This is a genomic window from Micromonospora sp. NPDC048839, assembly GCF_040649915.1.
Classification (GTDB): Bacteria; Actinomycetota; Actinomycetes; order Mycobacteriales; family Micromonosporaceae; genus Micromonospora.
On sequence record NZ_JBEZGL010000005.1, the window covers coordinates 56926 to 113292 of the forward strand.

Sequence of the window (56367 nt, forward strand, 5' to 3'; positions counted from 1 at the left end):
GTCGCCGAGGCGCCACCTCGACCGTCCACCTCACCGGTTGCCGCCGTTGACGACGGCGGGATCGGGTGGCCGCTGATCGTCGGCGGCGTACTCCTGCTGCTCCTGCTCGCCGCGGTGGGCGTACTCCTGCTGCGACGCCGGCGCCCGACGGCGCCGGCCGCCCCCGGACCGACCTCGCCCGGACCGACACCGCCGGGCCCGCCCGCCGGCGCGCCGGGGCCCGGTTGATCCACCCGGTGGCCGGCTCCGCCGGCCACGCCCGGCCCCGGCCGCCGCGAGACGACGGCGACCGGCCCCGGTGCTCCCACTCGGCAGCACCGGACCTCACCACCACCACATCCCGGTCGCACCATCGCAGAAAAGGGGGATCGTCATGAACGATCTCTTCACCTGGGCAGCCCTGGGGAGCATCGCCGGCGCGAGCGCCGCCACCCTGCTGGCCACCAACGTCATCGGCGGGCTGATCGGCCCCAGTGGCGACAAGCTCCGCAAGTGGATCGCCATCGCCATCGCGCTGCTGCTGTCCTACGGGACAGCGGCGTTCGCCGACGAGGCAGGCGGCGAGAAGTGGGTCATCGCGTTCTTCAACGCGCTTGTCATCTTCTCCGCCGCGCTCGGCGTCAACCAGTTCCCGCCCGGCAACCGGCAGGCGACGCCAACCCAGGTCGCGAGCGGTCGCGAGCCCCGAGTCTTCCGCTCCTGGGTCTGAGGGGGGTGACGTCATGGTCTTCGGAATTCTCAGCGCGGCGATCCAGGTCATCCTCGGCGCCCTGTTCGGCTTCCTCGCCGGCGGCTCGATCGGGCTCCTGGTCGGCGCCGTCGTGGGCCTGCTGTTCGGCGCGGTGTTCGGCTGGGCGGTGAGCTCCGCCGGGGTGTACGCGGCGGACGCCCGCGGCATCTTCCTCTTCGTCGTCGACCACACCTGGAGTCTGCTCAACACGGTCGTCGGCGCCATCTACCTGACCGTGCACCTGGTCTTCGGCCACTCACTGGACCGACCCACCTCGTCGGGCAGCGGCCGGGTCAGCGTGGTGGAGGGGGTCTCGCCCCGCTACGCCACCACGATCGGCACCGTCTGCGCCGGCTCCAGCTCGGGCATCCAACGGCACGAGGACGTGCACATCTTCCAGGGTCGCCTGCTCGGCCCGCTCTACATCCCGCTGGTGCTGGCGAACTACGTGCTGTTCACCATCGCCCCGGTGTGGCTGCTCTACCACGACCACGCCAACGCCCCGATCAACCGGTTCACCAGGTACTTCGAGATCGGCGTCTACCCGCACGTGTGGAACGAGGCCATCGCGTACCGGATCCAGGGGACGCCGCCGCGATGACCACCGACGGGCGCGGACCGATCGAGACGGCCACCGCCGAGTTGGCCGCCTGGCTGACCAGCGCCGCGGGGGAACCCGTCCCGGTCGGCCCGCCCCGCACCGGCGGCGACGCCGCCGGGCTCACTCTCTGGCCGATGGAGCTGCGCCCGGCCCAGCAGACCCGCTCCAGCGGCGTGGTCCGCGAACCATACCGGTTCACGGTCCGCTACCTGCTCTGCGTGACCGGGCCGGCCGGGTTGCCCCGGCTGGACCGGGTGCTCACCGCGGCGACCCGCGAGGGCAGCTACCCGGTCGTCCTGGAGGCCGGCGATCCGCCACTGTGGGCGGCGTTCGGCGCCGCGCCGCGCCCGGCGCTGCTGATCGACGTAGCCGCCCAGGTCGACCACCCGACCCCGGCCGCACCCCCGGTGCTGCAACCGCTGCGGCTGCGGCACCTGGAGGTACGCACTCTCACCGGCCGGGTGGTCGGCCCCGAGGACCAACCTCTCGCCGCGATGCGGGTCGAGCTGTCGGCCACCGGGTCCGCCACCCGCACCGACACCGACGGTCGGTTCCACCTCGTCGGCGTCCCGCACGACCCCGAGCACCCGAGCCCGGCCCGGCTGCGGCTGACCGGGCGTGGGCTCGTCCTCACCGCCGACGTCGACCCCGGCGAACCCGACCTCGTCATCGTCTGCGCGCCACCGACCCACTGACGCCCGCCCACCCGCACAGGAGGATCGATGCCCAGCTACTTCTCCCCCGGCATCTATGTCGAGGAGGTCCCCAGCGGCGCCCGACCGATCGGCCCGGCGAGCACCAGCATCGCCGCCTTCGTCGGACTCGCCCCGAACCACGACGCCCACCTGGGCCGGGCGGTGCCGGTCAACAACTGGACGGAGTTCCTGCGGCTCTTCGCCGACGGAGACCAGGTGGAGAGCACCCCACTGGCCCGAGCGGTCTTCGGCTTCCTGGACAACGGGGGCGCCCGCTGCTGGGTGGTGAACGTCGGCGAGGGCGGCGCGATCACCGGCACCGGGCAGCGGCGCGGTGGCCTGCAACTGCTGGAGGCCATCGACGAGATCTCCATCATCGCCGCACCCGGCTTCCACGACGTGGTGTCGCACGAGGCGCTGCTCAGCATGGCCGAGCGGACCCGCACCATGGTCGCCATCTGCGATCCGGCACCGGACATCGACGACATCGCCGCGCTGACCCGGGTGGCGACGCCGTCCACCGGCAAACCCCCCAAACCCGCCGAGGGTACGGGCGGCGGCTCGGCCGGTCCCGGCAGCGGCGGCTCGGCTGGTGCCGGCGGCGGCTCGGCTGGTTCCGGCGGCTCGGCCCAGCCGGGTGGCTCGGGCGGGCACGAGGGGGCGGCGTACCGGCCGCGGCAGTCCGAGTTCGGTGCCTTCTACTACCCCTGGCTGCGTGTCCGCGACCCGATCAGCGGGGAGCTGGAACTGACCCCGCCGAGCGGGCACCTGGCCGGCATCTGGGCCCGCACCGACGCCCTGCGCGGAGTGCACAAGGCGCCGGCCAACGAACCCGTCCGCGGGGCCGTCGACTTGGCCTACCTGGTCACCCGACCGGAGCACGACGTGCTCAACCCCAAGGGCGTCAACGTGATCCGCTACTTCGCCGGCGAGGGCATCCGGGTCTGGGGCGCCCGTACGCTCGCCGCCGAGGCCAGCGAGTGGCGTTACCTCAACGTCCGGCGACTCAGCATCGCCATCGAACAGGCCATCGCCAACGGCACCCGGTGGATGGTCTTCGAGCCCAACGACTTCACCCTCTGGCGCTCCATCCGGCGTGACATCGGGGCGTTCCTCACCCGCGTGTGGCGCGACGGCGCACTGCTCGGGCGCAGCCCCGAGGAGGCGTTCTTCGTCAAGTGCGACGAGGAGACCAACCCGGTCGACGTCCGCGACGCGGGCATGGTGATCGCCCACATCGGCATCGCCGTCGTCAAACCCGCCGAGTTCGTGGTGTTCAAGCTGAGCCAGTGGGCCGGCGGCACCGAGACCGAGACGATCGGAGGCTGACATGCCCACCACAGCCACCCCGCAGCCCGGCGCCCCGGCCGACCCGTACCGGCGGTACAACTTCCGGCTGCTCATCAACGGGGTCACCAACGGCCACTTCACCGAGATGACCGGGCTGGAGGTGAACATCCCCGGGCAGCCGTACCGGGAGCACGGCCTGGGCCGGATGCGGATGGTGCCCGGCCAGGCCGAGTACGAGCCGGTGACGCTGCACTTCGGCCTCACCGCCTCCCGCGAGCTGTGGGACTGGGTGAACGCCACCGCGCAGGGCACCCTCAACCGCCGCAACGTCTCCGTGGTGCTGCTCGACTCGGTCGGGACCGCCGAGATGCTGCGGTGGAACCTGATCGACGCCTGGCCCACCCGCTGGCGTGGCGCGCACCTCAACACCCTCAGCCACGAGATCGCCATCGCCTCGTTGACCCTGCGCTACGAGGGTCTGGAGCTGGAGACCGGCGGTGCCACCGCGCCGACACCCGCGTAGCTGGCTGGCCGGCCGGCTGCGCTCGGCTGCCGGGGCGGTGCAGCGCCTCGCCGGGCGGGTCGAGCCCGCCGAGGATCGTGCGCCCACCGGGGATCGTGCGCCCGCCGGGGATCGTGCGCCCGCCGGGGATCGTGCGCACGCCGGGGATCGTGCGCACGCCGGCCATCGTGCGCACGCCGAGGACCCGGGGCACGCCGAGCACCGGGCGCCACAGCCGTCGCCGGAGATGCCGGGGGCTCCACCGCGCCGCTTCGGGGAACCACCGCAGCACTGGCTGGACCTGGTCGCCGCCCACGCGCCCGGCCTGCTGCACGACCTGGACCTCGACCGGCCCGGTGCCGCACCGACGGAGGGGCGGGATGATCCCGCCGGCGGCTCCGACTTTGGCTCCGGCTTCGGCTCCGGCTCTGGCACCGGCTCTGGCACCGGCTCCGGCTCTGGCTCTGGCACCGACTTTGGCTTCGACTTCGACTTCGGCTTCGGCTCCGGCTCTGGCACCGACTTTGGCTCCGGCTCCGACTTTGGCCCCCGGGATCGGATCGATCAGGTCGGACCGGACCGGTGGACCACCGTGACCCGACCAGCTCGGGCCGCCGGCGAGGGGCCCGGGCTCCCTGCCGACCCGGCGGGTCGTCGTACCCCCGGCACGGGTGGTGGACTCGGCCGCGCGACCAGCATGAGCGGCCCGGACGCGGCCGCGCATTCCTACGGGCGTGACCGCCCGCCGTCCGCCGCACCGGACACAGTGGGTGACGACGGTATGGCCCGTCACGCCGGCACGGTGAACGCGACGTACGGCGTCGACGGGCCGGAGGCGGTGCGCGGGGTCGGATGGCCGGACGGGTCAGGCTCGACGGGCGCGGCCGGACGGTCGACGCGTGCGTCGAGGGCAGCCGACCGCTCCGGCGGTCCAGGGATGGGCGGCGCCAGCCCACGGGGTGACAGCGACGCCTCAGACGTCACCGCGACGGCCGAGGTGCCCCTCGCCTCGAACGCGGACCGACGTTCGCCGGGCCGGCTGCTGGACAGTTGGCGTCGACGCGCATCCCCACCGGGCGCGGCGGCAGGTCCGGCTCAAGACGACACCCCCGACACCGACACGAGGAGGCAGCCAAGAGTCGGAGAGCCAACCGCCTCGGCCAACTCTCCCCTCCACACCCTCCCTGCGCGGATCTTGGAAGATTTCGGCCCCTCCAGGGGCACTTTCCCTCCAAGATCTGAGACTGACTCGACGTACGTCGGTGGGACGGCGGCTGACGGCGGTCTCTGGCCGGCCCTGCCGGACGAGCGGGCACGGTCGGGGCAGCAGGTTGGCGAGCGGGTTGGACAGCACACCGCACCCCGCACCGGTCCGGGCCCCGGTGTGCCCTGGATCGGCTCGACGCACCGCGATCCGGGTGTACGAGGACTGGAGAGCGCGGCCGACGCGACGGCGTTCGACAGGTGGCCGGCGCTGCCCGACGACACCGCGCTGTGGTCGGTCGCCGGTACGGCGCTGGACAACGCTCAGTTGACCCGGCTGGACCGGGAACAGGCGGGTGGCTGATGGAACGTGTCGCCTTCCTCATCGACTCCACAGGCGTTCGGGTGGACTGCCTGCTCAACCCGGAGACCGTGCAGGTGACCCGGCTCGCCGGCGTACGTCATCGGGGTGCCGGCGGCGGACAGCTCACCGGGTCCGGGCTGGCCGACGACCCGCTGGTCTTCACCGGCGGCGGCCGGACCGAACTGGTGCTCGACCTGCTCTTTGACGTCGACTTCGTCCAGGCGCCGACCCGTCCGGCCGACGTACGGGTGCTCACCCGTCCCCTGTGGATGCTCGCGGAGAACTCGGCCGCCGAGCATGGCTGGCTGCGTCCGCCCCTGGTCCGGCTGGTGTGGGGGAAGACCTGGAACGTGCCCGGTGTGATCATCGCGGTGGCGGAGCGGTTCGACGCGTTCACCGGCACCGGCTCGCCCCGGCGTTCCTGGCTACGGCTGAAGCTGGTCCGCGCCGCCGAGACGGCCGACCAGGCCGAGGCGGGGTTCGCCGAGGAGTTGGCCGCGGCCAGCACCCCGACCGCCGCACCGGGCAGCGCGGTGATCGCCGCCGGTGACGGCGCGGCCGAGCCGGGCCGCTCCGGTGTGCGCTTCGACCTGCTGGCCAACGACGCGCTCGGCTCGCCGCTGCGGTGGCGCCTGCTGGCCGAACACAACCGGATCACCGACCCCCTCGCCGTGCCCGCCGGTACCACGCTCGCCGTCCCCCCGGCGGCCGGCGCCCGCGCCGGCGGTGTCCCGGCAAGCGGATCGACAGTCGCCGGTGCACTGGCCGGGATGGCGCAGGCGGTGGCCGGCGCGCTGAGCACCGGCCCCTCGACCGCCGGCAGCGGCACCACCGCAGCGGTCGTCTCCGGCGGGCGCGGCAACCCCGGGGGTACGCCGTGACTAGCGTCGCGCCCCGGGCCTTGCTCGTCCTGCTCGACGGCGCCGAGCTGACCGGCGCGGTTCGTCAGCGGATCCGCTCGCTACGGGTGGCGGCACGGCTGGACCAGCCCACGCAGGCGGAGCTCGTGCTCGCCACCTCCGTCGGCGTCGGCGCGTTCGACCCGGCGGTACGACCCGGCACGACGCTCGACGTCCGACTCGCCGACCACGCCGACGCCCTGTTCAGCGGGGAGGTCACCGCCGTGGAGGTCGAGTACGCCGCCGACGGAGCGGCGGTGCTGCGGTTGCGGGCGTACGACCCGCTGCACCGGCTGCGCAAGCGGCAGGGATTGCGGGTGTTCACCTCGGTGACCGCCGTCGAACTGGCCCGGGAACTGTGCGGCGCGGTGGGGCTCGAGGTGTCCGCCGAGGTCGACGGGCCACGGTTGGACCGGCTGTCGCAGCACCGGCACAGCGATCTGGAGTTGCTGTGCGAGGTGGTCGGCCGAGCCGGACTGCACCTGGCCGCCGACGGTGACGGGGTCCGGTTGGTCACCCTCGCGGGCTACGGGGAACCGGTCGCGCTGACCCTCGGCGCGGGCGTGCACACCCTGCGCCTGTCCACGAACGCCGACCAGGCCAGCGGTGCCAGTGCCGCGTTGGGCTGGCACCCGCAGCGGGCCGAGGTGATCAGCCAGCAGGCCGACGAGGCACGGTGTGGTCGGCCGGCGTTCGACCGACCGGACCCGGCCGACGTCGGCGCCGACGGGGTCCGCACCGCCGTCGACCAGCCGGGCCGCAGCGACGACGAGTTGGCGGCGCTGGCCCAGGCGCGACTGGACACCCGCGCGGCCACGCTGGTCACCGCCGAGGGGGTGGCCGAGGGCGATCCGGCGCTGCGACCGGGCCGGCGGATCGACCTGAGCGGTGTGCCCGAGCCCGTCGCCGGGGCGTACGTGCTGACCGAGGTGGTGCACACCGTGGACGGCAACGGACACCTGACCCGGTTCTCCACCGTGCCGCCGGTCGCCCCACCGACCCCGGCCGGCGGTGCGGTGGTCACCCTGGGCACGGTCACCGACGTCGCCGACCCCGACGGGTTGGGACGGGTCCGCCTGAGCCTGCCGGCGTACGGGGACCTGGACGCGGGGTGGCTCGCCGTGCTCTGCCCCGGCGCGGGGCGGGGCAAGGGCCTGGTGGCGCTGCCGGATCCGGACGACACCGTGCTGGTGGTGCTGCCCGGTGGCGAGCCGGCCTCGGGCATCGTGCTCGGTTCGCTGTTTGGCGCCGTCGAGCCGTACGACGCGGGCATCGACGACGGGAAGTCGCGGCGCTGGTCGCTGCGCACCGCCGGCGGGCAGTCGATCGTCGTCGACGACGTGCGGCGCAGCCTGCGGCTGGGCACCGAGGACGGCAGCTATCTGGAACTGACCCCCGACCTGGCCACGCTGCACGCGGCATCCGACCTGGTGATCTCCGCGCCCGGCCGGGCCATGGTGGTCCGCGCCCGCAGCGTGGACTTCCTGCGCGCCGAGTCGACCGAGGACCCGACCACCGCGGCGCGGCAGGCCCGAACGCTTGCCCGCGCCCACCACGAAGGAGGCGGCTGATGCGCTGGATCCACCGTGACTCCGTGATCACCTGCGATCACGACGGCCGGGTCGAGAACCGACCCTCGCAGCAGTGGGTGACCGTCACCGGCGTACCCGTGCTGGTGGACGACGACCCGCAGGCGCGCAGCATCACGGCCTGTCCCAACTACGGCCCGACGATCAAGCCGTGCGGCAAGACCCTCAGCGTCCGGGTCGGCTACAGCGACTGGCTGCGGGTCGGCGGGCACCGGGTGGTGCTGTCGCACCTGGAGGGGTTCACCGACGGCACCCCACCGGGGCTGGTCCACCACACGGTGCGCGACCCTGCTCAGAGGTTCCTCGGGGCGGACCGGTGAGGGCCTTCCGCTTCGTCGGGGCCGGCTTCGACGCCGGGCGCGGCGGTGGCCTGGCACTCACCGCGGCCGGCGGCCTGGCGATGACCGAGGGCGACGAGAGCGTACGGCAGGCGCTGTTCCTGCTCCTGTCGACCACGCCGGGCGAGCGGCTGATGCGACCCGGGTACGGGTCCCGGCTGCACCGGCTCGTCTTCGCCCCCAACGACGACACCACGGCGGGCCTGGCCATCCACTACGTCCGGCAGGCCATCGCCCGGTGGGAGCCACGGGTCGAGGTGATCGACGTGGACGCCGGGCCGGATCCGGACGACGCGTGGCGGCTGGTGATCCGGCTGGACTACCGGGTGCGCGCCAGCCTGACCCCCGGGCAGCTGGTCCTGTCCGTGGACCTGCTTCCCGCCGACGAACCCGCGCAGGGAGGACCGTCATGACGTTGCCCGTGCCGCATCTGGACGATCGCGGTTTCCTCGACCTCGTCACCGAGGCCCGGGAACGGATCCGGCAGTCCTGCCCGGCGTGGACCGACCTGTCGGCGCACGACCCCGGGATGGCCCTGGTGGAGGCGTTCGCCCACCTGACCGAGGTGATGATCTACCGGTTGAACCAGTTGCCGGACAAGGCGTACGTCTCGTTTCTGAACCTGCTCGGGGTCAGCCGGCACCCACCCACCGCGGCCTGGGCGGACGTCCGGTTCACCCGCAGCGGCAGCGACCGGGCGGCCATCCGGATCCCGGTCGGTCTGCGGGTCGCGGCGGCGCGCGGCGCGGATCCCCGGCCGGTCGTCTTCGTCACCACCGAGCCGACGCTGCTGCCCGCCGACGAGACGTCGGTGACGGTACGGATGCACCACTGCGAACTCATCGAGGCCGAGTTGCTCGGCGTGGGCACCGGCCAGCCGGGGCAGGTGCTGCGGGCCGCCCACGCGCCGTTGGCGCACACCGCCGAGCCGCTGGACCTGCTGCTCGGCGTGGAGGTGCCGGCCGGCACCGTGGAGTTGGGCGCGGCGGCCCGGGAGCACGACGGCCGCACGTTCGAGATCTGGCAGCCGGTGGACAGTTTCGCCGGGCTCGGCCCGCAGGCCAAGGCGTACCTGGTGGACCGTTGCTCGGGCACCGTCACCTTCGCCCCGGCCCTGGACCTGCGACCGCCGGCCGCGCCCGGCGACCTTGCGCCATCCGGCCCGGCGCCGGTGACGGTGGCGGCGGTGCCGCCGGCCGGGCGGCAGGTCCGGCTCTGGTACCGCGCCGGCGGCGGACCCACCGGCAACGTGGCGGCGGGCACGCTGACCAGCCTGCGCGACCCGCTACCCGGGGTACGCGTGGACAATCCCGCCCCGGCGGCCGGCGGCCGGGAGGTGGAGGCGTTGGAGTCGGTGCTGCTGCGCGGCCCGTACGAGTTCTTCGCCCAGCAACGGGCGGTCACCGCCCGCGATTTCGAGGTCCTCGCCACCAGCTCCGGGGCGGTGGCGCGGGCGCGGGCGTTCACCCGCGCGGCGGTGTACAGCTTCGCCCGGCCCGGTGAGGTCGAGGTGGTGCTGGTGCCGTACGTGCCGCCGACGGCCCGTCCCGGTGGCCGGTTGCCGGTGACCGTGCTGCGCGAGCACGAGGTGCCCGAGGCGCGTCGCCGGGTGGAGGCGGACCTGGAGGAACGGCGGATGGTCGGCATCCGGTCCCGGGCCACCTGGGCCCGGTTCAAGGCGGTGTCGGTCCGGGCCCGGGTGGTGGTCCGCCGGGAGGAGGACGTGGACGCGGTACGCCGCCGGATCCACGACCGGCTGCACCAGACGTTGAGTCCGCTGCCGACCGCGCTCAACCCGACCGGCTGGCCGTTCGGTGAGCCGCTGCGGGCGTCGAACGTGTACCGACTGCTGGAGCACGCCGAGCCGGGTGTGCGCTACGTCGAGTCGGTCCGGTTCGTGGTCGACGAGGCCCCGGACGCGGGAGTACGCGCCCTCGCCGTCGACCAGTACCAGCCGCGCACCTGGTACGCCGGGCGCGGTCCGGTGCTGTTCCGCTCCAGCAACGGCGGCGCGGGGTGGGAGCCGGCCGGCCGGTTCGACGAGGAGACGGTGCTGCGGGTGGCGCCCGCTCCCGCGCCGGTGCGGCCGGGCATCGTCGCGCGCCCCGGCTCCGTGGCCGTGGTGACGCTGCGATCGTCCGGCGGTTCCCGGGTGCACCTGAGCACCGACCTGGGCGAGACCTGGTCGCTGCTCACCGACCTGGACGCGCGGATCTCCGACGTGGCCTGGTTGGACCGCGACGGCGCGGGAGCGCTCCTGGTGGCCACCGACACCGGCCTGTACGAGGTGTCGTTGCTGCCCGGGGCGGTGCCGTTGCAGATCCTGGTCGACCCGTCCGACGCCGACCGGGGGTTCTACGCGGTGCGGGCGTTCGTCTCGGAGCGGGGCGCGCCGGGGGTGGCGGTGGCCGCGCAGGCCAGCTTCGGGGTGTACCTGTCGACCGCCGGCGGCCGACCGGGCAGCTTCACGCACGTGGGCCTGGCCAACGTGGACAACCGGGTGCTCGCCGTGCAGTACGACGGCCCGGCGACCCTGCTGTGGAGCGGCGCGGGCGAGCCGGACCCGAAGAAGCCCGGACAGGGTTGCCACCGCACCCGGTTGTTCGAGTCCGACGTGAAGTGGCAGCCGGTGCAGTCCGGCTGGGTCGGCGGCACGTGCCGTGACCTGGCGTTCGCCGGCCAGCTCGCGGTGGCGGCGACGCAGAGCGGCGGGGTGCTGCGGCTGGACACCCTGGGCGCGCAGCCGCAGTGGCAGTCGGTGTCGGTCAACTGCGGGTTGCCGCTGCGCGACCGGACCCGGTTCGTGCCGGTGGACGCCATCGCGGTGGGCGGTCCGACAGTCGGCGGCGCGGGCGGTGCGACCGGCGGCACGGGCACGGCGGAGCGGCTGCTCCTGGCCGGCGGCGAACGCGGCGTGCACCGCAGCGCCAACGCGGTCGACTGGACGCCCAGCGCCAACCAGGCCACCGCCGACGTGGTGACCGTCCCGGATACCTGGCTGCTCTGCTCCGGCGAGCACGACATCGAGGTGGTGCGCCAGGATGCGACGTTCGGCGATTGAACGGCTGCTGCCCGCCGCCTACCAGCGGGCCTGTGTGCCCGGCAGCGTGCTCTGGGCGCTGCTGGACGTGATGGAGGGGCTGCACGCCCCGGACGAGGCGATCCTCGCCGAGGTGGACGCCCTGTTCGACCCGTACCGGGCGCCGGACGGGCTGGTCGTGCGGTTGACCCGCTGGGTGGCGATGGACCACGTGGTGGCCTCACCCCGGCCGGACGCGCCCCTGCCGCTGCCGGTGGGACGACTGCGCGACCTGGTGGCCAACGCCGCCCTGCTGGCCCGGTGGCGTGGCACCCCGTACGGCATGCGGCGGGCCCTGGAACTGGCCACCGGTCTGCCGGGCTTCGCGATCGACGAGCCGACCGAACGGCCCTTCCACGTCGTGGTGCGGGTCCCGGCCGCCGCCGCCGGCCAACTCGCCGTGATCACCCGCATCGTCGAGGCGGAGAAACCCGCCTCGACCACCGTCGAGATCGTCCTGGAAGAGGAGTCGTCATGACCACCGAATGGGCGGTCGTCGCCGCCGCCGAGCAGTTCACCCTCGACCCGCGCAACAGCGGCGAGCTGACCTTCACCGTCTCCAACCCGGGCGCCGCACCGGACACGGTGGTGTTCGACGTGGCGCCCGGTGACGGCTCCCAGCGGGCGTGGTTCACCGTCGCCGAGCCGCAGCGGGTGGTACAGGGGCAGGGCTCGGTGTCGTTCCTGGTCACCCTCGCCGTACCCGCGGGCACCCCACCCCGGCGCTACGACATGACCGGGTTCGCGTACTCGGCGAACACCGCGCCGGAGGAGAGCTCCCGGTCCAGCGGTCGGGTCACCTACGAGGTACGGGCGGTCGCGCCGCCTCGGCGTACCCCATGGTTGTGGATCGCCGCCGCGGCGGCGTTGGTGCTGGTGGTGGTGGCCGTGGGGGTGGTCCTGCTGACCCGCGACGGCGCGCCGGATCCCGGCGAGCCGCGGGTGGTCACCATCGAGGCGGAGAGCCTGGTGGACGCCGCGGTCATCACGTCGCCGCAGAAGAGCAAGGCCGCCGTGGGCGCGCAGCCCAACTGCTGCGCGGTGACCTGGTCCGGGGACAAGCAGCTCTTCTTCACCGGCTTGGCGATCGGCGATCAGGTCACCGTGACGGTGCAGATCCCGGCCGACGGCATCTGGCGCTTCGCGACGGTGCGCACCACCTCGTTCGACTACGCCAACACCGTCTTCACCATCGACGGCAACCAGGTCGGCGGCACGTTCCTCGGCTTCACTCCGACGACGCAGAAGACGGAGTTCCTGGACGTCGGCACCGTCCAGCTCAGCAAGGGGGCACACCAGGTCACGCTGCTGGTGGTGGGCAAGACGCAGGGCACCAGCCGCTACTTCGCGGGTGTCGACCTGATCCGGTTCAGCGAGGTCGTCGTCGCACCGGTCGCCGCGCGATGAGTGGTCGGCAGAAGGCACTGCTGGGGCTGCTCGCCGTGCTGCTGGTGGCGCTGTTCGTGGTCGCGGTCGGCGTGGGCGGCGACGACCGGGGTGATCCGGGTGCCCGGCACGGGTTGGTCGACCGGTTGGGCGTGCTGGGCGGTGAGCGCGCGGCGGTGGATCCGGCCACGGTCGACGCCGACTGCGCCGACCAGACGGGCCGGTTGACGTTCTCCGGCAGGTGCGTGGTGCGGGTCGCCGATCCGGGTGGGCTGCGCACCCTGGTGCTGCGCAGCGCGGCACGGTTCACGGTCGTCGCGCCGGCGCCGGGCGACGCCGCCCTCACCATCCGCGACGAGGTCGAGCCGGCGTCCGACGGCACCGGCGCGGTGGCGAAGGTCGCGGTCGACCAGGCCACCGAGGTGGGCCTGATCTGCCCCGGCCTCGGTGGCTGCACGGTCGTCGTGGCCCCGTCCTGACCCTGATCGTCGCGGCCACGTCCTGACCGGATCGTCGCGGCGATCTGTTGAGCTGAGAGGAAGGTGCCGCCGTGGGTGACCTGCGTAAGCCGTTCCTGCTGCTGGCGATGCTCGCCATCGTCCTGGCGATCGGTGTGGAGTTGGGTGCCGGGCTGCTGCTGGGCGGCGCCGACGCCGGCGCGGCCCTCGCCGACACCGCCGGCGCGCTGGAGGTGGATCTCGACGACGTGTCCGGCGTCAGCGAGCCGTCCGGCCGGGCCACCGGCTACCTGGCGTTGGTCGACGCGGTGGCGGTCTGGAGCACCGGGTTGTTCTGCCTGGGCATGCTGCTGCCCGAACGCGTCCAGGGCCGGGTGCAGGGCGTCGCGAGCCTGATTTTCTCGATCATCCTGATCATCGTCGGGCTGGTCGCGCTGGTCATCGCGTTCGTGGAGCTGTCCATCATGGTGTCGCTGTTTCTGGCGGTCCCGTTCGGCACGATCGCGTACCTGGCGCTGTGGGGGTTCTTCCCGGTCGGCGAGGCGGCGCTGCTGCTGGGGCTGGTGCTGCTGCTCAAGCTGGTGTGGGCCGGGCTGTTGGTGCTCGCCCAGCCGCGCTTCCTGCAGAACAAGGGCCTCGTCCTGCTGATCCTCACCACCCTGCTGTGCACTGTCGTCCTGGAGTTCCTGCACCACCTGGTGCCGGTGATCCTGGTCAGCATCGTCGACGACGTGGCGGCACTGGTGTTCGCGGTGATCGCGATCATCTGGGGGCTGGTGCTGCTGATCGGGTCGATCCCGGCGATCGTGAAGGCCATCCGGGTGACGGCCGCCCTGCCGGCCCGACGCCCACCGCGGTGATCCCAACGCCCACCCCGGTGATCCCAACGCCCACCCCGGTGATCATGAGGTTATCGCCATCCACCGCGGCGTGTCGTGTCGCCAACCTCATGATCGACGGGTTGGCGCGGCGGCCGGTCACTCCACCTTGGTCAGCAGGGGCTTGCCCTTCTCGACCACGTAGGTGGCCAGCTCCACCGCTATGCCGTCGCCTACGTTGCGGGCCTGGTGGTGGACGCCGTAGGGCACGGTCAGCGCGTCGCCGACATTGCACACGATCGGCGGCTGGCCTTCGAGCGTGTACTCCAGAGACCCCTGAAGAACGCAGATGATCTCCTCGCCGGGGTGGAAGTGCTTGAACGGCGGCGAGTCCGGCGTGAACTCCACCCGACTCTGGACGACCTCCCGTCCGGGGATGCTGAGATCGTGTTTCTGCAGATCGACGCGCCACAGTCCGGGCGCCCCCTGCACCGCCGTCGGACTGATGCCCTCCGGTCGATCCTCTCCGCTCATCACGGCCCCCTGTACGCCGTCGCGCAGACGGCACCCGCTCCGGTTGGCATGTCGGCTCGAGGATAAGGGGCCGCCGACCTGCCGGGGGCAGGGATGCCGAACGAGGGAGCTTCAGTGCGGTGAGCTGGGGTGATCGGTCAGGTCGGACAGGGCGAGCACGGCGATCGCCTCCAGGGCGAAGGGCTCCAGATCGTCGAACCAGCGGGGATAGGCTCCCCGCCGGCTGAAGAACCGGATTGTCGCCCCCTGCAGGGCGAAGTCCTCGTCGTCCACGTCGACGAAGATGGCGACGGTCGCGAGGAGCGTGTCCGAGCCCGGCAGACCACGCGCCCCCGCCAGCATCCGTCGAGCGAAATACAGGCCACGGGACGCCGCCCGGGGCAGGAAGTCGGGTGACTCTCTGCCCAGATCGGTCACCGACACGTGCACGTCGTTGACCTCGTACTCGCCCTCCCCCAGCGACTCCGCCGGAACGTCGTGCCCGTCGTGCGGCCGATGCGCGACCAGCACGAGCGCACCGCTCGGCTCCACCGCCCAGCCCGCATCGAGCGTGTCCTGCTCGATCGACGGAAGGGTCGGCTGATCGGCGGCGAAGGCCGCACTGCCCAGCAGGCTCCGCATGGCGGCGTTGGTCCTCAAGACCAGGGCCGACCCTCCGTCCGGTCGAGCGCTATCGATGGTCCGCAGCAGACTACCCCCTGGCCGCGACCACGGCTGCGTCCGCGCGGTGGCTCGTCGAGTCGCCGAACAGGGTCAGCCGGTCGGGATGCGCGGACCTGCGGGGCAGTGCGGGTCCGGGCCGTGGGGTGCGGCCGGGGAAGGCGCCGGCCGGGCGTACGGCCCCGGGCCGGTCGAGTCGCGGATGACCAGGTCGGTCTGGAGCATGACCCGCGCGGTGGTACGACGGACGCCGAGCGCCGGGCCGGAACCGGGTCCCCGCGCGCCGCGTGGTGACTCGACGTCCTGTTGCAGCAGCATGTCGACGGCCGTCCGGCCGGCGGCCCCGGTGGGTGTGGCCACCGTCGTCAGTTTGGGGCGGGTGAGCCGGCTCAGGGTGATGTCGTCGACCCCGACGACGCTCACCTCCTGCGGCACCCGCACCCCGAGCGCGTCCAGCCGTTCGACGAGGCCGATCGCCATCAGGTCGTTGTAGGCGAGCACGGCCGACACTCCACTGCGTCGCACCTGCTCGGCGACGGCGGCGCCGCCGACCTCGGTGGGCGCGTTCGGGCCGAGCACGGTCAGCTCCGCGCCGCCGGCTCGGGCGGCCGTGCCGGCGGCACGGCGCATCTCCCGGTTGGTCCACGAGTTGCGCGGGCCACCGAGCAGCGCGATGTCGCGGTGCCCCAGGCCGACCAGGTGCTCGATCGCCGAGCGGGCGCCCTGCCCGACGTCCATCAGTACGCAGGGCAGGCCGGTCACCTGACGGTTCACCACCACCAGCGGCACCTCGCGGCTGAGCTGCTCGATCAGGCTGTTGCTCATCCGCGGGCTGCACAGCAGCACCCCGTCCACCTGCTTGGCCAGCGCGTGGACCAACTCCTCCTCGGCGGTCGGGTCCTCGTTGGTGTCGGCCACGAAGACGTGGTAGTCGCGGCGTCGGGCCTGGCTCTCCGCCGCCTTGATCAGCGGCGGGAAGTACGGGTTCGCGATGTCCGCGATGATCAGCCCGAGGTTGTGCGTCCGCCCGGTGATCAGGGCTCGGGCGGCGCGGTTCGGCCGGTAGCCCAGGTCCTCCGCGCAGGTCAGCACGCGGACCCGGGTGTCCGGGTTGACCAGGTGCGGGGCGGAGAAGGTGCGGGACACGGTGGAGATGTGCACACCGGACGCGCGGGCGACGTCCCGGATGGTGACGGGCACGGCTGACCCTTCGTCCGAGGTGGCGGCGGTGCCGTGGGTGTGGCCATTAATGCAAACGGTTGCAGCATTGTCAATAGCCGCGCGGTTTGAAGCGCGGACACGCCGATCTGCGGCCGTACGAAATCGGTGATCGCCGCCGGTTGACTCGGTCGCATTGATCGTGATTACTTCATTGCAAACCTTTGCAGGATCACCGGGAGGCGGCCGCATGTCACCGAGACCGGCGGCCGGGTGACTGTCGCGTTCGACCACCGCCAGCCGGTCCGGGTCACCGACCTGCTCACCTCCCGCTGACCAGGAGACGAGGAGCCCCTCCCCCGTGCCGACGTTCGACCACACCGACCTGCTCCTGCCGCCCGAACCGGGCCAGCGCGCGCTGGCCCGGGAGCTGTACGTCCTCGCGGCGGAGCAGCCGATCATCTCGCCGCACGGGCACGTCGACCCGGCCCTGCTCGCCGAGGATCGGCCCTTCCCGGACCCGGCGCGGTTGCTCATCGTGCCCGACCACTACCTGACGAGGATGCTGCTCAGCCAGGGCGTCCCCCCGTCCGACCTGGGTGTTCCCACCCGCGACGGCAGCCCGGTGGAGACCGACGGCCGGGTGATCTGGCGGCGCCTCGCCACGCACTGGCACCTGTTCCGGGGCACCCCGTCGCGGCTCTGGCTGGAGCAGACCTTCCGCACCGTGTTCGGGGTGCACACCGCGTTCGGTGCGGCCACCGCCGACGAGATCTACGACGAGATCGCCGCCCGGCTCGCCGAGCCGGACTTCCGGCCCCGGGCGCTGTTCGAGCGGTTCGGCATCGAGGTCCTCGCCACCACCGAGTCGCCACTTGACGACCTGAGCCAGCACGCCACACTGGCCGCCGACGGCTGGGGCGGGCCGGGCGGCCGGGTGGTCACCACCTTCCGCCCGGACGACGTGGTGGACATGGAGTACGACGGCTGGTCGACGAACGTGGACCGGCTCGGCGAGCGGGCCGGCGAGGACACCGGCACGTACGCCGGCTATCTGGCTGCCCTGCGGACCCGACGGGCCGCGTTCATCGCCGCCGGGGCGACCTCCACCGACCACGGCCACCCCACCGCGCGCACCCTGGACCTGACGCCGGCCGAGGCCGAGCGGCTCTACGACCGGGGCCGGCGCGGCGAGGCGGACGCCGCCGACGCGGAGGCGTTCCGGGCGCACATGCTGATGGAGTTCGCCCGGATGTCGCTCGACGACGGCCTGGTCATGCAGCTGCACCCCGGCGCGGTGCGCAACCACAACAGGTGGCTGCACGCCCGGCACGGCCGGGACGTGGGCGGCGACATCCCGCAGGCCACCGAGTACGTGCACGCCCTCGCCCCACTGCTGGAGCGCCACGGCAACGATCCCCGCCTGCGGCTGGTGCTCTACACCCTCGACGAGGACACCTTCACCCGCGAGCTGGCGCCCCTCGCGGGCGGGTACGCCGCGGTGCTGCTCGGCGCGCCCTGGTGGTTCCTGGACTCCCCCGAGGTGTTGCGCCGGTTCCGGGAGACGGTCACCGAGACCGCCGGCTTCTACAACACCACCGGGTTCGTCGACGACACCCGGGCGTTCTGCTCCATCCCGGTCCGTCACGACGTGGCCCGTCGGGTCGACGCCGGCTTCCTGGCCCGGCTGGTCGCCGAGCACCGGCTGCCGATGGACGAGGCCGCCGAGACCATCGTGGACCTGGCGTACCGGCTGCCCAAGCGGGTCTTCAACTTCGAGCGGAACGGCCGGTGAGCGCGAGGAGTGCAGCGCAGCGGAGCCCCGCAGTCGCGAACGAGAGGCAGGCTCAGTGACGGTCACCATCACCTCCGTCGAAGTGCACGACGTGCGGTTTCCGACCGCCGCGCGGGGCGACGGCTCCGACGCGGTCAACCGGGGCGACTACTCGGCAACGTACGTGGAGTTGGGCACCGACGCCGGCCCGACCGGCGCGGGGTTCACCTTCACCAACGGCCGGGGCAACGAGATCACCTGCGCGGCGGTCCGGGCCCTCGCCCACCACGTCCAGGGCCGCACCATCGAGGAGATCACGGCCGAGCCTGTCGCGTTCTGGCGCTCACTCAGCGCCGACGTGCAGCTGCGGTGGCTCGGTCCCGAGAAGGGCGTCATCCACATGGCGACCGGCGCGCTCGTCAACGCGGTGTGGGACCTGCGGGCCACCCTCGCCGGCAAGCCGATGTGGCGGTTCCTGGCCGAGTTGCCGACCGACGACCTGGTGGCCAGCGTCGATTTCAAGCACATCACCGACGCGCTCACCCCGGACGAGGCGGCCACCATCCTCGACAAGGGATTTATCGGAGGGGAGGGCCGGCTCGCGGAACTCAAGCAGAGTGGTTTCGCTTCGTACACCACCTCGGTCGGCTGGCTCGGCTACCCGGACGACAAGGTGCGGGCGCTCACCCGGCAGGCGTACACCGACGGCTGGCGGGCGGTGAAGATGAAGGTCGGCGGCCCGCTCGCCGACGACCTGCGGCGGGCCCGGATCATCCGGGAGGAGATCGGCCCGGACGCGCTGCTGATGATGGACGCCAACCAGGTCTGGGACGTGGACGAGGCGATCACCGCGATGGCCACCCTCGCGGAGGTGGATCCGTACTGGATCGAGGAGCCGACCCACGCCGACGACATCCTCGGGCACGCCCGGATCGCCCGGGCGGTCGACGAGTTGACCGGTGGCCGGTGCCGGGTGGCCACCGGTGAGGTGGCGGCCAACCGGGTGATCTTCAAGCAGTTGTTGCAGGCCGAGGCGATCGGGGTGATGCAGATCGACGCGTGCCGGGTCGGCGGCGTCAACGAGGTCCTCGCCGAGTTGCTGCTGGCGGCGAAGTTCGGAGTGCCGGTCTGCCCGCACGCCGGTGGGGTCGGCCTCTGCGAGTACGTCCAACACCTGGCGATCTTCGACTACCTGCGGGTGGGCACCGGGCTGGACGGTCGAATGATCGAGTACGTCGACCACCTGCACGAGCACTTCGTCGACCCGGTCCGCACCCGCGGTGGCCGCTACCTGCTGCCCGAGCGGCCCGGTTACAGCGCCACCATGAAGCCGGCGTCGATCGCCGAGTTCCGCTTCCCGGACGGCCCGGCATGGCGGTGACCGTCGGCGCCCGACTCGGCCTGGGCGTGCTGCGCCGACTGCCCGCCGAGGCCCGTCCCCTCATCCGGCCGGGCACGGTGCCGGCCGGCATCGTCCACCTGGGGCTGGGCGCGTTCCACCGGGCGCACCAGGCCGTCTTCACCGAGGCGGCGGTCGGCGCGGCCGGCGGCGACTGGGGAATCGTGGCCGTCGCTCCGCGCAGCACCGCGGTGGTCGAGGCGCTCGCCGCGCAGGACAACCTGTTCAGTGTCAGCACCCTCTCCGCCGCCGGCAACGGCACCCGGGTGGTGGGCGCCCTCAGCGGCGTACTCCACGCCCCCCGCGACCCGCAGGCGGTGGTCGCGCTGCTCGCCGACCCGGCGGTGCGGGTGGTGACGCTGACCGTCACCGAGAAGGCCTATCTGCTCGACCCGGTGACCGGCCAGCTGTCCCCGGACGCGGCGCTCGCCGCCGACCTGGCCGGCGGCCGTCCGCCGACCACCGTGCCGGGGTTGCTGCTGCGCGGGCTGGCCGCGCGGGCCACCGCGGACGCCGGACCGGTGGCCCTGGTCAGCTGCGACAACCTGCCGGCCAACGGCCGACGACTGCGCGGCATGCTCGACCAGACGGTCGGCCGTGCCGCCGGGGTGCCCGCCGGGCTGGTCGAGTGGGTGGCCGGCAACGTCACCTGCCCGGGCACCATGGTGGACCGGATCGTGCCGGCCAGCACGCCGGAGACGATCGAGGCGGCCCGCCGGGCGCTCGGCGTGACCGACCTGGCCGCGGTCGCCGCCGAGCCGTACGCGCAGTGGGTGATCGAGGACGACTTCCCCGGCGGCCGGCCGGGCTGGGAGCACGCCGGGGCGGTGCTCACCGACGACGCCGGCTCGTGGGAACGGTTGAAGCTGCGCACCCTCAACGGTGTGCACTCGGCCATCGCGTACCTGGGTGCGCTGGCCGGGCGGGAGACCATCGCCGAGGCGCTGGAGATCCCGTACCTGGCCGACGTGCTGCGCCGGCTGATCGCCGAGGACGTCGCGGCCAGCCTCACCCCGCCGGACGGCGTCCGGGTGCTCGACTACGGCGAGCAGGTCCTCGCCCGGTTCGGCAACCCGGCGATCCACCACCGCACCCTCCAGGTCGCGGTGGACGGCTCGCAGAAGCTGCCGCAACGCGTCCTGCACACCATCGCCGACCTGCGCGCGGCCGGCCGGTCCGCGCGCTGGGGCGCGCTGGTCGTGGCGTCCTGGTTGCGCTTCGCGCTGGGGTACGCCGACGACGGCCGACCATTGCCGTTGCAGGACCCGCTCGCCGGGCCGATCCGGGCCGCCCTGGACGCCGGCGCGCACACCCCGGCCGGCGCGGTGGACGCCGTCTTCGCGCTCCGCGAGATCTTCCCGGCTGAGGTGGCCGACGACGACGAGGTCCGCGCCGAGGTGATCGCCTGGCTGACCGCGCTGGGACGCCACGGCGTCGAGGCGACCCTGGCCGGCGCCCGGTGAGGTGGCCGGTCGGTGAGCGCGCGCCCCCGACCGGCCGTTGGCGCTGTCGCGGAATGTCGGGTCGGGTCGGCGACGTACGGGCTCATCGACGTGGGGAAGATCGGCTATAAGTGACGCATGGACTTCCCGCCGCACCTGGGCAGCATGCCGATGCACGCGATCACCGAGATCCACGGCGAACCGGGCCTGCTGGAGCGCTTCCGGTTGGAGGTCCAGCAGTTCGACGACGCCGCCCGCGAGCGGTTGACCGCCGCGCTCGACCTCGCCGCCGAGTTGCACCGCGACGACCGGCGCGTCCGGGAGCCGTACCTCAACCACCTGCTGCGGGTGGCGATCCGGTTGATGCACCACTACCAGGTGCGCGACGTGGACGTGATCGTCGCCGGTCTGCTGCACGACGCGGTCGAGGACCATCCGGTCGAGCTGGCCGACGGCGACGCGGGGGCCGACCCGACCGCGGCCGCGCTCACCGCGCTCGCCGCGCGGTTCGGGACGCGCGTCGCGACGCTCGTCGCCGCCGTCACCAACCCGGTGTACGACCCCGAGCGGGACCGCAACACGCAGTACCGGGAGCACCTGGCGGTCAGCCTGGACCGCGAGCCCTGGGCCCGGGTGATCAAGGTGTCGGACTTCACCGACAACGGCGTCGGGGTGATCCACACGGTCGGGCCGAAGGTGGTGTCGTCGGCCCGGAAGTACCGGCCGCTGGTGCCGCTCTTCCGGGACCTGATCGGCCGGCCGGACACACCGTTGTCGGCGGTGGTGAAGAGGCACATCTTCGCCCAGCTCGACCTCGCCGAGGAGCGGTTCAGCGCCATCCTGGACCAGCCCGCGCACCCCAACTGAGCTGCCGCTTCATCACCCGACCGGGTTCTGTGACAACTTCTCGGATCTTTCCCGCAGTCTGCGGCGTTACGGTGGTTTTGCGTCAGTTGAGAGGCAAAAGTCCTCTCGATCGAAGCTCTGACGCGACCCCGATCGAGAGGACTCGGACCATGCGCGACCTTTCTCGTCGCGACCTGCTCAAGGCGACGGCCGTCGGCGCCGGAGCGGTCGCCCTCCCGGGCATGATCGCCGGCAGTTCGGCGCTGGCGGCGGACGGCCCGACCCTGGGTGGTGAGAAGTTCCCGCCCGCCACCTTGACCGGCCTGATCGTCCGTCCCCAGAGCCCCACCTACGCGGAGGCGAGCCTCGGCTGGGACGAGTTGTTCGTGCGCTACCCGCTGGTGATCGTCTTCGCCCAGGAGACCCAGGACGTCGTCAACGCCCTCACCTGGGCCCGGCAGCACGACGTCGCGTTGCGGGTACGCAGCGGCCGGCACAGCCTGGAGGGCTGGTCGAACGTCGACAACGGCATCGTGATCGACGTCAGTGAGCTGAAGGACGTCGACATCAACACCGCCAGCCGCACGGCGAAGCTCGGCGCGGGGCTCACCCAGTCCGAAGCGGTCGCCGCACTCGGGGAGTACGACCTCGCGGCGACGACCGGAGGCGAGGGGACCGTCGGCCTGTCCGGTGCGACCCTCGGGGGCGGTCTCGGTTTCCTCACCCGCTACATCGGCATGGCCTGCGACAACCTGATCGGCGTGGAGATCGTCGTCGCGGCGGGGGCCGACGGCGCCAAGGTGCTCGAGGTGGACCCGTGGAACCACGCGGACCTGCTCTGGGCACTGCGCGGCGCCGGAAACGGCAACTTCGGAATCGTCACGTCCCTGACCTACCAGGTGGCTCCGCTGGAGAGCGTCGCCTACCTGCAGGTGACCTGGCCGGGCCTCGACAACCTGCACGACGTCTTCGACACCTGGCAGCACACCGGACCGTTCGCCGACCCTCGTCTCGGCACCCAGGTCGAGGTCCACCCGGACGAGATCCTGCTGTTCGCGGTGCTCGCCGAGGGGTCGGAGGCCGAGGCGAGGCGACTGCTGGAACCGCTCCTCTCGATCGGCAACCCCGAGGTCATCGTGCGGATCGGAGGCTGGGCCGAGACGTACGCCGGATTCCAGGTCCCGAGCGACGAAGATCCGGCGAAGTGGAAGTTCTACTCGCAGTTCACCAGGGAGCCCTTCCCGGCAGAGGCGATCAGCATCGTCCGCCGGTTCATGGAGAAGGCCCCGTCACCGGACAGCAACTTCTTCGCCCAGGCCTTCGGCCGGGGAGCCCAACGGCAGGAGCCCTTCGGCGGCGCGGCGTTCCCGCACCGCGACGCGCTCTTCTACTCCGAGCCCGGCGCGGGCTGGGGCACTCGCGGCGAGCCGGACAGCGACGACGCCGTCACCCCGATCGCCCAGGCCTGGATCGCCGAGTTCAGCCTGGCGATGCGGCCCTACGTGGACGGCGCCTACGTCAACGTGCCGAACATCGGCATGGCGGAGTGGGAGGAGGCCTACTGGGGTCGCAACTTCCCACGGCTGCGCAAGATCAAGGCGAAGTACGACCCGCACAACGTCTTCCAGTACGAGCAGAGCATCCCGCCCGCGACCCACTGACCTGGACGGCCGGCGGCGAGGGTGACCCCCACCCGCGCCGCCGGCCGCTTCCAACCTCGCCCAGCCCCCGTCGGGATGCGAGATCCCGCCGCTCAAGGGGGCGAGGCATGGTGCAGGACGACGCGCAGCGGGTGCGGGGCGGTGGTGGCCAGGTCGTCCAGCACGGCGAGCAGCAGGTCGTACTGACCAGCCGGCTCGTCGGCGAGCAACTCACCGGCGTCGTCGATCAGCAGGGTGAGCGGGCCGGCGTCCAGCCGGTCCCGAAGCACGTCGGCGAGGGCGTCCCAGGTCCCACCCAGGTGGGCGGGCAGGGTCAGCGCGTCGGCCAACGCGGCGACGAGCGCGGGCCTGCTCCGCATCGTCGCGCCGGCCAGCACCGACGCGCCGCGCGCCTCGGGGCACCCGTCCCGGCACACGGTCAGCCACTCGGGCGACCGGTCGCCGTCCGGAGCGGCCATCACGTGCCTCCCTCGTCTCACCGGTGCCGGCCGGGTCGGACCGGCCGGCACCGGAGCGGTCAGAGCCGGTAGAAGTCGGTGTAGTGGTTGGGCGAGAACCAGGTGACCCCGGTGCTGCGGTTCACCACGATCCGGTACGCGTCCCGAGCGGCGCCCTGCGTGCGGGGGTAGACGTCGTACTCGTGGTAGGTGGCGTTGGTGGGCAGTTGACCCTCGTAGTTGTAGAACCGGCCGCCGGCGAAGTTGGAGGTGCCACCGCTCCAGGAATACCAGGCACGGCTGGTCGGAAAGCCCTTGGCGGACCAGCCGGAGCGGGCGGTGCGGGCGTCCGCGCAGCGGCTGCTGGTGCAGGAGCTGTAGACCGCCGCCGAGGCGGAGTCGGTCAACCGGGGGGTCACCACGGACGGGCCGACCAGCGCGGCGGCGACCATGGCGAGGAGCAGGGTGAGGGTGGTGGTACGCCGGCGGATCGCGCCGGGCGTGGCCAGCGGGGACACAGGGGTGGACACAGGCCGCCTCCAGACCGTCCATTACATCGATCCACATGATTGTCGGATCGGGTCCAGTCTCGCCGCTACCCCGCCGGCGGTAACACCCCTGGGCACCTCAACTGCTCCACAATGCTCGGTGAACGCCAGATGATCCTCTCCCCGCGGCACCCACGGCGCTTCCCGGCGGTGCCGGCCACCGAGGTCGACAGCCCGGCAGTGACGCGTGGCGTGCCAGCGGGGCGGTCCGGTTCGCACCGGTATGCGACGGCGTGGCGACGGGCAAATCCGTCACCTGTTGTTAGCGTGAAACGCGGAACCGTGACCGTGGAGGGGTGCCATGACGGACGCCCCGGACGGGAGGCCAAGGCCGGCGGACCAGTGGCGGCACCGAGGCATCCGAGGGCTGACCATCACCCGCGACGCGAGTGTCCGCGGTTGGCGGTGGTGGGCGCGAAGCTGGGATCGACTGGTCGCCGCGCTCCAGGACGAGGCGCCCGTCGGATCTGCCGCCGCACCCTCGCCGTCCGGCCCGCTCGTCGAACAACGCGACGTGCCCCGGCTGATCGCGGTCCCGGCCCGCGGGTACGTCTACTCGTTCTACATCCGCGCCACCTTCGCCTGGTCGTCACCGACGAGCATGCGGGCCGAGGTGCTGAGCTGGTACGTGCAGTACTTCCAGCCCAACGCGATCCAGCGGCTGACCCGGCTCGCCTCCGACGCCGCCCGGGACCTCCCGCCGCACCGGGCCGGGGACCTGGAGTTGGCGTTGCAACAGGCGCTCGCCGAGGATCCCCAGTGGCACTACCAGCGGGGTGACATCGTCATCACCTGCCGCCCCGACGCCGCCGTCCGGCTCGACGAGCGCATCATGCCGGCGCTCCAGCCGCACGTCGACCGGCTGGTGGAGTTGGAGTACCAGTTCGACGAGCAGCTCCGCAAGGCCCGGTACGCCGAGGAGGTGAGCCGCCAGTGGGCGACGCTCCTGAGCGAGCACGCCGACGACCAGGACATCGCCGACGCCCGCGACCACCTGCTCACCGCGCAGAGGGACGCCGCCCGCTGGATCACCGAACTCCTGCGCCGCCACTCCGAGCACCCGGCTGACTCGGTGAGCGCGCCCCCGATCCCGCCGCAACAGAGCCGCCCCAGCGAGCCCTAGCAGCGGCCCCCCGCCGGAAAAAGAGCACGAGTGAAGAAATACCCCCGACCGACGGGATGAGATCGTGGCTGCGCGGCGTCGGTGACGCCGCCCCGCATCGGCAGCCGTCTCCGGGGTGAGGCGTAGGCCCCGTCGGGCCGCGTTGCAGAACCGGAGGGCATCACACTGTGGCGTACATCGATCTGGGAGTCGACGAGAAGCAGTTCCCCGGCATCACCGGCCCGATGCAGTACCGCCCGGAGACGGCCAAGCCGCTCAACGAGCTTGCCGAGGTGCTGCTGCGCGCCCCGCACTCGCTCCCGCCCGGCGAGCGGGAACTGATCGCCGCGTACGTGTCCGGGCGCAACGAGTGCAATTTCTGCTGCTCGTCGCACTCGGCGTTCGCGGCGGCGCAACTCGACGAGGGCATGACCCTCGTCGACCAGGTACGCGCGGATCTCGACAGCGCCCCGATCTCGGCCAAGCTGCGGTCGCTGCTGCGTATCGCCGGCGCGGTCCAGATCAGCGGGCGCAACGTCACGACCCAACTGGTCGCCGACGCCCGCGCGGAGGGCGCCACCGACCTGGAGATCCACGACACCGTGCTGATCGCCGCCGCGTTCTGCATGTTCAACAGGTACGTCGACGGGCTCGGCACCTTTGCACCCGTCGGCGCGGACGCCTACGCGGAATCCGTGCGTCGGATCATCGAGCTCGGCTACGGGTCGGCGACTCCCGTGCAGCAGGTCGCCACACCGGCCAGCTGAGCACAGACAAGGGTGACCACACCCCGATCCCCCTGCGATGGTCGATGGACACGCCTGGTGAGGCCCGTCAGCCGTGTGGTTGGAGGATCGATGGACCACCCCCGCTGTCTGCTCGACGCCGCCGAAAAGCTCCGAAACGACATGGTCGACCGGCTGAGCACGCTCGTCGCATGCGAGTCGGCACCGGGCTCGTTGCCCCATCTCGAGTCCTGTGCCGACCTGCTCGCCCGCTGGGGCGAGGAGGCGCTCGGCCGGCCCGCCCATCGGGTCGTGGTCGACGGCCTGCCACACCTGCTGTGGCCGGCCGTCGGTCGCCAGCGCGTGCTGCTCCTCGGCCACTTCGACACCGTCTTCCCGGTCGGCACGATCCGGTCCCGGCCCTTCACCGTCCGCAGGGACGTCGCGACGGGACCCGGCGTGTGCGACATGAAGGCCGGCATCGTGCAGATGTTCACGGCACTACGCCTGATCGAGGACACCTCGGCCGTCGGCGTGCTGCTCACCTGCGACGAGGAGAGCGGGTCCGGCACGTCACGACACCTGATCGAACGTGAGGCACGACGTTCCGGCGCCGTTCTCGTCTGCGAGGCGGCCACCCCGGACGGGAACGTCAAGGTGGCCAGGAAGGGTGGCTCGGTCTACCGCCTCACCGTTGGAGGTCGCGCCGCCCACGCCGGCGTCGAACCACAGCGCGGGGTCAACGCCACGGTCGAGGTCGCCCACCAGGTTCTGACGCTCGGCACGCTCGGGGCGGCGGACAGCGGCGGCACCTCCGTGACACCGACCCTGCTCTCCGCCGGCACCACGACGAACACGGTGCCCGAGCAGGCCAGCCTGGCCGTCGACGTCCGAGCCTGGACCAGGGACGAGCTCGAACGCGTCGACCACGCCATCCGCGGGCTCGTGCCGTTCCTGCCCGAGGCGACGCTTGCCGTACACGGCGGGATCAACCGCTACCCGATGTCCCCGGAACTCGCGCAGCCACTCCTGGAACTGACCCAGTCGATCGCCCGCCAGCTCGGCATGGCGGGTCTCGTCGGCGCGTACGCCGCTGGCGCGTCCGACGGCAACTTCACCGCCGCGCTGGGCGTACCGACCCTTGACGGCCTGGGCGCGGTCGGCGGCGGAGCGCACGCCGCCGACGAGTACGTCTGCCTCGACCGGATGGCCGAACGAACGGCCCTCCTGGCCGGGCTCGTCGACAGGTTGTCCACAATGGAGCGCTTCGGCACGCAGCGCATCGAGGACATCGCGTAACGTGCTCACCGCCGGCGAACGACCGGCAGTGGGAGGTCGGCGTCGGTATGACTACGGGACAGCGCGCGGGGTCGCCCATCCCCCTCCTCGGCGTCGAGGAGGAGTTCCTCGTCGTCGACGCCGACCGGGGCGAGGTCGTGCCGGAGGCGGCAACCGTCGTCGACCGCGCGCGCCCGACCCTCGGCGCCCGGGTGGGTGGCGAGATCACCAAGCTTCAGGTCGAGACCCGCACCGACCCGTGCCACCACCTGGACGATCTCAGCGCGCAGCTCGTCGAGGGTCGCGCCGCCGTCCAGGCCGCAGCCCGGTCGGCGGGTCTGCGGGTGATCGCCAGTGGCTCGCCGGTGCTCGGCCGTGCCGTGCCGCCGCCCATCACCGAAGGGCCCCGCCAGGACCGGGGCACCGCCACCTTCCGAGGGCTGCACGACGAGCTCGCGATCTGCGCCGTCCACGTCCACGTGGAGGAGCCCGACCGGGACCGTGCCGTGCTGATCGGCAACCACCTGCGCCAACACCTGCCGGTGTTCATCGCGCTGACGGCCAACTCGCCCTACTGGTCCGAACGCGACACCGGCTACGCGAGTTGGCGCAGCGTCACGTGGGGGCGCTGGCCGGTGGCCGGCCCGCCGCCGTACCTGCGGTCCGCCCAGGAGTACGACGACCACGTGGACATGCTGCTCGACGCCGGCGCCCTGGTCGACCACGGCACGATCTTCTGGGACCTACGCCTGTCGAGAACCCACCCCACGCTCGAGGTACGGGTGGCCGACGTACCCCTCACCGCCATCGAGTCCGCGGCGCTCGCCGCCCTGGTGCGGGCGCTGGTGGTCGTCGCCGGGGATGCTGTCGACCGGGGCGACGCGGGACCGGAGCTGGCCCCCGAGCTGCTGCGGCTCGCGTACTGGCGGGCGGCCCGCGACGGGATGAGCGACCGCGGCGTCGACGTCACCACGGGCCGGCTGCTGCCCGCTGCGGCCCTCGCCGAGCGGCTGGTCGAGCGCGCCCGACCGGCACTGGACGAGGCGGGCGACCGCGAGCGGGTGGAGGCCTGGCTGACACGGCTCGCCGCGGACGGCGACGGGGCGACCCGCCAGCGGGCCGCGGCGGCGCTGCGTGGACGCCTGACCGACGTGGTCGACGAGATCGCCACCCGGACCGCACCCGGCGTGCCCACGCGCGAAGACAGCACGCCTACGTAACGACAAAGCAACCCTGCCTGGGAAATGCTGATGGCACCTGGATGCCGGCGGCAGGCAGACCCTCCCGCGGACCGGCACAGCTGATCACGGGAGGCCGCTGGTGATCGACGCAGACCTGCTACCCAAGGTCCCCATCCAGCACCACCGGCGGTCGCCGGCAGACATGGTGCGCGAGGCTGAGGCGTTCGCCGAACGGATGGCCCAACGCCGTTCCGTGCGGGACTTCGCCAGCGACCCCGTGCCCGACGGGGTGGTCGAGGCCGCGATCCGGGCCGCTTCGACCGCACCCAGTGGTGCCAACGTGCAGCCGTGGCGGTTCGTCGTGCTCACCGACCCGGCGCGTAAACGCCGGCTCCGTGAGGCTGCGGAGGCCGAGGAACGCGCGTTCTACGATCGCCGCGCCTCCGCGGAGTGGCTCGGTGCGATCGCCGGGCTCGGCACTGACTGGCAGAAGCCGTTCCTGGAGACCGCACCGGCCGTCATCGTCGTGTTCGAGGTGCACCAGGGGCCACACAGCCCGAAGCCGTACTACGTCAAGGAGTCCGTCGGCATCGCCGTCGGGCTGCTGATCACCGCCCTGCACCACGCCGGCCTGGTCACCCTGACCCACACGCCCAGCCCGATGCGGTTCCTCAACGAGGTGTGCGAGCGCCCGCCGGAGGAGCGCCCGTACGTGGTGATGCCCGTCGGGTATCCCACGCCGGACGCCCACGTCCCCGACCTGACCCGCAAACCCCTCGACGAGGTCATGGTCCGCTGGTGAGGTCCCCCGTCAGGAACTCGACCAACGGCTCGACGTGTCGGTCCGGTCGCCGCCACTCGGCCAGCAGATCCTCCAGCAGGTGCTGCTCGGCGACCAGCTCCGCCCCCCGGTAACGCCGGATCACCGGGTGGATGAAGGCGCTCTCCCGGGCCCGGTCGGGGGTCGGGTGCCGATCGATGGCGAAGACGTCGCCATAGTCGTCGCGTCCCCACCGGAGCGCGAGCGTGTACCAGTGCGTGGCGGCGGCGAAGCGCTCCACCGCGTAGTCCTCCGGCAGGTCCTCGTAGTGGTGGAAGTCGCCGGTGGCCTCGTCCCGGACGAAGACGTCACACAGGTACTCGAACTGCGTCCACAGCGCCGAGGACCAGTTGACGCGATCGAGCATCAGCTTGGTCAGCGACACGGCGTCGGCCGGCGTCGTCGCGTACGACAACGGCACGTCCTCGTACCGCTCGCGCAGGATCCGGGTGAACGTGCGGAGGTTGTACCGAAATCCGTCGATGAAGGGCGACGACGCGTGCTTGGCGTCCCGAGCCTGGGCGATGGTGCCGGCGAAATACAGGTCGTCGACGTTGCTGGACTGCCAGTCCGGGCGTAGCCCCGGCATGCGGCCGTCGCGCACCAGGTCGGGACGGGACGTCTCGTCGAACACCGAGGTGTCCATCCGGAAACCGGTGCACCTCAACACCGTGTGGTAGTCCAGAACGGCGGTCTCGCCCTGCGCGTGGGTGTACGTGATCGACACCTGGAACCGCCCGTCGACAGGCCGGATCTCGTCGATCGTGCAGTCCAACACCGAATGCAGAGTCTTGAACTGGTAGCTGTCGAGGATCGCCCCGTACTGACCACGGACGTCCCCGGGGTGTTTGGTGTTCCAGGCCAGTCGCAGGGGTTGCCGACTGGCGAGGTGCACCATCGACGCCCGACCGAGAATTGCCGACGCGGTCTCGAAGGCGGAATTGCCCTTACCGATGATCAAAACCCGCTGACCGTCGTACGCCGTGGGGTCGACGACCATGTCCTCGTACCCGATGGCATGCTCGATGCCCTTGATGGCCGGCACGAACGGTTGGCCCCAGCCGGTCGCGACGACCAGGCAGCGCGCACGCACGTCACCCTGGTTGGTGCTCACCGTGAAGCCGTCGTCCGTCCGCGCGATCCGCTCGACCGTCGTGCCGTAGCGGACGTTGAGCTGGTGAACCCGTTGGAACTCGGCGAGGTAGCGCACCAGGTCGTCGGCGGCCGGCAGGTACTCCTCGCTGAATCGCGGGAACAGCAGATCCGGGGAGTCGTTGAGCAGCGAGTTCCAGTCCCAGCGCAGACGAATCTCGGGGTCGGCGCTGTCGGTGTGCACCTTGTTCAGCGAGATGAGCCGGCGGTGGCGCGGAAACCGCCGGAAGAAGCCGCCCGGCTCGTCGCCACTTTCGAACGTCAGGTAATCGGCGCCGTGTTGTTGAAGGTAGTAGCTCAGTTGCAGCCCAGCGGGCCCCGCCCCGACGATGACGTACCGGTGTTCGCTGGTGACCATCCTGCGGCCCTTCGACGGAGGAACGAATCCATCGACCATGGGTTGCGAAGCGGAAAGTGTCAATGCCCGGTCACTGCCGGTCACTCCGACGAGAATGGTTGGCGGCGAGGCCGACGAGTGCGGTGACGATTGCCCCGACGGCCGCCACCGCAGCGGTCGCCGTACCCTCAGGTCTGGTCAGCGCGCCACCAGAAGTACGGCGCTGGCCCCGGCGCCGACCGCCAGCGTTCGCTGCGAGAGGGCGAGCGGCGATTGCCAGCTCTCGTGCGGTCAGGGGGAGCCGTCGAGATCAGCGACGGCGCGTAGGCCATCGCTGTCCCGGATGACAATTTCGCGATAGCCCGTGGCGATGATTCCAGCCCCACGCAAGCTCCCGAGAGCCTTCTGCAGGCTGATCTCTGCGGCTCCACACAGAGTGGCCAGTTCACTCTGTGTGAGGCGCACGTTGATGACGAGCCCCTCGCAACTTCGTCGGCCGTATGCCGCAGCAATCTCCCACAGCACGCGCGCCAAGCGGACCTTGACCGAATAGGAGGCGAAGTCCACCCGTCGTCGGTTGGCCCAGCGCAACCTGTCGGCCACGATGCCGGCGACCTCCATGGCGGCGTCCGGATTGGCTCGGAGAAAGGCTCGGAACTCACTGCGGTGGACAATCCGAGACGTCCCGGTGCCGTTCGACCGACGCACAGGCGAACACCACCAACATCCGCAGGACGCGCACGGTGTCGGCACCCCAGTCCCGATGCCGACAAGCGCTGACCCTGGGACAGCCTGGTCGGTGCGTTCTCTCTGGGTCTAATCGCCGAAGCTCAGCGCCTGCCGCAGGCCCACGTCCAAGCTCTCGTTGTACTGCGGATCGGGCTCAGCCCCGGAAGCACTGAGGACGGTGCTGAAGAAGCATCTGGCGCCGACGGCGAGGATCACGCGGAAGATCTCCGTGTCATCGAGACCGTGACCGCGCAGACCCACGACGTCGGCCTCGGTGACGGAGTTCGCATCCGCCGCGACCTTTCCGGCGAAGTTGACGACTGCGACCTCCTGCGCGGAGAGACCGGCGCTGCCGTGGTCCGACGCGATGGCGGCGACGGTCGGCGCGTCGAAGAACTTGTCGCGTAGGACCTTCCCGTGTGCCAGGCCGCAGTAGGAGGATTTCAGAGCCCGAGCTGCGGCGAGGGTTACCAACTCATAGCGGCGCAGCTCCATCTCTGCCTTCACCGCACCGTTGAGCTGCTGCCATGCCAGGTACGCCGCCGGGCTGTGCGCGAACAACCTGGTGTAGTTGGGCAGGTAGCCCATCGCCTTCGTGTCCGTGTCGAACATCCGCTCGGTGTCCGGCGACTGCTCTGCCTGCTGCAGAAGACTCATCCGACTCCCTCCGTGTTTGACGCGGACGGTACGCCGTCGCGCCGTTCAACTTGGGCAGCAACGCCGGATCCTCCATCGGGCAGAGCAGCCACACGTCTCCCGCCCCGCCGCGCGCCGCATCGGCCAGCTCGTGCAGCCGCTCCATCGCCCGGGATCACGCCAGCACCGCCGCGTCGTGCAGCAGCACCGGCCCGTCGGCCGAACCATCGGGGGACCCACCTGTGCGATCAAAGCCGGGACAGGACTTCCGCCTTCTTGGTGGTGAATTCGACCTCAGCCAACTACCGCGTCACACCCTGCGGATGGCAAGGATGGCCATCGTTTCCCGGCGTACCTCGTCGATCTCGTGCACCAGACGACGGTGGGCGAACCGGACCACCACGATTCCGATGGTCGCGAGCAGCGCGTCCCGGCGCAGGTCGATCTCCCGCTGGTGCGGGTCGCCGTGGGTGGTCGTACCGTCGAGTTCGAGGTTGACCCGTTCCCGCTCGGCGAACATGTCGAGGTAGATCGTTCGCCCGACGCTCACCGGCACCTGTCGGCGGAACGCCGGCATGCCGGGGCCGGTGAAGACGTGCTCATGTCCCCAGATCTCCAGCGGGCTGCGGCAGCCGTCGGCGAGCTTGGTCAGCAGTGTTCGGAGCACCGCCCGGTCGGCGAGCTTCGGCACGGTGTCCAGGGCCGCTGTGAGCCGTTCGGGTGTGGTGAGCCAGTTGTTCACTGCTCGGATCACCGGCGCCCGCCGCTCTGCGGGTGGCAGCATCGGCCAGGAGTCGACGAGGGCCCGCTCGATGCGCCTGACCGGCAGGTCCCGCCGGACGACGACGTGCGGTGGTCCGATGCTCAGGCCGCGGCGTCGATGCACGACAAGTCCGGGTCGGGTGCGCAGGCTGGCGCTCGCCGGCGTGCTGAGGTGCACCGGCTCACCGGGCGCCGACGGGCGCAACCCCCAGAGATCGAGCGCGCTGAGGTGACTGAGCGCGCCGCGGCCGTCTGCCCAGGCGAGAGCCGCCCGTTGACCCAGGGCAGGGCCGAGCCGACTGACGGCAGGGGCGCCGGGTCGATCGTCGAGCAGGTACGGCGCCACGAAGACCTCGGGCAGCACGCGCACTAGCTCACCGTTACGACAGGCCTGCCGCACCGTCCACTGCGGCACCACCTGCCGCAGGGCCCCGAGCGTCACCAGCCCTCCGCCGCGCCGAACCATCTCCTGAAGCGCCACCTGCACGCGAAGACCGTGCCGCCCCACCTCCACCTTCGGCAACCACACCGCAGCTGTCCTGTGGAAACGCAACCACCTGTGGATAACGCCCCGCCCAGCTCGGCTTTTGCTAGCCGCACTGATCGTTGGCAGTTCAGCAGGGCGGACAACGGCGTGTCGAGTTGCTCAGCTGCCAACGGTCGAGGGGAATGCGGCCTCGCTGCGCTCAGTTGCGCGCCGCCGGGGTCCGTCGCTCGGTTGGACGCCGAAACTGCTCGACGGTCCCGCCGCGTACGCCGAGGCCGCCGCGGGCGGCCCGGTAGAAGTCGTCGCGGGCCTCGTCGGCCTGACGGACCAGGGCGGCCAGGTCGTCCGGTGGGTCCGGCAAACTCCGTGCCGCCTGCTCAAGGTCGCGCACGGCTCGCCGCCAGGTGGAGGCCGCGCGCACCGTCGTCGCGTCACCGAGCAGCAGGACCGCCTCCCAGGTCAGGGTGTGGCGCACGTCCGCCTCGGCCAGACGGGTGATCCCGTCCTCACGGTCCAGGACGGGGGTACGGGAGCCGGGGCGGTGTCCGCTCAGCATGCCCCGGGAGACCAGGTGGATCTCCTTCACCGCACGGGTGAAATCGGCGTACGCGTCGAGCCTCCGCTCGTCCCAGCGGACCGTCTGGTTGCGTCGCCATCGGCCACGCTCCGTCACCGCCGTGGCGACCATCGTGCCGATGGTGCCGACCAGCACGCCGAGCAGGGCGGGCAACTGCGTCAGAACGCTGTCCATGTGCTGAGCCTGTCATCTCGGCACCTGTTTGGTCTCGCCGTACTCGCCACGGATGGGTAGGTAGTAGGCGGGGAGGAAGCCGGCGATGATGGCGACGCCCGCGATCGGCACGAACCCGCCGACGAGGATGCCGGAGCCGATCCAGAGCAGCGCGAGCGCGAATCGGCGACCGATGGCCCGGACACCGGATGCGCCGAGGGTGGGGTCGAGCAGTCTGGCGCGGCGGAGGTAGAGCCAGATGATGTTGAACAGGGCCGCCGCCATCCACAGTGTGCTGCCGTAGACGAGGACCGCGGTCCGCAGTCCCTGTTCCGCGCGAAGCGCCCCGGCGAGAAGCGAGGTGGAGAACGGCAGGAACGCGATGACCATCAGGAGCACCGTGTTGAGGAACAGGACTCCCCGGTCGACGTGTCGGACGCGGTCGTACATGACGTGGTGGTTGACCCACACCTGCCCGATGAGCAGGAAGCTCAGCGCGTAGGCCAGGTACGACGACCAGAGCGCCCCGAGGCCCCGCAGGAGGTGTCCGAAGTCCGGCGGCGGTTGGATCTCCAGCACGAGCAGCGTCACGGCGATGGCGAAGACACCGTCGCTGAAGGACACCAGCCGACCCGGCTGACGGGTCAGTGGCGGCGTACCCTTCTGGGCGTTCATGCACCAATCATGCTATATGCTGATTTCGCCCCGGTTGCGCGGCGCGCCCGACGGCACTCGTCTGGCGAGATGCCGCCACTGGCTCGCCTGCCGTGAGCCGTTCGCCGGACGGTCAGGGCCGCATTCGTTTCGGCGTGCCCCGGATCAGCAGTTCGACGAGTTTCGCGAGCCCGGCTGCACCGTACTTGTCGTGCGCCTGTCGGACTGTCCTCAACAGCGGTGCGGCGCGGTCGAGAATCACACCTTCGCGGGCGAGCACGAAGTAGAGCGCCAGCATGGCCGAGCGGGCGTTGCCGTCGTCGAACGGGTGGAAGAACGCCACGTCGAGATAGACCCGCGCGGCTCGGGAGGGCAGGGGCAGGTCGTCCTCCGTCGCCTCGAGCAGGCACGCCTCGAACCGGCTGGGAAGGTCGGCGTGCCAGTAGTAGCGTTCACGGCCGCCCTTGGCCCAGGCCGGGCCATCGCGGAACGCAGGCTCGGGCACCCCGAGCAGCGTGCCCTGCCACTGCGCGAGCAGAGCGAAGCCGAGCGGTCCACCCGCAGCCGCCGCCCGTCCTGCCTGATCGACCGCGGCGGCAAGCTGTGGGCCGCCCGTCGGGCGGCTGGCCGCGTGCTCGGCGATGGCGTCCTCGCCCGTACCGACGGGGCCGGACACGGGCTCGGACGCGGTGCCCCAGTCGACCTGGGCACGAACGGCCTGCCACGTCTCCAGATCGTCGGGACGCCTACCCTCCGGCCTACGCTCGTCTCGACCCCGCGTCGACCTTGTGGCCGTTCGGGACGATGGCCAACCCTGCGGCCAGGTGTCGGGCCACTCGTCGGTGGCGTGGACGTACGCAGGGGGCAGGTCGACGCCGGACTGCGCGACGAGCTGCTGTGCCAGGCGCTCCGCGACGTCGGCGACATCGGCGGCAGACGGCTGCACCCAGCTGCGGAATCGTCCGCCGATGGCATCGTCGATCAGGGTCGAGTGGCGGTCCTCGGGCAGACCGGCTGCGACGAGAAACCAGGAGAGCACCTGCTTGCAGTGGCCGTACCAGCCGCTGTCGCTGCTTGTCCGGCCCACGGTCAGGTTCACCAGCTGGGCGACCGCGACGTCCCAGGCCACGACGAGGGCGTCGGGTGATTCGTCGGGATTGGGCAGTGGCAGGAAACGGTCGAAGCGTTCGGCGAGATCCTCCAGCCAGGCTCGCCACTGGACCAGTGAGCCGGCGACGAGGGCCAGGGTCTCCTCCGGTGAGCTGATCGAGTGGGAGACACAGCACCATTCGGTGCCCGGACCACCGTCGTAGTCGCCCTCGCCCTGGGACCAACACCAGCCGTTGGCCCAACGTCCGTAGTGGTCGACGAGGGCGTGACTCACCGTCTCCCGCCACCGCTCGGCATCGCTACGGCCGATGGACACAGACCCTTCCCAACGCGGCGGCGGTGGCACCGGCGGCGCGAGGCTACGCACCACATCGAGCACGCCGGTCGGGTCGAACGGGTGTCGCGCGGGGTCGACCTCCGGCCAGGTGAGCCAGCGCGGGGCGATTCGCTTCCACGTTTCGTCAGCCGTCATCGACGGCCATCCTGCCACCGGGCGTCGCGCCGCTGTCCGCCGCCTCGCGTCAGTGCGAACCGCCCGCCGCGATGGACTCCGGCGTGGGTCGTCCCGTCCACGCCCACATCTCCAGTGCGTGCCGGTCGACGAGGGTGATGTCGAGCTGTCGGGCGATCTGGATGCCGTCACCCGCAGTGAAGAAGCTGTTCGTCACGAGCAGGCAGATCTCGCCTCGGTGGATGTCCCGACAGGTGCCGGCGAACCGCTGGATGGCGGCACTGCCGACCCGGTTGCCGATGCTCTGCCGCTTGCACTGCGCCACGACACGTCGGCCGTCCGGGGCGGTGGCCGTGACGTCGGCTCCCCGGTCACCGGAGCCGCCGCACACCTGCACGTTCCGAAAACCGGACGCGACCAGGATCCGCGCGAACCACTGCTCGAACTCGGGCCCGCTCATCGCATCGGTCACCGCGATCAGCCTGTCCCGCTGAGCTTGGTCGGCCCGCTCGCGGGCGCGCTGCTTCGACGCGAGAAGACCGACGGTGGTCGCCCCCGCGACGACGAGGCTCACCAGGAGGGCGGTCCAGTATGGATGCCGCTCGACGACGTCGACGACCATGCGCAGGAGCACGAAACCGACGACGGCGCAGAGCAGCAGGAACCAGCCGTTGGTCGACCTGCCGCCTCCGGACACGCGGCGGACCGCCGATCGCCGCCGGACACTGCCGGTGCGCCGCCTTCGGTAGTGGGCCCGAACTCGGGCTCCACCCCTCCTGGTGTGTGATCTGACGTACGGCACGAGGCACCTCCTCGTTCGCGGAAGCCTCAGTGTCGCGGCGGCCTCCGACAAACCGCGTGCATGACCGTCAAGACTGTCCGGTACCCGTCACTCCCCATGTCGCTCCCCCGAACCGGCTACGCGGCCAGGGTGGCGTAGCGGCCGTTGCGGTCCAGCAGGCTGTCGTGGGTGCCGGCCTCGACGATCCGGCCGTGGTCGAGCACCGCGATCTGGTCGGCGTCACGCACTGTGGACAGCCGGTGGGCGATGGTGATCGTGGTACGCCCCTCGGCGAGCACGTCGAACGCCCGCTGCACGGCCCGCTCGGTCTCGGTGTCCAGCGCGCTGGTGGCCTCGTCGAGGACCAGGATGCGCGGGTCGCGCAGCAACGTACGGGCGATGGCGAGCCGCTGCTTCTCACCACCGGAGAAGCGGTGGCCGCGGGAGCCGACCATGGTGTCGTACCCGTCGGGCAGCCCGGCGATCAGGTCGTGGATCTGGGCGGCGCGGGCGGCGTCCTCGATCTCGGTGTCGGTGGCGCCCGGCCGCGCGTAGCGCAGGTTCTCCCGGACGGTGGTGTGCAGCAGGTACGTCTCCTGGCTGACCACGCCGACGATCGCGGCCAGGTCGGCCAGGCGCAGGTCGCGCAGGTCGACGCCGTCGACGGTGACCCGGCCGGCGGTCGGGTCGTGCAGGCGGCTGACCAGGCCGGCGAGGGTGCTCTTGCCGGAGCCGGTCTCGCCGACCAGGGCGAGGCTGGTGCCGGCGGGTACGTCCAGGGTGATCCCGGCGAGGGCGGCGGTGTCGCTGCCCGGGTAGCCGAAGGTGACGTCCTCCAGGCGCAGGTGTCCGCGTACCCGGGCGGGGTCGAGATGGACCGGTTCGGCGGGGTCGGCCACGTCGACGGGCAGGTCGAGGTACTCGAAGATCCGGGCGAAGAGCGCCAGTGACGCGGTGAGCGAGACGCCCACGTTGAGCAGGCCCATCAGTGGCCGGAACAGGCCGCCCTGCAGGGCGGTGAACGCGACCAGGGTGCCGATGCTCAGCGTGCCGGCGGTGCCGGGCAGGCCGGCGGCGAGGTAGATGACCGCCGGTACGGCGGCGAAGATGATGCTCATCGAGGCCATCCGCCAGCGGCCGGCCAGCTCGCTGCGCAGTTCCAGGTCGACGAGTCGCTCCGAGGAGGCGGTGAACCTGTCGACAAGCGCGGGGCCGGTGCCGAGGGTCTTGGCGAGCTGCACGCCGCTGATCGACAGGCCCTCCTCGACCGTGACGTTGAGGTCGGCGAGTTCGCGTTGCCGCTGGGCGGTGATCTCGCGGCGCATCCGGGCGACCCGGCGGGTCAGCCAGATGGCCGGCGGCAGCACCACGAGCGAGACGAGGGAGAGCTGCCAGGAGAGCGCGACCATGGCCACGGCGGTGGCGACCACCGTGGTGAGGTTGGCGGCGACGGCGGTGGCGGTGGAGGTGACGACCGACTGCATGCCGCCGATGTCGTTGGTGATCCGGGACTGCACCTCGCCGGTGCGGGTGCGGGTGAAGAAACCCAGCGACTGGCGCTGGAGGTGGCTGAAGACGTCGGTGCGCAGCCGGTGCATCACCCGCTGCCCGACCTGGGTGGAGATCCAGGTCTGCACGACGCCGAGGGCGGAGGTCACGGCTGCGACGGCGACCATGCCGAGGACCAGCCAGACCAGCAGGGTCACGTCACCCTGCGGCAGGGCGCGGTCGATCACGGTACGCAGGAGGAAGGGAGTAGCCATCGCGATGATCGAGGAGAGCACGATGATCACGGTGACCACTGCCAGGGCGGGCCGGTGGGGAGTGAACAGGCGGCCGATGCGGCGTAGTGACACCTGGCGGGCCTGCGTCTTCTCTTCGGCGCTGAGGGTGCGGCGGCCGCGGTCGCGGCCCATGGGGGTGGGTTCCAAGGGGCACTGCCTTTCCGTCGAATATGCTGAGGTTACCTCAACATGAGGTTGCAACCGCATCGGCTGCTACGGTATTCCGGTGACCGAGGACACCACCGGGACCGGCGACGACGACAGCCTGGCCGAGACGTTCTGGGCCGTGGCGTCCCGTTTGCGGCGGCAGACGCGGGAATCGTTGGCCCCGTGGGACATCACCCCCAGCCAGTCCCGAGCCCTCGGTGTGCTGGGCCGCCACGGTGAGGTACGCCCCGGCACGCTCGCCGAGCACCTGCGCATCGCGGCCCGCTCGGCAACCGAGGTCGTCGACGACCTGCAGACCCGGGGGCTCGTCGAACGCCGACCCGACCCGGCCGACCGGCGCGCGACCCTGGTCGCGCTCACCGAGGAGGGCAAGCGCCTCGGCACCGCCATCCGCACCGCCCGGCGGGCCGAGGCCGATCGCTTCTTCGGCCACCTCAACGACACCGACCGCGCCGAGTTGGCCCGCATCCTGCGCACCCTGCGCGCCTGACCGACGACGGCCCGCCCGCCCCGCGCAGGCGGCGGGTTTGCCCACCTCGCGCACGGGTAGCCAGCGCCCCCGTCCGGTCGGCGGGACCGGCCGTCACCGGCCGGGGGCGAGGTGACAGGAGGACGCTCGTGCCGCTGGTGCCACACCCGAACAACCGCCCCGGCTGATGTGCGGGATCAGCGGGGAGGCACGCTTCGACGGCCGGTCGCCCGACCCGGCGGCGGTCACCCGGATGACCGAGGCGATGCGCTCACGCGGCCCCGACGACGAGGGCCTGCTCGCCGACGGTTGGGTGACCCTCGGCCACCGCCGGCTGACCATCATCGACCTGTCCGACGCGGGCGGGCAGCCGATGGTCCGCGACGACCTGGGCCTGGCGCTGGTCTTCAACGGCTGCGTCTACAACTACCCCGAGCTGCGCGAGGAGTTGCAGAACGCCGGGTACGCCTTCCACTCCACGAGCGACACCGAGGTGATCCTGGTCGCGTACGCGCACTGGGGTGAACGCTTCGTCGACCACCTGGTCGGCATGTTCGCGATCGGGCTGGTCGACCGGGTGCGGCGGCGGCTGATCCTGGCCCGCGACCGGCTCGGCATCAAACCGCTCTACCTCGCCGAGACCCCCGGGCGGCTGCGGTTCGCCTCCACCCTGCCCGCGCTGCTACGGGCCGGCGACGTCGACACCGGCATCGACCCGGTGGCGCTGCACCACTACCTGTCCTGGCACTCCATCGTTCCCGCACCGCGCACGGTGCTGCGCGGTGTGCGCAAGCTGCCGCCGGCCACCCTACGGGTGATCGAGGCGGACGGACGCAGCCGCGAGGAGGTGTACTGGCGGCCCGACTACGTGCGGGAGCCCGCCGACGCGGGGATGGACGCCGTCGACTGGCGCGCCGCCGTCGGGGACGCGCTGCGCACGGCGGTACGCCGACGGCTGGTCGCCGACGTTCCGGTCGGTGTGCTGCTCTCCGGTGGGCTGGACTCCAGCCTCATCGTGGCGCTGCTCGCCGAGGCCGGCCAGCAGCACCTGCGCACGTTCAGCATCGGCTTCGACAGCCGCGACGGCGAGTCCGGCGACGAGTTCCACTACTCCGACCTGGTGGCCCGCGCGTACGACACGGACCACCACCGGATCCGGCTGGCGGACGACGACCTCGTGCCCGCGGTCCGGCGTGCCGTGCTGGCGATGACCGAGCCGATGGGCAGTCACGACGTGGTCGCCTTCCACCTGCTGTCCGAGCAGGTGGCGCGGCACGTGAAGGTGGCACAGTCCGGGCAGGGCGCCGACGAGGTGTTCGCCGGCTACGGCTACCACCAGCCGCTGGTCGAGACCCCCCGGCACAGTGCTGCCGAGACGTTCGCCGCCGCGTTCTTCGACCGCGACCACGACGAGCTGCGCGCCATCGTCGGCCCGGCGTACGCGCTGGAGCACGACGCCGGCCGGGAACTGCTCACCGAGCACCTCGCCGCGCCCGGGGCGCAGACCGCGCTGGACGCCGTGCTGCGCCTGGACACCCACCTGATGCTGCCGGACGACCCGGTCAAGCGGGTGGACAGCATGAGCATGGCGTGGGGCCTGGAGGTGCGCACGCCGTTCCTCGACCAGGACCTGGTCACCCTGGCCGCGCACTGCCCGCCGGAGCACAAGGCCGCCCAGAGCGGCAAGGGCGTGCTCAAGGAGGTCGCCCGGGAGGTGCTGCCCGCCGAGGTGATCGACCGGCGCAAGGGCTACTTCCCGGTGCCGGCACTGCGCAACGTGGACGGCCCGGTGCGCGAGCTGGTCGCCGAGGCGTTGCAGGCGCCGGCCGCGCGCGAGCGGGGGCTGTTCCGCCCGGAGTACGTGGCACGCCTGCTCGCCGAGCCGGACCGGGCCGAGGCGGCGGCCGGCAGCAACAAGCTGTGGCAGCTCGGCCTGCTGGAGCTGTGGCTCCAGACCCACGACATCCGCTGAGCGCCGCCGATCACCCGGCCGTCGTGCGGGCGGCCAGGTCGTCGAGGACGGCGCGCACATCACCGGTACGCTCCAGCACCCGGCGCTGCCGGGTCGCGCCGGTGCCGTCACGGCGCAGCCGGGCCAGTTGCGCCAACACGTACCCCAGGTCGCCGTGGCGCAGCAGGGCCGGAGCGATCACCGCCATCAACTCGTCGACGAGCGCCCAGGCCGGCCGGGTGCCGCCGGCGCGCAGATCGATCAGCTCGCCGCCGAGGCCGTCGTGGGCGGCCCGCCAGTGCGCGGCGGCCACCAGACAGTCGCGGACGGGCGGCGCGGTCACCCCGGCACGTGCGTCGTCGGCGAGGGTGGCGACAAGCGACCGGACCAGGGCGGCGACCAGCACTGCGTCGTCCACCTCGGTGCAGACGTCGCCCACCCGGATCTCGACCGTCGGGTAGGCCGACGACGGTCGGGCGTACCAGTAGACCATCGCCGCGTCCAGCATGATGCCGGCGGCGATCAGCTCGCCGACGGTCCGGTCGTAGTCGGCGGCGGAGTCGAAGTACGGCGTCGGGCCGATGCTGGGCCACCGCTCCAACTGCATCGAGCGCCAACTGGCGTGCCCGGTGTCGTGCCCGTCCTGCAGCGGCGAGTTGGTGGTGATCGCCTGCACCACCGGCAGCCACACCCGCAGGTGGTTACAGACCTGCACGGCCAACTCCCGGTCGGACAGCCCGACGTGGATGTGGCAGCCGCACACCGCCGGGTCGTGCGCCACCGGCCCGTACCGGCGCGACATCGCGTGGTAGCGCGGCTCGTCGGGGACCGTCCGGTGCGGCTCGGCCACCGGCGTGGCACCGATCGCCACGAGCCGCGCCCCGGCCGCAGTGGCGGCCTCGGCGGCGGAGTGGCGCGATGCCACCAGGTACGCGCGCAGCTCGCCGAGGTCGGCACAGACCGGGGTGACCATCTCCACCATGCTGTGCCGGAACTCCTGCCGGCTCTGGTCCCGAGCCGGGCCGCGCAGCGCGGCCAGCACCTGGTCGGCCACCGGCAGGTTGCGCCCGCTGTCCGGGTCGAGCAGCAGGAACTCCTCCTCGACGCCGAGCGTGAGGGTGGACAGGTCGGGCACGATGCCGGCGGTCGCCGAACGGTACGCCATGGCGCCTCCCCCACTGCTGCGGCCGGCGCCTCGGTTTCCCGGGCTACCCCGGCGGCAAACGCCCGCTCAGGACGTCGCCAGGGCCGTCGCGCGTGCGCTGAGAAAGGCCCGTTCGGCCGCGTTGTCCGTCCGGGCGACAGCCATCCGGTACGCCTCGACGGCCTCCCCGCCCCGGCCGAGGCGGGCCAGCAGGTCGGCGCGGACCACGTGGTAAACGTGATAGCCGACCAGGTCGAGGCGGTCCACCTCGGTCAGCGCCACCGCCGGTCCGGACAGCTCGGCGAGCGCGACGGCCCGGTTCAGCGCCACCACCGGGCTGGGGGCGGCCACCGTCAGCTGGTCGTACAGCTGGAGGATCTGGGCCCAGTCGGTGTCGGCGGCACGCCGCGCGGCGCTGTGCACGGCGGCGATCGCGGCCTGGATCTGGTACGGGCCGGGCCGGTCGCGGCGCAGGCAGCGGCGCACCAGCGCCTGCCCCTCGATGATCAGCTGGGCGTCCCACCGTTCCCGGTCCTGCCGGGACAGCGGCACCAGCTCACGTCGGGCAGGTCGGCGTCGCGGGGCACCCGGTACGGGATCCGGGCGTTCCGGATCTTCGACTTGGCCCGGACCAGCCGCTGCGCCATGGTCGGCTCCGGCACCAGGAAGGCTCGGGCGATCTCGGCGGTGCTCAGTCCGCCGAGCAGCCGCAGGGTGAGGGCTACCCGGGTGCTCGGGGCGAGCGCAGGATGACAGCAGGTGAAGATCAGCCGTAGCCGGTCGTCGTGCACCGGTCCCTCCTCGACGGGACTGTCGGCGGCGTACAACAGGGCCGCCTGGGCGTGCCGGTCGACCCGGGACGCGTCGCGGCGCAGCCGGTCGATCGCCCGGTTCCGGGCCGTGGTGATGATCCAGCCGGCCGGACTGGGCGGCAGGCCGGTCGTCGGCCAGCGCGCCACCGCGACGACGAACGCCTCCTGGACGGCCTCCTCGGCGAGGTCGATGTCGCCGAGGAGGCGCACCAGGACGGCGACCGCACGGCCGTACTCCGCGCGGAAAACCGCCTCCACGTCGGGCACGGTCAGTCGCCGGCCCCGCCCTGGAAGGGGCGCACCTCGATCGGCAGGGTGGTGGCCAGCGCGTAACGGCGACCCCAGTGCAGGGCGGCGTCCAGGTCGGGCACGTCGATGATCGTGATGCCGCCCAGGTGCTCCTTGCCCTCGACGAACGGGCCGTCGGTGACCAGGACGTCGCCGTCGCGGGCGCGCAGCACGGTTGCGGTCTCCGTGCCGTGCAGACCCTGCCCGAAGACCCACGACCCGGTGGACATCAACTCGTCCCGAAACTCACCGAGCTGACGCATCACCCCGGCCAGGAACTCCGGCTCCGGCGGCAGTTCACCCTGCGGCTGGTGAAGGCTGAGCAGGTAGAGCGTCATGGTTCCTCCTCACGGGCGGCCGGCCGTCGCCGACCTCTCATCCTCCACACGATCGGCCGCAGCCCAGATCGACAGGCCGCCGCTGCACGAAATCTCGGGGGCGACTCCGCCCCAGTATCGGCGCGTCCTTTGCTCTGCTTCACCTGACGCGACGACGAAGGGGATCGAGTGTCGCGTGGGTTGAAGCAGAGCAAAGGACGCGGGACAAGGGCACGACCCTGCCCTGCCGCAGCGTGATCAGCCGTTCAATCAGCGCCGGGAGTCATGCGCCGGGCGGTTGCGGGTAAACAGCGCGCCATGACCGACGGCATCCGGGTGGTGGTGGTCGGCGCCGGTTTCTCCGGGCTCGCCGCCGCGCTGGCGCTCACCCGTGCCGGCGCCGAGGTGCGGGTGCTGGAGGCCCGCGACCGGGTGGGCGGTCGGGTGTTGACCCGTTGGCTGCCCGAGGTCACGCAGCTCGACCTGGGGGCGCAGTGGATCGGCCCGACCCAGGACCGGATGTACGCGCTGGTCGCCGAGCACGGGCTGGCCACCTTCGCGTCGGCGGCCCTCGGCGCACCCACCCTGCTCTGGGCCGGCCAACGCCGGGCCGAGCCGCCGGCGGACGTCGGCCGGGTGCTCGCCCTGCTCGACGGGTACGCCGCCTGCCTGGACCCGGCCGCGCCCTGGCAGGCGCCGGAGGCCGCGCGGTGGGATCGGACGAACCTCGGCGGCTGGCTGCGTGCGACGGCCGGGGACGACGACACCGCCGACTACCTGGGGCGGCTGCTCGCCGGCGGGCTGCTGGCCACCGGCGTGGACGAGCTGTCCCTGTTGCACCTGCTGTTCTACCTGCGCAGCGCTGGTGGGACCGGGCCGTTGCTGGGGATGGCCGGCGGCGCGCAGCAGGACCGGATCGTGGGTGGGCCGCCGGCGCTCGCCGAACGGATGGCCGCCGCCCTGCCCCCGGGAACGCTGACGTTTGCCACACCGGTGCGGTCGATCGAACAGACCATCGGCGGGGTGACGGCGTGTACCGACACCGGCCGCGTCGCCGGCGACGCCGTGGTGGTCGCGCTGGCCCCGGCACTGGCCGGCCGGATCCGGTACGACCCGCCGCTGCCCGCGCTGCGCGACGGGCTGACCCAGCGGATGCCGATGGGTTCGGCGTTGAAGGTGCACGCGGTCTACCCGGAGCCGTTCTGGCGTGCCGACGGGCTGTCCGGGGTGTCCACCAGCAGCGCCGGCCCGCTCACCGAGACGGTGGACAACTCCACCCCGACCGCACCGCTCGGCGTGCTGACCGGGTTCAGCTACTCCGCGGACGCCGCCGCGCTGCGGGGCATGTCCCCCGCGCGGCGTCGGCAGTGCCTGCTGGAGGCGTTCGCCAGCGTGGTCGGGCCGCGCGCCGAGGACCCGCTGGACCTCGTCGAGTACGACTGGTCGGCCGACGAGTGGACCCGGGGCTGCTTCTGCGGCGCGCTCACCCCGGGCACCTGGCAGACGTACGGTCCGCACCTGCGGGCGCCGGTGGGGCGCGTGCACTGGGCGGGCACCGAGACGGCGACCCGCTGGACCGGCTACCTGGAGGGCGCGGTGCGGGCTGGTGAGCGGGCGGCGGAGGAGGTGCTGGCTGGTTGAGCGGGCACGACCGAGGCCGACCCGGTCTCGGCGGGACCGGGCCGGCTCGGCCCACGGTGGCGACCCGCGCCAACCCGGCAACCACCGGGCCGGCGCGGGCGCACCGGTCAGGGGTAGGTGGTCAGGTACACCTGCTGGTTCGCCGCGTTCGCGGTGCCACCGGCGTTGTTGATCACCCGGTTGATGGTGCCGACGCCACCGAGCGAGACGGTGACCATGTTGGTGAAGCGCACGTTCGGGTTGGTGGGCACCTCGAAGGCCCGTTCCTCCACGACGGCGGGGTTGACGTTGAAGTAGCTGTAGCTGCCCAGCCCGAACGCCTGGTGGCTGGTCACCGAGTCGGCGACCTTGTACGCGGCGTAGCCCCGGGTCGACCCGTTCATCCAGGCCGCCTGGTTGGGCGGGTCGTACGGCAGTTCGTTCTGGTAGAAGTACGTCCGGCCGCCGTTGCCGTTCCAGATGGTCTGGTACTTCTGGTAGTGCTCGACGAAGAGGCCGTACATGGTGACGTTGTCGCCGTTGACGGTGAGCCCGGTGTCGGCGGTGTTCAACGTCCACCCGGTTGGTACGCCGCTGGCGGCGTGGTCGGCCCGCCACAGCCACATGTGGTCACCGATCACGTTGTCGCTGTTGACGGTCAACGTGTTGGTGGCCTTGCCGACGTGTGGCCCGCCGATGCGGAAGAACACGTCGTGCAGCGAGGTCGGGTTGCTGGCGTGGCTCGCCGACGATCCGGACGGCCCCACCTCCATCAGCACCGGCGAGTTGGTCGTGCCGGCCTCGAACATCAGGCCGGCGACCTTGACGCCGTCCACGTCGGCCACCCGCATCCCGACGCTGCCGTTGTCGGCCTGGATGGTGGCCAGGCCGAGGCCGAGGACCACCGTGTCGGCCCGGTTGACCTGGATCGGCTCGGTGACGTGGTGCACGCCCGGGGTGAAGAGCAGGTGCTTGCCCTGGGCGAGGGCCGCGTTGATGGTGGCGGCGCTGGTGCCGGTCTGGACGACGAAGAACTGCGACAGCGAGATGGACGAGCCGGCCGGGGTCTTGTTGTACCAGCTGGTGCCCGTCGAGTTGGTGCGCAGCGCCGGCACGAAGACCCGGTACTCACCGGTGCCGTCGACGTAGAGGAACGGCTTCTCGCGGACCTGTGGGGTCTGCGCGATGACGGTGTGCGACGGGTTGGGGAAGCTCGGCGCGGGAGCGCCGTTGACGCCCTGGAAGACCATGTTCCACACCGAGCCGGTCCAGCCGTTGCCGAACTCGCTGTTGCGGGAGTACCACTGCTGCTGCGAGCCGGAGACGACCAGGCCGTCGATGCGGGTGTCGGCCATCAGGCCGCCGCTGGACCAGCCGTCGCCGCCGTTCCAGAGTTGGATCTGGTTCTGCGCGCCGCGCAGGTGCATCCGCCGGTACGGCGCGGCCTGGGACACCGCCCAGCGCTCCACGGTCTGCCCGGCGGGCAGGGTGACCGAGAGGTTCTCGGCGGCCCGCCAGAAGTTCTGGGTGGCGTTGCCGCCGAACCAGAACGCCTCGGTGCGGACGTGACCGTTGAGGTTGACGTCGTCGGGGCTCATGCCGAGGCCGGCGACCTGGGTGAAGAAGCCGAGGTTGACGTCGGCGGTGTAGGTGCCGGGCTTGAACAGCACCGCGTAGCGCTGCGGGCCGAACTGGTTGGTCTCCTGCTGGGTGAAGAGGGTGTTCAGTCGACTCTGGATGGTCGACGTCGGGGTGCTCGGGTCGAAGACGAACGTGTTCGGTCCGAGGTTCGGGTTGCGCGGATCGGTCGTGTCGACCGGGGGCTCGCTGGTCCCGCCGCCGGTGGTGTTCACCGCCAGTTCCCACAGCGAGTAGCCGTAGGCGGTGCCCCGCGCGGTGCCGTACATCCGCAGGTAGCGGCCGCTGCCGCCGACGGTCAGCGACTGCGTGCCGCCGGCGCCGGTGGTGGTCGAGTAGATCGTGGTCCAGGTGGCACCGTCGGCCGAGGTCTGGAGCTGGAAGGCCCGCGCGTACGCGGCCTCCCAGGTGAGTACCACCCGGCAGATCGTGCGGGTGCTGCCCAGGTCGACGCGCAGCCACTGCGGGTCGCTGGCGGTGCTGGCCCAGCGGGTGCCGGTGTTGCCGTCGACGGCGGCGGACGCCGCGAGGCCGGCGTCCTGGGTGGACGAGGCGGTCGCCGGGCTGCCCTGGGCGACGTTGGTGCTGCCGCAGGTGGGCGTGCTTCCGCCGGTCTCGCCGTAGACCTGGAACTCCCAGAGCGAGTAGCCGTAGCCGGTGCCCCGGGCGGTGCCGTTCATCCGGACGTAGCGGCCGGCGCCGGTGACGGTGAGGTTCTGGGTGCCGCCGGTGCCGGTGGTGGTCGAGTAGATCGTGGTCCAGGTGGCGCCGTCGTCGGAGGTCTGGAGCTGGAAGGCCCGCCCGTAGGCGCCCTCCCAGAGCAGGTTCACCTGGCTGATGGTGGCCCGGGCGCCCAGGTCGACCTGGAGCCACTGCGGGTCGCTGAACGCGCTGGCCCAGCGGGTGCCGGTGTTGCCGTCCACGGCGGCGCTGGCGGGGGTGCCGGCGTTCTCGCTGGACGAGGCGGTGGCGGGGCGGCCCTGCGAGAGCAGGGTGGGCGCGGCGTGCGCGGGGGTGGTGGCACCGGCCGGCGTGAGCGCCGCGACCAGGGCCACGGCGAGCCCGACGAGCAGGTGTCGAACGGCCCGTCGGGGACGCGGGCGTACGGATGTTGCACGAGATGTCATGACATCGCCTGTCGATAGGGGGTTACGGATGCCGCCGAGGGTGGGATCGGGCTCGCCCCGTGGTGCCGTGGGTGGTGCCGCCGATGCGACGCCACAGTTCTGGGTGCCGCCGGTACGGCACCGCGGGCCGGAGAGCGCTCTCGTAGGAGTGTTGCGGCGAGATTGCGGCGGCGTCAAGACATCGATCTATAACTTCGTTATTTATCCCGAGGATTCTTTTTGTGTAATTCGCCGGGGGCGCTGCCGTCGTCCCGGCTCAGCGGCGGACGCCGCCCTCGGTGAGGAAGCGGGCGATCGGCAGCGTGGCGGCACCCAACGCCACCGCGTCCACGCCGAGGCGGCACAGCTCGATCGACGCCTGCTCGAACGGTTGGCGCAGTGCCTGTCGACCGGCGGCCTCGCGGACGGCCGGCAGCAGGTCGCCCAGCGCCATCGCCGCCCAACCGCCGAGCACCACCCGCTCCGGGTTGAACAGGTTGATCAGGTTGGCCACGCCCGCGCCGAGGTAGCCGGCGGTCTCGTCCAGCACCCGCCGGGCGGTCACCGAGGTGTCGGCGGCGGCGACAAGCGCGGCGAGCTGGGACTCCTCGTCCTCGCCCGGCACCTGTCGACCTCGGCGCGCCTCCCGGTAGCGGTCGATGATCGCCTCCGCGCCCACGTACGCCTCCAGGCAGCCGCGCGCGCCGCACCGGCAGGCCCGGCCGCCGTACACCAGGGTGGTGTGCCCCCACTCCCCCGCGCTGCTGGACGCGCCCCGGTAGGTGGCGCCGCCGGTCACCACCGACGCGCCCACGCCGGAGCCGACAAGCGCGAAGACGGCGTGCCGGGCGCCCCGGCCGGCGCCGAACCACATCTCGGCCTGGCCGAGGGTCTTCGCGCCGTTGTCGATGTGCAGGGGCAGGTCGGTGCCCGCGCTGATCAGCCGTTCCAGCGGCACCCGGTCCCAGCCGAGGGCCTGGGCGTGCACGACGGCCTCGACGCCCTGCTCGACGACTCCCGAGACGCCGATGCCGACGCCGAGCACGTCGCCGGGGGCCACCTGCGCCTGACCGGTCACCGCGTCGATGCCGGCCAGCACGTGCCCGGCCACCAGGTCCGGCTCGGTGCGGGCCGGGTCGAGCGGGTACTCGACGCTGGCCAACAGGGTCATCGCGAAGTCGAACAGCTCCACCCGGACCCGGGTCTCACCGACGTCCACGCCCACCAGGAACGCGAAGCGGGGCGCGATCCGCAGCAGCATGCTGGGCCGCCCGCCGTCGGACTCGGCGGCCCCGGCCTCGGCGACCAGCCCCTCGTCGATCAGGTCGGCCACCACGTTGCTGACCGCCGGCTGACTCAGCCCGGTACTGCGGACCAGGTCCTGGCGGGTGAGCGGGCCGTCGAGGAAGAGCTTGGTCAGCAGGGCGGACCGGTTGCGCAGCCGCACGCTGCGGTTGGTGGCACGCGCCAGCTCCACTCGACACCTCGTTCCCGTCGGTCGTTCGAGGCGACTGTAACCGCCTCGTGCTTGACGACCCACCGGCCAACCACTTTAATGACGACATAAATTAAGCCGTGATGTAACTCCCGGGAAACGCCGACGGACCCCGACGGCGCACCCCCGAACCCTGTCCCGCAGCCGGCCACCCGTCGCCCGACCCCTATCGGCGACGGAGGTCGGCGGACCCCCACCACGCACCGGAAGGGCTGACCCGTGTCGAGACGACACCTCGGGATATTCACCGCCGCCGTACTGGCCGCCGCCTCGCTGACCGCCTGCGGCGGCTCCGGCGACGACTCCGCCGCATCGCCCAAGACGCTCACCTACTGGGCGAGCAACCAGGGCGCCAGCCTGGAGGCCGACAAGACGACCCTCCAGCCCGAGCTGGACAAGTTCGAGAAGCAGACCGGGATCAAGGTCACCGTCGAGGTGGTCCCCTGGTCGGACCTGCTCAACCGGCTGCTCGCCGCCGCCGCCTCGGGCAAGGGCCCGGACGTGGTCAACATCGGCAACACCTGGTCGGCGTCGTTGCAGGCCACCGGCGCGCTCGTCGAGTTCGACGACGCCACCCTGCAGGCCGTCGGCGGCAAGGACCGGATCGTGCCCGCCGCGCTCGCCGCCGCCGGCGCCCCCGGCAAGCCGCCGGCCGCCGTGCCGCTCTACAGCATGGCGTACAGCCTGTACTACAACAAGAAGTCGTTCGCGGACGCCGGCATCACCGCGCCGCCGACCACCTGGGAGCAGCTCGCCGAGTACGGCAAGAAGCTGAGCACCGGCGGCAAGTGGGGCCTGGCCATCGAGGGCGCCAACCCGTCGGAGAACGCCCACCACGCGTTCACCTTCAGCCAGCAGTACGGCGGCGAGTGGTTCGACTCGGCCGGCAAGCCGACCTTCGACACCCCGCAGAACGTCTCGGCGATCAAGCGGTACATCGACTTCATGGCCGCCGACAAGATCACCAACCCGAGCAACGCCGAGTACGCGCAGAACCAGTCGGTCTCCGACTTCGCCAACGGCAAGGCCGCCATGCTGCTGTGGCAGTCCGCCGGCTCGAACCTGAAGACGCAGAACATGCCCGCCGACGCGTACGGGGTGGCCCCGGTGCCGTTCCTGGCCAGCCCGCCGGCCGGCGGCAAGAAGGTCAACAGCATGGTCGCCGGCATCAACATGGCCGTCTTCAAGCACACCAAGAACAAGGACGGCGCGCTGAGCTTCGTGAAGTTCATGACCAGCGACGAGGAGCAGACGATCCTCAACAAGACGTACGGTTCGCTGCCGGCGGTGAAGACCGCGGGCGCCGACCCGGCGTTCAGCGCCACCGAGCAGAAGACCATCCAGGAGACCCTGGTCACCACGGCGGCCCCGCTGCCGCAGGTGCCCGAGGAGAGCACCTTCGAGACCCTGGTCGGCACCGCGATGAAGGAGCTGTTCGCGGACGCGGCCAGCGGCAAGCCGGTCACCGAGGCCTCGGTGAAGGCGAAGCTGACCGACGCGCAGCAGAAGATGCGCTGACCCAGGCGTCACCGGTGGCCGTGGTCAGGCGCTGAGCCTGGCCACGGCCACCGCCTCCGAGAGGACCCCGATGGCAACCAGCACCACCGCGTCGGACGTCGACCGGCGCGAACCCCGGGCCGGGTCACCGGCCCGGAGGCCGGAACGTCGGCCCCGCGGCCCCCGCCGCTCCCTCCTGCCGTACCTGCTGCTCGCACCGGCCATCGTGCTGGAACTCGCCATCCACGTGATCCCGATGGTGGTCGGGGTCTGGATGAGCCTGCTGGAGCTGACCCAGTTCCACATTCGCAACTGGTCCACCGCGCCCTTCGTCGGGCTGGAGAACTACCGGGCGACGCTCGACCTGAACAGCGCCGCCGGCAGGGAACTGCTGCACTCGTTCTGGATCACCCTGGCCTACAGCGTGCTCTCGGTCGGGTTCGCCTGGCTGCTCGGCATCTCGGCGGCGGTCGTCCTGCAGAAGCCGTTCCGTGGGCGGGCGATCCTGCGGGCGCTCTTCCTCACCCCGTACGCCCTGCCGGTCTACGCCGCGGTGATCACCTGGAGTTTCCTGCTGCAACGCGACACCGGCCTGGTCAACCACGTGCTGGTCGACCAGCTCGGGCTGCTCAACGAGCGGCCGTTCTGGCTGATCGGCGACAACAGCTTCTGGTCGCTGCTGGTGGTGTCGGTGTGGCGCAACTGGCCGTTCGCGTTCCTCTGCCTGATGGCCGGGCTGCAGAACGTGCCCGGCGAGCTGTACGAGGCCGCCGCGATCGACGGCGCCGGGTTCTGGCGTCGGCTGCGCTCGGTCACCCTGCCGATGCTGCGGCCGGTGAACCTGGTGCTGCTGCTGGTGCTGTTCCTGTGGACCTTCAACGACTTCAACACCCCGTTCGTGCTGTTCGGCGGCTCCGCCCCGGAGCAGGCCGACCTCATCTCCATCCACATCTACCGCAGTTCCTTCAAGACCTGGGACTTCGGCTCCGGCTCGGCCATGTCGGTGGCGCTGCTGCTGTTCCTGATGATCGTCTCGGCCGCCTACCTGCTGATCACCAACCGTCGGAGGGACGACCATGCGTGAGACCGCCGGTGAGCGCTGGGGCCGGCGCATCGTGCTGACCCTGCTCACCCTCTTCGTCGTCATCCCGCTCTACGTGATGGTCACCTCCGCGGCGAAGCCGTTGCAGGACGTGCAGAACGGCTTCACGTGGTGGCCCAGCCGGCCCACGCTGCAACCGTTCATCGACATGTGGAGCACCGTGCCACTGGCCCGGTACCTGGTGAACAGCCTGGTGGTGTCGAGCATCGCGGCGATCTGCTCGGTCGCGGTGGCGATCTTCGCCGCGTTCGCGGTCAGCAGGTACCGGTTCCGCGGCCGGGGCGTCTTCACGGTGACGGTGCTGTCCACCCAGATGTTCCCCGGCATCCTGTTCCTGCTGCCGCTGTTCCTCATCTACGTCAACCTCGGCAACGCCACCGGCATCGAGTTGTACGCCAGCCGTACCGGCCTGGTCATCACGTACCTGACCTTCTCGCTGCCGTTCTCGATCTGGATGCTCGTCGGCTACTTCGACTCGATCCCCCGGGGTCTGGACGAGGCGGCGCAGGTCGACGGCGCCGGGCCGCTGCGGACCCTGTTCCAGGTCATCCTGCCGGCCGCCGTGCCGGGCGTCGTGGCGGTCACCGTGTACGCGTTCATGACCGCCTGGGGCGAGGTGTTGTTCGCATCGGTGATGACCGACGAGGGCAGCCGCACCCTGGCCGTCGGCCTGCAGGGCTACTCCACCCAGTTCAACGTCTACTGGAACCAGATCATGGCCGCCTCGCTCGTGGTCAGCGTCCCGGTCGTCGTCGGTTTCCTGGCCCTGCAGCGGTACTTCGTCGCCGGCCTCACCGCCGGCGCGGTCAAGTGAGTAAGTCAATCCCAGAGGAGACCCGTCCCGTGCCCGACCTGTCCAAGCTGCCACCCGACTTTCTCTGGGGTGTCGCCACGGCGGCGTACCAGATCGAGGGCGCCGTCGACGTCGACGGCCGGGCGCCGTCCATCTGGGACACCTTCTCCGCGACCCCCGGCAAGGTCGAGAACGGCGACACCGGCGCGGTGGCCTGCGACCACTACCACCGATGGCCGGAGGACCTGGCGCTGCTGCGCCGGCTCGGCGTGGACGCGTACCGTTTCTCGGTGGCCTGGCCCCGGGTGATGCCCGACGGCGTCGGCCGGGTCAACCCCGCCGGACTGGACTTCTACGACCGGCTCGTCGACACGCTGCTCACCGACGGGATCCGGCCGTTCGTCACGCTCTACCACTGGGATCTGCCGCAGACGTTGCAGGATCGGGGCGGCTGGCCGGAGCGCGCGACCGCCGAGGCGTTCGCCGACTACGCGGCGGTGGTCGCCGCTCGCCTCGGTGACCGGGTCGGCGACTGGAACACGGTCAACGAGCCGCTGTGCGTGTGCTGGATCGGGCACCTGGAGGGCAACATGGCCCCCGGCGAGCGGGACCTCACCCGCGCGGTGCACGCCTCGCACCACGTGCTGCTCGGGCACGGGTTGGCCACCCAGGCGATCCGCGCCAACGCCGCCCGGCCGGCCTCGGTGGGTCTGGTGCTCAACCTCAGCCCGATCGAGGCGGCCACCGACCGGCCCGAGGACGTGGCGGCGGCCCGCCGGGCCGACGGGCACGTCAACAGGTGGTGGCTGGACCCGATCCACGGGCGCGGCTACCCCGCCGACATGATCGCCACCTACGGTGTCGAGCCACCGGTACGCGGTGACGACCTCACGGTGATCGCCACGCCCACCGACTTCCTCGGGGTGAACTACTACTTCCGGCAACTGGTGGTCGACGACCCGACCGGCGCGGCCCCGTACGCCCGGCAGGTGCCGGTGCCCGGCTCGGTGGAGACCGCGATGGGCTGGGAGATGTACCCGGCGGGACTGGAGCGGCTGCTCGTCGACGTGCACGAGGAGTACCGGCCGGGCCGGATCATCGTCACCGAGAGCGGCTCGGCCTGGCCGGACGAGGTCACCGCGGACGGCCGGGTGGAGGACAAGGAGCGCACCGACCACCTGGAGCAGCACCTGGCGGCGTGTGCGTCGGCGGTGGCCCGTGGGGTTCCGCTGGACGGGTACTTCGTGTGGTCGCTGCTGGACAACTTCGAGTGGGCGTACGGCTACGACAAGCGCTTCGGTCTGGTGCACGTCGACTACGCCACCCAGCGTCGGACGGTGAAGGCGAGCGGCCTGCGCTACGCCGAGCTGATCCGCGCCCACCAGCGGCTCGCCCGCACGACCGGGACGGCTGCGCCGGTGGCCTGAACACCTGCGGGGCGAGCGGCCGCCCCGGGGTGTCGACCCCGGGCGGCCGTTTCCGTCCCGATCCGAGGAAACCGCCACTGACCGCGTTGCAGCGCGCGGCCGTCGCCCTGTACGCGCTGTCCGCCGCGCTGATGTCGGCCCCCTGGCTGGTGTTCTTCGGCTACCTGCGGCGGCACCCGGTGCTGCTGCGACGCGGGGTCAGTCCCGAGTACGTGCGCAGGCAGCTGCCGCGGCCGATCACCGGCCTGGTCCTGTACGCGCTCGGCGGCCTGCTCGGCTGGTTCGTCAACCCGCTGCTGGGCCTGCTCGCGGTCATCTTCATGATCATCTATCATGCGGTGACGAGCGAGGGGCTGCCCCGGTGGCTCACCCGTCGCCGACCAGCCGGGGCAGGTCGGCGGGAGTGTCCACGTCCAGCGGTGAGCCGACGTCGTCGCAGGGCACCTCGACCACCAGGTCCGGCCGGTCGCGCAGCAGGTCGCGGGCACCCCGGTCGCCGACGGCGTACCGGTCCAGCAGCGGCCAGACGTCCCGGCCCAGCAGCACCGGGTGCCCCGGCCGGCCGGCGTAGGTGGCGACCGCGACGAGCGCACCGCTGGCGTACGCCGTGCGCACCCGGCGCACGGCGACCGGGCTGAGCAGCGGCTGGTCGACGAGGACCACGACCACGGCCGGTACGTGGGCCGGCAGGGAGGCCAGGCCCCGGCGCAGCGACGAGCCCAGCCCGTCGGACCAGCGATCGTGCCGGACCGGCACCGCGCCGGGCAGGTCGGGCACCTCGTCGGCGCCGGCGCCGAGCACCACGTGCACGGGTGCGCAGCCGCCGTCGCCGAGCAGCCGGACTCCGCGCCGCACCAGCGGCTCACCGTCCAGCTCGACAAGCGCCTTCGGGAGGCCGTAGCGCCGCCCGGCGCCGGCGGCGAGCAGCAGTCCGGCGGTCACCGTCGTCACCTCCGGTTCGAAGGGCTTTGCGTTATTCGCCCTGAGATATACCGACAAAGCTAGTCTGGGCCGGTGCCGGACCGAGCAGAGAACGCGACGACCACCGACGAGCGCCACTCGTCCCGGGTGATGGTCGAGGTCAACGGCGCGTCCCGCGAGGTGACCCTGGACAACCGCACCACCCTGCTCGACACGCTGCGCGAGCACCTCGACCTGACCGGGGCGAAGAAGGGCTGCGACCACGGCCAGTGCGGCTCCTGCACCGTGCTGCTCGACGGCCGGCGGGTGAAGAGCTGCCTGGTCTTCGCGGTCACCGTGGACGGCCGGTCGGTGGTGACCGTCGAAGGGCTGGCCGGTCCGGACGGGCTGTCTCCGTTGCAGGCCGCCTTCATCGCGCGCGACGCGTTCCAGTGCGGCTACTGCACCCCCGGTCAGCTCTGCTCCGCGCGCGGCATGCTCGACGAGGTC

Annotated in this window: 54 protein-coding genes and 1 pseudogene (2 of these 55 cut by a window edge); 34 read left to right on the top strand and 21 right to left on the bottom strand. The window is 71.9% G+C overall.

Going from position 1 to position 56367, the window contains the following annotated elements:
• The 16 genes from AB0C25_RS11485 to AB0C25_RS11560 all read left to right on the top strand — a co-directional run.
• A protein-coding gene (locus AB0C25_RS11485) for a DUF3153 domain-containing protein (protein WP_357372107.1) crosses the window boundary here: on the top strand, window positions 1–228 show its final stretch. The gene continues 591 nt to the left of window position 1, outside the view; 228 of the gene's 819 nt are visible here — the last part of the coding sequence; its start codon lies off the left edge, out of view; it ends in the stop codon at window positions 226–228.
• A gap of 145 nt (window positions 229–373) precedes the next feature.
• The gene (locus AB0C25_RS11490) at window positions 374–709 is read left to right on the top strand and encodes a hypothetical protein (protein ID WP_357372108.1); all 336 of its coding nucleotides are present in this window, start codon (window positions 374–376) and stop codon (window positions 707–709) included.
• Window positions 710–722: 13 nt separating this feature from the next.
• Entirely contained in the window at window positions 723–1331 is a 609-nt protein-coding gene (locus tag AB0C25_RS11495; RefSeq protein ID WP_357372110.1) for a glycine zipper family protein, read from the top strand.
• Window positions 1328–2026: a carboxypeptidase-like regulatory domain-containing protein gene (locus AB0C25_RS11500; protein WP_357372112.1), complete on the top strand. Its 699-nt coding sequence runs from the start codon at window positions 1328–1330 to the stop codon at window positions 2024–2026. The genes AB0C25_RS11495 and AB0C25_RS11500 overlap by 4 nt, the downstream gene beginning before the upstream one ends.
• Before the next feature lie 27 nt (window positions 2027–2053).
• The gene (locus AB0C25_RS11505) at window positions 2054–3355 is read left to right on the top strand and encodes a phage tail sheath subtilisin-like domain-containing protein (RefSeq protein WP_357372114.1); all 1302 of its coding nucleotides are present in this window, start codon (window positions 2054–2056) and stop codon (window positions 3353–3355) included.
• Between the two features lies 1 nt (window position 3356).
• Window positions 3357–3839, top strand: a complete 483-nt coding sequence (locus AB0C25_RS11510; RefSeq protein WP_357372116.1) for a phage tail protein — start codon at window positions 3357–3359, stop codon at window positions 3837–3839.
• Window positions 3814–5385, top strand: a complete 1572-nt coding sequence (locus AB0C25_RS11515; RefSeq protein WP_357372118.1) for a hypothetical protein — start codon at window positions 3814–3816, stop codon at window positions 5383–5385. Before AB0C25_RS11510 ends, AB0C25_RS11515 begins: the two co-directional genes overlap by 26 nt.
• A complete protein-coding gene (locus tag AB0C25_RS11520) occupies window positions 5385–6266 on the top strand; it encodes a hypothetical protein (RefSeq protein ID WP_357372120.1) in 882 nt (293 codons plus the stop codon). Before AB0C25_RS11515 ends, AB0C25_RS11520 begins: the two co-directional genes overlap by 1 nt.
• Window positions 6263–7855 (top strand): phage baseplate assembly protein V, encoded by a 1593-nt coding sequence (locus AB0C25_RS11525; protein WP_357372122.1) that lies wholly within the window; start codon window positions 6263–6265, stop codon window positions 7853–7855. Before AB0C25_RS11520 ends, AB0C25_RS11525 begins: the two co-directional genes overlap by 4 nt.
• Window positions 7855–8193: a hypothetical protein gene (locus tag AB0C25_RS11530; protein ID WP_357372124.1), complete on the top strand. Its 339-nt coding sequence runs from the start codon at window positions 7855–7857 to the stop codon at window positions 8191–8193. The genes AB0C25_RS11525 and AB0C25_RS11530 overlap by 1 nt, the downstream gene beginning before the upstream one ends.
• A complete protein-coding gene (locus AB0C25_RS11535; protein ID WP_357255674.1) occupies window positions 8190–8624 on the top strand; it encodes a GPW/gp25 family protein in 435 nt (144 codons plus the stop codon). Before AB0C25_RS11530 ends, AB0C25_RS11535 begins: the two co-directional genes overlap by 4 nt.
• Window positions 8621–11272 (top strand): putative baseplate assembly protein, encoded by a 2652-nt coding sequence (locus AB0C25_RS11540; RefSeq protein ID WP_357372126.1) that lies wholly within the window; start codon window positions 8621–8623, stop codon window positions 11270–11272. The genes AB0C25_RS11535 and AB0C25_RS11540 overlap by 4 nt, the downstream gene beginning before the upstream one ends.
• Window positions 11253–11768 (top strand): phage tail protein, encoded by a 516-nt coding sequence (locus AB0C25_RS11545; protein WP_357255670.1) that lies wholly within the window; start codon window positions 11253–11255, stop codon window positions 11766–11768. Before AB0C25_RS11540 ends, AB0C25_RS11545 begins: the two co-directional genes overlap by 20 nt.
• Complete coding sequence (locus tag AB0C25_RS11550; protein ID WP_357372128.1) at window positions 11765–12697, top strand: hypothetical protein; 933 nt, start codon at window positions 11765–11767, stop codon at window positions 12695–12697. The genes AB0C25_RS11545 and AB0C25_RS11550 overlap by 4 nt, the downstream gene beginning before the upstream one ends.
• Complete coding sequence (locus AB0C25_RS11555) at window positions 12694–13155, top strand: hypothetical protein (protein ID WP_357372130.1); 462 nt, start codon at window positions 12694–12696, stop codon at window positions 13153–13155. Before AB0C25_RS11550 ends, AB0C25_RS11555 begins: the two co-directional genes overlap by 4 nt.
• A gap of 71 nt (window positions 13156–13226) precedes the next feature.
• Window positions 13227–13994, top strand: a complete 768-nt coding sequence (locus AB0C25_RS11560; RefSeq protein WP_357372132.1) for a hypothetical protein — start codon at window positions 13227–13229, stop codon at window positions 13992–13994.
• A 117-nt stretch (window positions 13995–14111) separates the two neighbouring features.
• Here the strand turns inward: AB0C25_RS11560 and AB0C25_RS11565 are convergent, their stop codons facing one another.
• The 3 genes from AB0C25_RS11565 to AB0C25_RS11575 all read right to left on the bottom strand — a co-directional run bounded on the left by AB0C25_RS11565 (window position 14112) and on the right by AB0C25_RS11575 (window position 16346).
• Window positions 14112–14486: a cupin domain-containing protein gene (locus AB0C25_RS11565; protein ID WP_357372134.1), complete on the bottom strand. Its 375-nt coding sequence runs from the start codon at window positions 14484–14486 to the stop codon at window positions 14112–14114.
• 111 nt (window positions 14487–14597) lie between these two features.
• Entirely contained in the window at window positions 14598–15107 is a 510-nt protein-coding gene (locus AB0C25_RS11570) for a hypothetical protein (protein WP_357372136.1), read from the bottom strand.
• 132 nt (window positions 15108–15239) lie between these two features.
• Complete coding sequence (locus AB0C25_RS11575) at window positions 15240–16346, bottom strand: LacI family DNA-binding transcriptional regulator (protein ID WP_357372138.1); 1107 nt, start codon at window positions 16344–16346, stop codon at window positions 15240–15242.
• 319 nt (window positions 16347–16665) lie between these two features.
• Between AB0C25_RS11575 and uxaC the strand changes: the two genes are divergently transcribed.
• From uxaC to AB0C25_RS11600, 5 genes are all read left to right on the top strand, one after another.
• Complete coding sequence (gene uxaC / locus AB0C25_RS11580) at window positions 16666–18099, top strand: glucuronate isomerase (protein ID WP_357372140.1); 1434 nt, start codon at window positions 16666–16668, stop codon at window positions 18097–18099.
• Between the two features lie 55 nt (window positions 18100–18154).
• Window positions 18155–19459, top strand: coding sequence for an enolase C-terminal domain-like protein (locus AB0C25_RS11585; protein WP_357372142.1), 1305 nt, complete (start codon window positions 18155–18157; stop codon window positions 19457–19459).
• Window positions 19450–20940 carry a mannitol dehydrogenase family protein gene (locus AB0C25_RS11590; protein WP_357372144.1) on the top strand — a complete coding sequence of 497 codons (1491 nt, stop codon included), beginning with the start codon at window positions 19450–19452 and terminating at the stop codon, window positions 20938–20940. Before AB0C25_RS11585 ends, AB0C25_RS11590 begins: the two co-directional genes overlap by 10 nt.
• A 117-nt stretch (window positions 20941–21057) precedes the next feature.
• Entirely contained in the window at window positions 21058–21786 is a 729-nt protein-coding gene (locus AB0C25_RS11595; protein WP_357372146.1) for an HD domain-containing protein, read from the top strand.
• Between the two features lie 149 nt (window positions 21787–21935).
• Complete coding sequence (locus AB0C25_RS11600; RefSeq protein WP_357372148.1) at window positions 21936–23426, top strand: FAD-binding oxidoreductase; 1491 nt, start codon at window positions 21936–21938, stop codon at window positions 23424–23426.
• Window positions 23427–23518: 92 nt separating this feature from the next.
• Here the strand turns inward: AB0C25_RS11600 and AB0C25_RS11605 are convergent, their stop codons facing one another.
• Both AB0C25_RS11605 and AB0C25_RS11610 read right to left on the bottom strand, forming a co-directional pair.
• Window positions 23519–23884: a barstar family protein gene (locus AB0C25_RS11605; RefSeq protein WP_357372150.1), complete on the bottom strand. Its 366-nt coding sequence runs from the start codon at window positions 23882–23884 to the stop codon at window positions 23519–23521.
• A 59-nt stretch (window positions 23885–23943) separates the two neighbouring features.
• Window positions 23944–24393, bottom strand: coding sequence for a ribonuclease domain-containing protein (locus tag AB0C25_RS11610; protein WP_357372152.1), 450 nt, complete (start codon window positions 24391–24393; stop codon window positions 23944–23946).
• A 319-nt stretch (window positions 24394–24712) separates the two neighbouring features.
• Between AB0C25_RS11610 and AB0C25_RS11615 the strand changes: the two genes are divergently transcribed.
• The 5 genes from AB0C25_RS11615 (at window position 24713) to AB0C25_RS11635 (ending at window position 29499) form a co-directional block, all read left to right on the top strand.
• Complete coding sequence (locus tag AB0C25_RS11615) at window positions 24713–25534, top strand: hypothetical protein (protein WP_357372154.1); 822 nt, start codon at window positions 24713–24715, stop codon at window positions 25532–25534.
• A gap of 167 nt (window positions 25535–25701) precedes the next feature.
• The gene (locus tag AB0C25_RS11620; RefSeq protein WP_357372156.1) at window positions 25702–26280 is read left to right on the top strand and encodes a carboxymuconolactone decarboxylase family protein; all 579 of its coding nucleotides are present in this window, start codon (window positions 25702–25704) and stop codon (window positions 26278–26280) included.
• 90 nt (window positions 26281–26370) lie between these two features.
• Entirely contained in the window at window positions 26371–27537 is a 1167-nt protein-coding gene (locus AB0C25_RS11625) for a M20/M25/M40 family metallo-hydrolase (RefSeq protein ID WP_357372158.1), read from the top strand.
• Window positions 27538–27584: 47 nt separating this feature from the next.
• On the top strand, window positions 27585–28736 hold the full coding sequence (locus AB0C25_RS11630) for a glutamate--cysteine ligase (RefSeq protein WP_357372160.1): 1152 nt from the start codon (window positions 27585–27587) through the stop codon (window positions 28734–28736).
• 163 nt (window positions 28737–28899) lie between these two features.
• The gene (locus AB0C25_RS11635; RefSeq protein WP_357372722.1) at window positions 28900–29499 is read left to right on the top strand and encodes a nitroreductase family protein; all 600 of its coding nucleotides are present in this window, start codon (window positions 28900–28902) and stop codon (window positions 29497–29499) included.
• Here AB0C25_RS11635 and AB0C25_RS11640 read toward each other — a convergent pair.
• The 9 genes and pseudogenes from AB0C25_RS11640 to AB0C25_RS11680 form a co-directional block, all read right to left on the bottom strand.
• Window positions 29483–31027 (bottom strand): NAD(P)-binding domain-containing protein, encoded by a 1545-nt coding sequence (locus tag AB0C25_RS11640; RefSeq protein WP_357372162.1) that lies wholly within the window; start codon window positions 31025–31027, stop codon window positions 29483–29485. The genes AB0C25_RS11635 and AB0C25_RS11640 overlap by 17 nt on opposite strands.
• 270 nt (window positions 31028–31297) lie before the next feature.
• Window positions 31298–31684 (bottom strand): annotated as a pseudogene (locus tag AB0C25_RS11645) (Crp/Fnr family transcriptional regulator); the annotation flags it as partial.
• A gap of 138 nt (window positions 31685–31822) precedes the next feature.
• Window positions 31823–32392 (bottom strand): peroxidase, encoded by a 570-nt coding sequence (locus AB0C25_RS11650; protein ID WP_357372164.1) that lies wholly within the window; start codon window positions 32390–32392, stop codon window positions 31823–31825.
• Between the two features lie 289 nt (window positions 32393–32681).
• On the bottom strand, window positions 32682–33620 hold the full coding sequence (locus AB0C25_RS11655) for a DUF559 domain-containing protein (protein WP_357372166.1): 939 nt from the start codon (window positions 33618–33620) through the stop codon (window positions 32682–32684).
• 199 nt (window positions 33621–33819) lie between these two features.
• Window positions 33820–34371, bottom strand: coding sequence for a hypothetical protein (locus AB0C25_RS11660; RefSeq protein ID WP_357372168.1), 552 nt, complete (start codon window positions 34369–34371; stop codon window positions 33820–33822).
• Between the two features lie 12 nt (window positions 34372–34383).
• Window positions 34384–35025 (bottom strand): TMEM175 family protein, encoded by a 642-nt coding sequence (locus AB0C25_RS11665; protein ID WP_357372170.1) that lies wholly within the window; start codon window positions 35023–35025, stop codon window positions 34384–34386.
• A 112-nt stretch (window positions 35026–35137) separates the two neighbouring features.
• Window positions 35138–36586 carry a Fic family protein gene (locus AB0C25_RS11670; protein WP_357372172.1) on the bottom strand — a complete coding sequence of 483 codons (1449 nt, stop codon included), beginning with the start codon at window positions 36584–36586 and terminating at the stop codon, window positions 35138–35140.
• Between the two features lie 49 nt (window positions 36587–36635).
• Entirely contained in the window at window positions 36636–37262 is a 627-nt protein-coding gene (locus AB0C25_RS11675; protein WP_357372174.1) for a restriction endonuclease, read from the bottom strand.
• Window positions 37263–37483: 221 nt separating this feature from the next.
• The gene (locus AB0C25_RS11680; RefSeq protein ID WP_357372724.1) at window positions 37484–39262 is read right to left on the bottom strand and encodes an ABC transporter ATP-binding protein; all 1779 of its coding nucleotides are present in this window, start codon (window positions 39260–39262) and stop codon (window positions 37484–37486) included.
• Window positions 39263–39356: 94 nt separating this feature from the next.
• On the opposite strand from AB0C25_RS11680, the gene AB0C25_RS11685 reads away from it, so the two are divergent.
• The gene (locus AB0C25_RS11685; RefSeq protein ID WP_357255638.1) at window positions 39357–39788 is read left to right on the top strand and encodes a MarR family transcriptional regulator; all 432 of its coding nucleotides are present in this window, start codon (window positions 39357–39359) and stop codon (window positions 39786–39788) included.
• Between the two features lie 166 nt (window positions 39789–39954).
• Window positions 39955–41739: an N-acetylglutaminylglutamine amidotransferase gene (locus AB0C25_RS11690; protein ID WP_357372176.1), complete on the top strand. Its 1785-nt coding sequence runs from the start codon at window positions 39955–39957 to the stop codon at window positions 41737–41739.
• Window positions 41740–41749: 10 nt separating this feature from the next.
• Here AB0C25_RS11690 and AB0C25_RS11695 read toward each other — a convergent pair whose 3' ends face one another.
• From AB0C25_RS11695 to AB0C25_RS11710, 4 genes are all read right to left on the bottom strand, one after another.
• Window positions 41750–42883, bottom strand: coding sequence for a glutamate--cysteine ligase (locus tag AB0C25_RS11695; protein ID WP_357372178.1), 1134 nt, complete (start codon window positions 42881–42883; stop codon window positions 41750–41752).
• 66 nt (window positions 42884–42949) lie between these two features.
• The gene (locus AB0C25_RS11700; protein ID WP_357372180.1) at window positions 42950–43414 is read right to left on the bottom strand and encodes a hypothetical protein; all 465 of its coding nucleotides are present in this window, start codon (window positions 43412–43414) and stop codon (window positions 42950–42952) included.
• Window positions 43369–43932: a sigma-70 family RNA polymerase sigma factor gene (locus AB0C25_RS11705; protein ID WP_357372182.1), complete on the bottom strand. Its 564-nt coding sequence runs from the start codon at window positions 43930–43932 to the stop codon at window positions 43369–43371. Before AB0C25_RS11705 ends, AB0C25_RS11700 begins: the two co-directional genes overlap by 46 nt.
• A gap of 11 nt (window positions 43933–43943) precedes the next feature.
• Window positions 43944–44300 carry a YciI family protein gene (locus AB0C25_RS11710; RefSeq protein WP_357372184.1) on the bottom strand — a complete coding sequence of 119 codons (357 nt, stop codon included), beginning with the start codon at window positions 44298–44300 and terminating at the stop codon, window positions 43944–43946.
• Window positions 44301–44597: 297 nt separating this feature from the next.
• Between AB0C25_RS11710 and AB0C25_RS11715 the strand changes: the two genes are divergently transcribed.
• Window positions 44598–45920, top strand: coding sequence for an FAD-dependent oxidoreductase (locus AB0C25_RS11715; protein ID WP_357372186.1), 1323 nt, complete (start codon window positions 44598–44600; stop codon window positions 45918–45920).
• A gap of 107 nt (window positions 45921–46027) precedes the next feature.
• On the opposite strand, the gene AB0C25_RS11720 is transcribed toward AB0C25_RS11715, so the two are convergent.
• Both AB0C25_RS11720 and AB0C25_RS11725 read right to left on the bottom strand, forming a co-directional pair.
• Window positions 46028–48664 (bottom strand): discoidin domain-containing protein, encoded by a 2637-nt coding sequence (locus AB0C25_RS11720; RefSeq protein WP_357372188.1) that lies wholly within the window; start codon window positions 48662–48664, stop codon window positions 46028–46030.
• Window positions 48665–48920: 256 nt separating this feature from the next.
• Entirely contained in the window at window positions 48921–50120 is a 1200-nt protein-coding gene (locus AB0C25_RS11725; protein ID WP_357255628.1) for an ROK family transcriptional regulator, read from the bottom strand.
• A gap of 237 nt (window positions 50121–50357) precedes the next feature.
• Between AB0C25_RS11725 and AB0C25_RS11730 the strand changes: the two genes are divergently transcribed.
• The 4 genes from AB0C25_RS11730 (at window position 50358) to AB0C25_RS11745 (ending at window position 54957) form a co-directional block, all read left to right on the top strand.
• On the top strand, window positions 50358–51656 hold the full coding sequence (locus tag AB0C25_RS11730; protein ID WP_357372190.1) for a sugar ABC transporter substrate-binding protein: 1299 nt from the start codon (window positions 50358–50360) through the stop codon (window positions 51654–51656).
• 70 nt (window positions 51657–51726) lie between these two features.
• Window positions 51727–52719, top strand: a complete 993-nt coding sequence (locus AB0C25_RS11735; RefSeq protein WP_357372192.1) for a sugar ABC transporter permease — start codon at window positions 51727–51729, stop codon at window positions 52717–52719.
• Window positions 52712–53551 (top strand): carbohydrate ABC transporter permease, encoded by an 840-nt coding sequence (locus AB0C25_RS11740; protein WP_357372194.1) that lies wholly within the window; start codon window positions 52712–52714, stop codon window positions 53549–53551. The genes AB0C25_RS11735 and AB0C25_RS11740 overlap by 8 nt, the downstream gene beginning before the upstream one ends.
• Window positions 53552–53580: 29 nt before the next feature.
• On the top strand, window positions 53581–54957 hold the full coding sequence (locus AB0C25_RS11745) for a GH1 family beta-glucosidase (protein WP_357372196.1): 1377 nt from the start codon (window positions 53581–53583) through the stop codon (window positions 54955–54957).
• A 366-nt stretch (window positions 54958–55323) separates the two neighbouring features.
• Here AB0C25_RS11745 and AB0C25_RS11750 read toward each other — a convergent pair whose 3' ends face one another.
• On the bottom strand, window positions 55324–55899 hold the full coding sequence (locus tag AB0C25_RS11750; protein ID WP_357372198.1) for a nucleotidyltransferase family protein: 576 nt from the start codon (window positions 55897–55899) through the stop codon (window positions 55324–55326).
• A 129-nt stretch (window positions 55900–56028) separates the two neighbouring features.
• On the opposite strand from AB0C25_RS11750, the gene AB0C25_RS11755 reads away from it, so the two are divergent.
• Window positions 56029–56367 carry the 5' portion of a 2Fe-2S iron-sulfur cluster-binding protein gene (locus tag AB0C25_RS11755; RefSeq protein ID WP_357372726.1) on the top strand. 156 nt of this gene lie beyond the right edge of the window, so only the first 339 of its 495 coding nucleotides appear in the window; its start codon is at window positions 56029–56031; the stop codon falls past the right edge of the window.

Excerpts from the sequence above, each read along its gene's own strand:
- AB0C25_RS11490 (WP_357372108.1), top strand. The coding sequence starts at position 374 with ATGAACGATCTCTTCACCTGGGCAGCCCTGGGGAGCATCGCCGGCGCG.
- AB0C25_RS11495 (WP_357372110.1), top strand. The coding sequence starts at position 723 with ATGGTCTTCGGAATTCTCAGCGCGGCGATCCAGGTCATCCTCGGCGCC.
- AB0C25_RS11500 (WP_357372112.1), top strand. The coding sequence starts at position 1,328 with ATGACCACCGACGGGCGCGGACCGATCGAGACGGCCACCGCCGAGTTG.
- AB0C25_RS11505 (WP_357372114.1), top strand. The coding sequence starts at position 2,054 with ATGCCCAGCTACTTCTCCCCCGGCATCTATGTCGAGGAGGTCCCCAGC.
- AB0C25_RS11510 (WP_357372116.1), top strand. The coding sequence starts at position 3,357 with ATGCCCACCACAGCCACCCCGCAGCCCGGCGCCCCGGCCGACCCGTAC.
- AB0C25_RS11520 (WP_357372120.1), top strand. The coding sequence starts at position 5,385 with ATGGAACGTGTCGCCTTCCTCATCGACTCCACAGGCGTTCGGGTGGAC.
- AB0C25_RS11530 (WP_357372124.1), top strand. The coding sequence starts at position 7,855 with ATGCGCTGGATCCACCGTGACTCCGTGATCACCTGCGATCACGACGGC.
- AB0C25_RS11540 (WP_357372126.1), top strand. The coding sequence starts at position 8,621 with ATGACGTTGCCCGTGCCGCATCTGGACGATCGCGGTTTCCTCGACCTC.
- AB0C25_RS11545 (WP_357255670.1), top strand. The coding sequence starts at position 11,253 with ATGCGACGTTCGGCGATTGAACGGCTGCTGCCCGCCGCCTACCAGCGG.
- AB0C25_RS11550 (WP_357372128.1), top strand. The coding sequence starts at position 11,765 with ATGACCACCGAATGGGCGGTCGTCGCCGCCGCCGAGCAGTTCACCCTC.
- AB0C25_RS11555 (WP_357372130.1), top strand. The coding sequence starts at position 12,694 with ATGAGTGGTCGGCAGAAGGCACTGCTGGGGCTGCTCGCCGTGCTGCTG.
- AB0C25_RS11565 (WP_357372134.1), bottom strand. The coding sequence starts at position 14,486 with ATGAGCGGAGAGGATCGACCGGAGGGCATCAGTCCGACGGCGGTGCAG.
- AB0C25_RS11570 (WP_357372136.1), bottom strand. The coding sequence starts at position 15,107 with ATGCGGAGCCTGCTGGGCAGTGCGGCCTTCGCCGCCGATCAGCCGACC.
- AB0C25_RS11590 (WP_357372144.1), top strand. The coding sequence starts at position 19,450 with ATGGCGGTGACCGTCGGCGCCCGACTCGGCCTGGGCGTGCTGCGCCGA.
- AB0C25_RS11595 (WP_357372146.1), top strand. The coding sequence starts at position 21,058 with ATGGACTTCCCGCCGCACCTGGGCAGCATGCCGATGCACGCGATCACC.
- AB0C25_RS11600 (WP_357372148.1), top strand. The coding sequence starts at position 21,936 with ATGCGCGACCTTTCTCGTCGCGACCTGCTCAAGGCGACGGCCGTCGGC.
- AB0C25_RS11605 (WP_357372150.1), bottom strand. The coding sequence starts at position 23,884 with ATGGCCGCTCCGGACGGCGACCGGTCGCCCGAGTGGCTGACCGTGTGC.
- AB0C25_RS11615 (WP_357372154.1), top strand. The coding sequence starts at position 24,713 with ATGACGGACGCCCCGGACGGGAGGCCAAGGCCGGCGGACCAGTGGCGG.
- AB0C25_RS11625 (WP_357372158.1), top strand. The coding sequence starts at position 26,371 with ATGGACCACCCCCGCTGTCTGCTCGACGCCGCCGAAAAGCTCCGAAAC.
- AB0C25_RS11630 (WP_357372160.1), top strand. The coding sequence starts at position 27,585 with ATGACTACGGGACAGCGCGCGGGGTCGCCCATCCCCCTCCTCGGCGTC.
- AB0C25_RS11635 (WP_357372722.1), top strand. The coding sequence starts at position 28,900 with ATGGTGCGCGAGGCTGAGGCGTTCGCCGAACGGATGGCCCAACGCCGT.
- AB0C25_RS11640 (WP_357372162.1), bottom strand. The coding sequence starts at position 31,027 with ATGGTCACCAGCGAACACCGGTACGTCATCGTCGGGGCGGGGCCCGCT.
- AB0C25_RS11650 (WP_357372164.1), bottom strand. The coding sequence starts at position 32,392 with ATGAGTCTTCTGCAGCAGGCAGAGCAGTCGCCGGACACCGAGCGGATG.
- AB0C25_RS11660 (WP_357372168.1), bottom strand. The coding sequence starts at position 34,371 with ATGGACAGCGTTCTGACGCAGTTGCCCGCCCTGCTCGGCGTGCTGGTC.
- AB0C25_RS11665 (WP_357372170.1), bottom strand. The coding sequence starts at position 35,025 with ATGAACGCCCAGAAGGGTACGCCGCCACTGACCCGTCAGCCGGGTCGG.
- AB0C25_RS11670 (WP_357372172.1), bottom strand. The coding sequence starts at position 36,586 with ATGACGGCTGACGAAACGTGGAAGCGAATCGCCCCGCGCTGGCTCACC.
- AB0C25_RS11680 (WP_357372724.1), bottom strand. The coding sequence starts at position 39,262 with ATGGGCCGCGACCGCGGCCGCCGCACCCTCAGCGCCGAAGAGAAGACG.
- AB0C25_RS11690 (WP_357372176.1), top strand. The coding sequence starts at position 39,955 with ATGTGCGGGATCAGCGGGGAGGCACGCTTCGACGGCCGGTCGCCCGAC.
- AB0C25_RS11695 (WP_357372178.1), bottom strand. The coding sequence starts at position 42,883 with ATGGCGTACCGTTCGGCGACCGCCGGCATCGTGCCCGACCTGTCCACC.
- AB0C25_RS11710 (WP_357372184.1), bottom strand. The coding sequence starts at position 44,300 with ATGACGCTCTACCTGCTCAGCCTTCACCAGCCGCAGGGTGAACTGCCG.
- AB0C25_RS11715 (WP_357372186.1), top strand. The coding sequence starts at position 44,598 with ATGACCGACGGCATCCGGGTGGTGGTGGTCGGCGCCGGTTTCTCCGGG.
- AB0C25_RS11720 (WP_357372188.1), bottom strand. The coding sequence starts at position 48,664 with ATGACATCTCGTGCAACATCCGTACGCCCGCGTCCCCGACGGGCCGTT.
- AB0C25_RS11735 (WP_357372192.1), top strand. The coding sequence starts at position 51,727 with ATGGCAACCAGCACCACCGCGTCGGACGTCGACCGGCGCGAACCCCGG.
- AB0C25_RS11740 (WP_357372194.1), top strand. The coding sequence starts at position 52,712 with ATGCGTGAGACCGCCGGTGAGCGCTGGGGCCGGCGCATCGTGCTGACC.